Source organism: Bacteroidota bacterium (assembly GCA_018816945.1).
Taxonomy (GTDB): domain Bacteria; phylum Bacteroidota; class Bacteroidia; order Bacteroidales.
The window spans coordinates 1-57,671 of the sequence record JAHIVC010000097.1 but is presented as its reverse complement, the minus strand read 5'-3'; the positions used below and the strand labels follow the sequence as shown (position 1 = coordinate 57,671).

The 57,671-nt window shown below is 36.8% G+C and carries 45 protein-coding genes (1 of these 45 running past the window's edge); 16 read left to right on the top strand and 29 right to left on the bottom strand.

Features of this window, described 5'->3' with window-relative positions:
• Positions 1–1,283, bottom strand: partial view of a translocation/assembly module TamB domain-containing protein gene (locus KKG99_14200; GenBank protein ID MBU1014148.1) — the start only. It extends 3,100 nt beyond the left edge of the window; the window shows 1,283 of its 4,383 coding nt (coding positions 1–1,283); it begins with the start codon at positions 1,281–1,283; the stop codon falls past the left edge of the window.
• A gap of 115 nt (positions 1,284–1,398) precedes the next feature.
• On the opposite strand from KKG99_14200, the gene tsaD reads away from it, so the two are divergent.
• Positions 1,399–2,421 (top strand): tRNA (adenosine(37)-N6)-threonylcarbamoyltransferase complex transferase subunit TsaD, encoded by a 1,023-nt coding sequence (gene tsaD / locus KKG99_14195; GenBank protein MBU1014147.1) that lies wholly within the window; start codon positions 1,399–1,401, stop codon positions 2,419–2,421.
• Here the strand turns inward: tsaD and KKG99_14190 are convergent.
• From KKG99_14190 to guaA, 8 genes are all read right to left on the bottom strand, one after another.
• Positions 2,418–3,188 (bottom strand): hypothetical protein, encoded by a 771-nt coding sequence (locus KKG99_14190; GenBank protein MBU1014146.1) that lies wholly within the window; start codon positions 3,186–3,188, stop codon positions 2,418–2,420. The two genes, tsaD and KKG99_14190, sit on opposite strands and share 4 nt — an antisense overlap.
• Before the next feature lie 206 nt (positions 3,189–3,394).
• A complete protein-coding gene (locus tag KKG99_14185) occupies positions 3,395–4,252 on the bottom strand; it encodes a hypothetical protein (GenBank protein MBU1014145.1) in 858 nt (285 codons plus the stop codon).
• Between the two features lie 49 nt (positions 4,253–4,301).
• Entirely contained in the window at positions 4,302–5,504 is a 1,203-nt protein-coding gene (locus KKG99_14180; GenBank protein MBU1014144.1) for an FprA family A-type flavoprotein, read from the bottom strand.
• Positions 5,505–5,523: 19 nt separating this feature from the next.
• Positions 5,524–8,247 carry a DNA gyrase/topoisomerase IV subunit A gene (locus tag KKG99_14175; protein ID MBU1014143.1) on the bottom strand — a complete coding sequence of 908 codons (2,724 nt, stop codon included), beginning with the start codon at positions 8,245–8,247 and terminating at the stop codon, positions 5,524–5,526.
• 125 nt (positions 8,248–8,372) lie between these two features.
• On the bottom strand, positions 8,373–8,828 hold the full coding sequence (locus KKG99_14170) for a ferritin family protein (GenBank protein MBU1014142.1): 456 nt from the start codon (positions 8,826–8,828) through the stop codon (positions 8,373–8,375).
• A 337-nt stretch (positions 8,829–9,165) separates the two neighbouring features.
• Positions 9,166–10,503, bottom strand: a complete 1,338-nt coding sequence (gene gdhA, locus KKG99_14165) for an NADP-specific glutamate dehydrogenase (GenBank protein MBU1014141.1) — start codon at positions 10,501–10,503, stop codon at positions 9,166–9,168.
• Positions 10,504–10,841: 338 nt separating this feature from the next.
• Complete coding sequence (locus KKG99_14160) at positions 10,842–13,076, bottom strand: LysM peptidoglycan-binding domain-containing protein (protein MBU1014140.1); 2,235 nt, start codon at positions 13,074–13,076, stop codon at positions 10,842–10,844.
• Positions 13,077–13,144: 68 nt separating this feature from the next.
• Entirely contained in the window at positions 13,145–14,674 is a 1,530-nt protein-coding gene (guaA, locus tag KKG99_14155; GenBank protein MBU1014139.1) for a glutamine-hydrolyzing GMP synthase, read from the bottom strand.
• Positions 14,675–14,809: 135 nt separating this feature from the next.
• Here guaA and KKG99_14150 point away from each other — a divergent pair, with 135 nt between their 5' ends.
• The gene (locus tag KKG99_14150) at positions 14,810–16,174 is read left to right on the top strand and encodes an alpha/beta hydrolase (GenBank protein MBU1014138.1); all 1,365 of its coding nucleotides are present in this window, start codon (positions 14,810–14,812) and stop codon (positions 16,172–16,174) included.
• On the opposite strand, the gene KKG99_14145 is transcribed toward KKG99_14150, so the two are convergent.
• The 7 genes from KKG99_14145 to KKG99_14115 all read right to left on the bottom strand — a co-directional run bounded on the left by KKG99_14145 (position 16,171) and on the right by KKG99_14115 (position 23,974).
• Entirely contained in the window at positions 16,171–17,790 is a 1,620-nt protein-coding gene (locus KKG99_14145; GenBank protein MBU1014137.1) for a M23 family metallopeptidase, read from the bottom strand. The genes KKG99_14150 and KKG99_14145 overlap by 4 nt on opposite strands.
• 296 nt (positions 17,791–18,086) lie before the next feature.
• Complete coding sequence (locus KKG99_14140) at positions 18,087–18,869, bottom strand: TonB family protein (protein MBU1014136.1); 783 nt, start codon at positions 18,867–18,869, stop codon at positions 18,087–18,089.
• Between the two features lie 144 nt (positions 18,870–19,013).
• The gene (gene gcvT, locus KKG99_14135) at positions 19,014–20,102 is read right to left on the bottom strand and encodes a glycine cleavage system aminomethyltransferase GcvT (GenBank protein MBU1014135.1); all 1,089 of its coding nucleotides are present in this window, start codon (positions 20,100–20,102) and stop codon (positions 19,014–19,016) included.
• 69 nt (positions 20,103–20,171) lie between these two features.
• The gene (locus tag KKG99_14130; protein ID MBU1014134.1) at positions 20,172–20,675 is read right to left on the bottom strand and encodes a dihydrofolate reductase; all 504 of its coding nucleotides are present in this window, start codon (positions 20,673–20,675) and stop codon (positions 20,172–20,174) included.
• Between the two features lie 96 nt (positions 20,676–20,771).
• Positions 20,772–21,596 carry a thymidylate synthase gene (locus KKG99_14125; protein ID MBU1014133.1) on the bottom strand — a complete coding sequence of 275 codons (825 nt, stop codon included), beginning with the start codon at positions 21,594–21,596 and terminating at the stop codon, positions 20,772–20,774.
• A gap of 118 nt (positions 21,597–21,714) precedes the next feature.
• A complete protein-coding gene (locus tag KKG99_14120; GenBank protein ID MBU1014132.1) occupies positions 21,715–23,232 on the bottom strand; it encodes a Na+ dependent nucleoside transporter in 1,518 nt (505 codons plus the stop codon).
• A gap of 157 nt (positions 23,233–23,389) precedes the next feature.
• Positions 23,390–23,974, bottom strand: coding sequence for a bifunctional nuclease family protein (locus KKG99_14115; protein ID MBU1014131.1), 585 nt, complete (start codon positions 23,972–23,974; stop codon positions 23,390–23,392).
• Positions 23,975–25,235: 1,261 nt separating this feature from the next.
• Here KKG99_14115 and gcvP point away from each other — a divergent pair.
• Complete coding sequence (gene gcvP, locus KKG99_14110; GenBank protein ID MBU1014130.1) at positions 25,236–28,103, top strand: aminomethyl-transferring glycine dehydrogenase; 2,868 nt, start codon at positions 25,236–25,238, stop codon at positions 28,101–28,103.
• A gap of 71 nt (positions 28,104–28,174) precedes the next feature.
• Here gcvP and KKG99_14105 read toward each other — a convergent pair whose 3' ends face one another.
• The 8 genes from KKG99_14105 to dapA all read right to left on the bottom strand — a co-directional run bounded on the left by KKG99_14105 (position 28,175) and on the right by dapA (position 35,962).
• Positions 28,175–29,044 (bottom strand): CPBP family intramembrane metalloprotease, encoded by an 870-nt coding sequence (locus tag KKG99_14105; GenBank protein MBU1014129.1) that lies wholly within the window; start codon positions 29,042–29,044, stop codon positions 28,175–28,177.
• Positions 29,045–29,067: 23 nt separating this feature from the next.
• Positions 29,068–29,910 carry a hypothetical protein gene (locus KKG99_14100; protein MBU1014128.1) on the bottom strand — a complete coding sequence of 281 codons (843 nt, stop codon included), beginning with the start codon at positions 29,908–29,910 and terminating at the stop codon, positions 29,068–29,070.
• 227 nt (positions 29,911–30,137) lie between these two features.
• Positions 30,138–30,593, bottom strand: a complete 456-nt coding sequence (locus KKG99_14095; GenBank protein MBU1014127.1) for an arginine repressor — start codon at positions 30,591–30,593, stop codon at positions 30,138–30,140.
• Between the two features lie 398 nt (positions 30,594–30,991).
• Positions 30,992–31,597, bottom strand: coding sequence for a GNAT family N-acetyltransferase (locus KKG99_14090; GenBank protein ID MBU1014126.1), 606 nt, complete (start codon positions 31,595–31,597; stop codon positions 30,992–30,994).
• 192 nt (positions 31,598–31,789) lie between these two features.
• Positions 31,790–33,007, bottom strand: a complete 1,218-nt coding sequence (locus tag KKG99_14085; protein MBU1014125.1) for an aminotransferase class I/II-fold pyridoxal phosphate-dependent enzyme — start codon at positions 33,005–33,007, stop codon at positions 31,790–31,792.
• Between the two features lie 376 nt (positions 33,008–33,383).
• Positions 33,384–34,145 carry an SDR family oxidoreductase gene (locus KKG99_14080; GenBank protein MBU1014124.1) on the bottom strand — a complete coding sequence of 254 codons (762 nt, stop codon included), beginning with the start codon at positions 34,143–34,145 and terminating at the stop codon, positions 33,384–33,386.
• Positions 34,146–34,169: 24 nt separating this feature from the next.
• Positions 34,170–35,087 carry a homoserine kinase gene (locus tag KKG99_14075; GenBank protein ID MBU1014123.1) on the bottom strand — a complete coding sequence of 306 codons (918 nt, stop codon included), beginning with the start codon at positions 35,085–35,087 and terminating at the stop codon, positions 34,170–34,172.
• On the bottom strand, positions 35,084–35,962 hold the full coding sequence (gene dapA, locus KKG99_14070; GenBank protein MBU1014122.1) for a 4-hydroxy-tetrahydrodipicolinate synthase: 879 nt from the start codon (positions 35,960–35,962) through the stop codon (positions 35,084–35,086). The genes KKG99_14075 and dapA overlap by 4 nt, the downstream gene beginning before the upstream one ends.
• Before the next feature lie 237 nt (positions 35,963–36,199).
• Here dapA and KKG99_14065 point away from each other — a divergent pair, with 237 nt between their 5' ends.
• Entirely contained in the window at positions 36,200–36,775 is a 576-nt protein-coding gene (locus tag KKG99_14065; protein ID MBU1014121.1) for a hypothetical protein, read from the top strand.
• Positions 36,776–36,925: 150 nt separating this feature from the next.
• Here KKG99_14065 and KKG99_14060 read toward each other — a convergent pair whose 3' ends face one another.
• The 4 genes from KKG99_14060 to KKG99_14045 all read right to left on the bottom strand — a co-directional run bounded on the left by KKG99_14060 (position 36,926) and on the right by KKG99_14045 (position 41,728).
• Positions 36,926–38,671: an aldehyde ferredoxin oxidoreductase family protein gene (locus KKG99_14060; GenBank protein ID MBU1014120.1), complete on the bottom strand. Its 1,746-nt coding sequence runs from the start codon at positions 38,669–38,671 to the stop codon at positions 36,926–36,928.
• A 66-nt stretch (positions 38,672–38,737) separates the two neighbouring features.
• Positions 38,738–39,133 carry a four helix bundle protein gene (locus tag KKG99_14055; GenBank protein ID MBU1014119.1) on the bottom strand — a complete coding sequence of 132 codons (396 nt, stop codon included), beginning with the start codon at positions 39,131–39,133 and terminating at the stop codon, positions 38,738–38,740.
• Positions 39,134–39,209: 76 nt separating this feature from the next.
• Positions 39,210–40,238 (bottom strand): homoserine dehydrogenase, encoded by a 1,029-nt coding sequence (locus KKG99_14050; GenBank protein MBU1014118.1) that lies wholly within the window; start codon positions 40,236–40,238, stop codon positions 39,210–39,212.
• Positions 40,239–40,258: 20 nt separating this feature from the next.
• A complete protein-coding gene (locus KKG99_14045; protein MBU1014117.1) occupies positions 40,259–41,728 on the bottom strand; it encodes an aminotransferase class I/II-fold pyridoxal phosphate-dependent enzyme in 1,470 nt (489 codons plus the stop codon).
• A gap of 179 nt (positions 41,729–41,907) precedes the next feature.
• Between KKG99_14045 and KKG99_14040 the strand changes: the two genes are divergently transcribed.
• The 11 genes from KKG99_14040 to KKG99_13990 all read left to right on the top strand — a co-directional run bounded on the left by KKG99_14040 (position 41,908) and on the right by KKG99_13990 (position 53,215).
• Positions 41,908–42,381, top strand: coding sequence for an Lrp/AsnC ligand binding domain-containing protein (locus KKG99_14040; protein ID MBU1014116.1), 474 nt, complete (start codon positions 41,908–41,910; stop codon positions 42,379–42,381).
• Positions 42,382–42,631: 250 nt separating this feature from the next.
• On the top strand, positions 42,632–43,489 hold the full coding sequence (locus tag KKG99_14035; GenBank protein MBU1014115.1) for an ATP phosphoribosyltransferase: 858 nt from the start codon (positions 42,632–42,634) through the stop codon (positions 43,487–43,489).
• Between the two features lie 10 nt (positions 43,490–43,499).
• Positions 43,500–44,999, top strand: coding sequence for a histidinol dehydrogenase (hisD, locus tag KKG99_14030; GenBank protein ID MBU1014114.1), 1,500 nt, complete (start codon positions 43,500–43,502; stop codon positions 44,997–44,999).
• Between the two features lie 3 nt (positions 45,000–45,002).
• Positions 45,003–46,031, top strand: coding sequence for a histidinol-phosphate transaminase (hisC, locus tag KKG99_14025; protein ID MBU1014113.1), 1,029 nt, complete (start codon positions 45,003–45,005; stop codon positions 46,029–46,031).
• Positions 46,031–47,122, top strand: coding sequence for a bifunctional histidinol-phosphatase/imidazoleglycerol-phosphate dehydratase HisB (gene hisB, locus KKG99_14020; GenBank protein ID MBU1014112.1), 1,092 nt, complete (start codon positions 46,031–46,033; stop codon positions 47,120–47,122). Before hisC ends, hisB begins: the two co-directional genes overlap by 1 nt.
• The gene (gene hisH, locus KKG99_14015) at positions 47,119–47,697 is read left to right on the top strand and encodes an imidazole glycerol phosphate synthase subunit HisH (protein MBU1014111.1); all 579 of its coding nucleotides are present in this window, start codon (positions 47,119–47,121) and stop codon (positions 47,695–47,697) included. Before hisB ends, hisH begins: the two co-directional genes overlap by 4 nt.
• Positions 47,694–48,410, top strand: coding sequence for a 1-(5-phosphoribosyl)-5-[(5-phosphoribosylamino)methylideneamino]imidazole-4-carboxamide isomerase (gene hisA, locus KKG99_14010; protein ID MBU1014110.1), 717 nt, complete (start codon positions 47,694–47,696; stop codon positions 48,408–48,410). The genes hisH and hisA overlap by 4 nt, the downstream gene beginning before the upstream one ends.
• Complete coding sequence (gene hisF, locus KKG99_14005; GenBank protein ID MBU1014109.1) at positions 48,404–49,159, top strand: imidazole glycerol phosphate synthase subunit HisF; 756 nt, start codon at positions 48,404–48,406, stop codon at positions 49,157–49,159. The genes hisA and hisF overlap by 7 nt, the downstream gene beginning before the upstream one ends.
• A 165-nt stretch (positions 49,160–49,324) precedes the next feature.
• Complete coding sequence (locus KKG99_14000) at positions 49,325–49,930, top strand: bifunctional phosphoribosyl-AMP cyclohydrolase/phosphoribosyl-ATP diphosphatase HisIE (GenBank protein MBU1014108.1); 606 nt, start codon at positions 49,325–49,327, stop codon at positions 49,928–49,930.
• Between the two features lie 334 nt (positions 49,931–50,264).
• On the top strand, positions 50,265–51,689 hold the full coding sequence (locus KKG99_13995) for a M20/M25/M40 family metallo-hydrolase (protein MBU1014107.1): 1,425 nt from the start codon (positions 50,265–50,267) through the stop codon (positions 51,687–51,689).
• 2 nt (positions 51,690–51,691) lie between these two features.
• Positions 51,692–53,215: a GH3 auxin-responsive promoter family protein gene (locus KKG99_13990; protein MBU1014106.1), complete on the top strand. Its 1,524-nt coding sequence runs from the start codon at positions 51,692–51,694 to the stop codon at positions 53,213–53,215.
• Positions 53,216–53,353: 138 nt separating this feature from the next.
• Here KKG99_13990 and KKG99_13985 read toward each other — a convergent pair whose 3' ends face one another.
• A complete protein-coding gene (locus KKG99_13985; GenBank protein MBU1014105.1) occupies positions 53,354–53,929 on the bottom strand; it encodes a rubrerythrin family protein in 576 nt (191 codons plus the stop codon).
• A 411-nt stretch (positions 53,930–54,340) separates the two neighbouring features.
• Here KKG99_13985 and KKG99_13980 point away from each other — a divergent pair, with 411 nt between their 5' ends.
• Positions 54,341–57,448, top strand: a complete 3,108-nt coding sequence (locus KKG99_13980; GenBank protein ID MBU1014104.1) for a peptidase S41 — start codon at positions 54,341–54,343, stop codon at positions 57,446–57,448.
• The last annotated feature ends 223 nt before the right edge of the window (positions 57,449–57,671 follow it).

Sequence of the window (57,671 nt, the reverse complement as noted above, 5' to 3'; positions counted from 1 at the left end):
CCATTGAAATCAAGGTCAAGATTCATGGTTCCTAAATATTCAGGTATTTTTAGCATTTTTCCAAGATCAAAACTTAAAGATTGAAAATGCCCATTATAAAATGTCGAACCGAGCGAATCCTGAGTATTCATATTTATGTTGGCAGACAAGCTTCCAATTTCTGTTTTCAAGTCAAGGTCTGAAGTAAAATTTTTAAACATTCCGCTCAAATAACCAACTATGGAGCATTCACCAAACTCATAAATCTCATCCGGCAGAGCTAAAAACTTACCATCAATAGGAATTGCAAAATTTGCAAGATCTTTAGCGGAAGTATAAAATTTATTGATTATTAAATCGGTATAAGTATTTTCGATATTGGGTAAGCCTTTCATGGAAATTTTACCTTCAAATTCGGTAGAACTGCCAAATTTAAAACGAAGTTGATCTGCGGTAAAATCTTCAACAGTACCTTTGAATGAAGTATTAATAAAGATTTCATCATCCATCTCGAATAATACAGGAGCAAAGAACCCTAAATCAGCCAAATTTATCGTTGAGTTTCTAAGTTTGGCATCGATCATTACGGCATCGATAAACTCCTCATAAGCACTAAAATCATTGTAAGAAAATTTAAAATCAAAATAAAGCTGTGATTGATTTGTTTCAATCGTTATATTTTTGGCATCCAACATTTTCTCCGATAGTGCGAATTCCCCTGAAAACTGTTTGATTAAAAAACCGCTTTTTTCTATTGCATTTAGCTTATTAATTTCGAACAAAACCGTATCAGCGATAAATCTAAGATTGGCTAAATCCAGGTCAATATCATCAACTACAATCCTATCATAATCGATCCCAACTTCTGTTAATGCTTTGTTTTCATTAACCATGCTAAATTTCGATTTACTCAATCGGATGGCACTAATGCTGATATCCCATTTTTTTTGTTGAATTGAATCAGCAGAATTATTTGAGGTAAAATGATCAATCAGAAATTGAAAATTCATATCGTCTTCATTCTTATAAATTTTCAGATCGATGATTGCCTCCTTGAATTTCAATTGCTTGAAATTAAGTTTTCTTTTTTTATAATTAAACTTATCAATGTTCACTTCCACTTGTTCGGCAGAAAATATATTCTTCTGGTGCAAATCGTCGATCTCAACTCCCTTTATCAGTAAATTAAAAAAAGCAGTTACGGTTACTTCATTAATCTTAATGTCGGCGTTTAATTCTTGAGAAAGGTAAGTAGTAACCATTCTTGCCATTACAGATTGTGTGAACGGCTCTCTAAGCATCATGAAGAGCGTTAATAGTAAGGATAAAAATACTATTACGAAATTTCCAATAATATTAAGTGCTCTTTTTTTGATAACTTTGCCCCTTATTTAATGATTTAATTATATATACGTAAATATGAGCACTTTTATTTTAGGAATTGAATCTTCATGCGATGATACTTCAGCTGCTGTGATCTGCAACTCAAAGATACTATCAAATGTGGTTGCCAATCAGGCGATCCATAAAAAATATGGAGGGGTTGTTCCAGAATTGGCATCACGTGCTCATCAACAAAATATTATTCCTGTAATTGACAGTGCTCTAAAAGAAGCAAATATAAATAAAAATCAGCTTCATGCCATTGCTTTTACAAGGGGTCCGGGATTATTAGGATCTCTTCTCGTTGGAAGTTCGTTCGCTAAATCATTTTCTTTGGGTTTGGGTATTCCATTAATTGAAGTTGACCATTTACAAGCCCATATTCTCGCTCACTTTATTCAAGATAATCCGGACGATAAAATACCCCAGTTCCCGTTTTTATGTCTTACCGTTTCGGGGGGGCATACACAAATTGTGCTTGTAAAAGATCATTTTGAAATGACGATCATTGGTCAAACTATTGATGATGCTGCCGGTGAAGCTTTTGATAAAGCGGCTAAAATACTGGGACTCCCCTATCCGGGTGGTCCTCTGGTCGATAAGTACGCAAAATTGGGAAACCCGGAAATATTTCATTTTCCGGAACCGAACATGCCTGATTACGATTATAGTTTTAGCGGTTTGAAAACTTCATTTTTATACAAAATCCGCGATGAGCTTAAATTGAATGCAAATTTTATTGAGGAAAATCGTGACGACCTGTGTGCCTCCATTCAAAAAACCATTGTTCAGGTATTGATTAAAAAACTTGAAATTGCGGCTAAAGAATTAGGGATATCAGAAATTGCCATTGCAGGAGGTGTTTCGGCAAATTCGGCATTGCGGCAAAGCTTGCTCGATCGACTGGAAACATTGAGGTGGAATGTTTACATTCCTAAGTTCGCTTATACTACCGATAATGCAGCCATGATTGCAATAACGGGGTATTTGAAATATATCAAGAAAGAATTTACAGATTTTAAGGCAACTTCTTATGCCCGAAAAGATTCCAGAGTTTAGGGATCAATTTCGGTAAATCGATCATAATATTTTGATTTTAATTTTCTTTCTCTATGATCATAATGAAAATAAAATTTTGGACCTAGATTTTTGGGCAGATGATCCTGTACATAAATATTTAGCATATAATCGTATAAATTTGAGGCATATTTTTTTCCTGCATTTTCAGCAAGTTCATATATTTTTGATAGACTCAATGTATCCCTCACATAAAAAAAATTAATAGAATCATTATTTTCAGATTCTAAAAAGGTCCCATTAATACTATCACTAACCAAAAAGCTTGAATACAAGATGGGATAAAGTTCATTGGGTAGGCTGTTTCGCTTTAACTCAAACCATGAATTAAGATTAATTGCATTCAGCTCTATATAGTATTTATAATTCAAACCATCAATAAAATCTTCTGCCGAATCTTGATAAATATATTCTTCAAGCTGCATTTGGGCAAGATTCAACACATAAGAACTATCATTTAACTTTTTGAATTCATTCATTTGGTCATACTCATAAACATTAATCCCATTATTATTCAACTCCTTAATCATGCCCTGTTTGCATTTTGCCATAAAAACAGAATCGTTAATGTATTGAAGAAATAAACTCCTATTCATTAAAAACGAATCAATGTCAGAAAATTGCAAGCTATCTTTGGCAGGCATGCGATATGCTTTCAAGTTTAATTTACTTAGCTCAGAAGGGAAAAACACTAAAACTGATTTTTTATCCTTAGTCTTGACATAATTCTTTGCAAGCTTTCTTTCCATAGAACATGAAAAAATAAAAACGCAAAGCAATGGTATGATAAATAAATTTAGAGGATTAATTCTGATATTAAGCATATGTGTATATAATTAAAGAATTCATCAACAGAACATTCTTAGTATACATTTTATCTATCGAATTCACCCAAACATCCTCGTTAAGCTCAGAATTCAAGCACTTTAATATCTTTTAACCCAATACTTGCAACTTAATTATTTTCAGGGTCAATTTCGGTAAACCCATCATAATAATATGTTTGCAAGCTCTTCATTCTTCGGTCATAATGAAAATAAAAGACGGGAACTTGATTCTTGGGAAGGTGATCCTGGACATAAATATTTAACAAATAATCATAGAAATTAATAGCGTATTTTTTCCCTGCAAGTTCAGCTAAATTATAAACATCTTCCACCTGCATTGTATCAAGTTTATAGCGATAATTCACTTCTGCATAAGAAGAGGATGAACCTACAAACTGCCCTTCGAAATCATCATAAATATAATAACTTGAATATAGGACGGGATATTTTTCACCGGGTACTTGATTTCTTTCTAATTCAAACCAGGCATTCAAATTAATGGCATTTAAATCAATGTCGCCGGAATAGTAACGACCATCTATATCTGCTTCTACTTTTTCAGTATGCACATATTCTTCAAGCTGCATTTGTGCCAGGTTTATAACATAAGAGCTATCTTTTAGATTTAAAAATTCATTAATCTGATCAAATCCGTAAACCATGATGCCATGTGCACCAAGCTCATTAACCATGCTTTGCCAACATTTAGTCATAAAAAGAGAATCATTGATAAACTTTAGGAATAGGCTATTGTCCCTTAAAAATGAATCGTGATTTAACGTATGCAAACTATCATCCGTAAGGGCCTGATAGGTTTTTAAGTTAGTCTTAAATAATTCGGATGGAAAGAAAACTAAAACCGATTTTTTCTCTTTCGTCTTAACATAACTCTTGGCAATTTTTCTTTCAAGTGAACAGGAAATAAAAATGGTACTTAAGAGGAAAAATACTAACAGAGTGCGTGGTTTGATTCTCGTAGTTTGCATCTTGGCAAATAATTTAGAAAAATATCAGTAAAAGGTTCTGATAAACAATTTATTCAGCAAGTAGTTTTTTACCAAATGCCATGCCATAATCTTCTGCCTTTTTTAATTCCTCTTCAGTGGGGGTAAATTTCACAAAAAGTCCATCTTCGAAATAATCAAGTTTTAAATTTTCAAGATTGGTTTTGATCAAATCTTTTCCTTCCCCACTCCATCCATAGCTTCCAAATCCGCCTGCAAGTTTAGATTTATCACGTATCGGACTAATTACCGCAAACAATTTATAGATGGGTAACAGAATATTTTGATTAATGGTTGGACAACCCACAATGATCCCCCTGCTATTTGCTATTTTGGCATCTAATTCGCCTATTGGTGAGGATTCAACATCCATCACTTCCACTTCAATATCACCTGCCATTCTGATACCTTTAGCGATGCTTTCGGCTAATATCCCGGTTTTATGATAAGCTGATACATAAGGGATAAAAACACGATTTGAATCAGGTTCTTGTATGGCATTTTTTGCAATTTCTTCCGAAAGGTCAACATATTTTTTCCAATGGCTGCGAAGTATTGGACCATGACCAGTACATATAGCCTTAATACTCAATGGCCTGATTTTATCAATGGCTTTGAGCATAAATTTACTAAATGGCTTTAAGATCACATCAAAATAATAACGAAATGCATCGTCAAAATCACCGACTTGATCATCAAACATTTTGTCATTACAGTAATGCGCACCAAATGAATCGCAGGTAAATAACAACTGGTCTTCAACCAAATAGGTATAAATTGAATCGGGCCAATGAAGATTTGGTGCACCGATAAAATTTAAGGTTTTATTACCAAGATCCAGGCTCTGACCATCCTTAACAATCAGGTGAGGGAATTCAATTCCCATTAAATCATTTAAATACCTGATGGCATTACCGCTGCCAACAACTTTAGCTTTGGGGGCAATTTTCAATAAGTTTTTTAAATTTCCCGAATGATCAGGTTCGGTATGATTAACTATGATATATTCAATTTCTGCAGGATCTACAACTTCCTTAATTTTCGTCAAATAAACATCCCAGAATTTTTCCTTCGTAGTATCAACAATTGTTTTTTTCTCGGCATTAATAAAATACGAATTATAGGTAGTCCCATATTCGGTTTCCATTACAACATCGAAGGTAACGATATCGTAGTCCAATACTCCTATCCATTTTACATCCTTGCTAATATTCAGTATCTTATTGTCTTTCATCTCTATTAATTACAATTATTTATAATTCCAACGACATTTGCAAATTTGGATCTTCAGGTTTATTGTTATCAGCTTTTTTCTCGGTTTTAGGAGGTTCAGGATTGTATTCTAAATTCTCATCCAGAATGTCGTTCTCCTCATCTTTTTCATCTATTTCTTCATCATCCAAACCTTCATCGTCAAGCGTTTCAGTTTCATCTTCCGGAAACTCATACGGATCGGGTTCAAGCCAATTAAAAGTCTTTATGGTATAATTTGAGATCCTTTTGCCCTTTGCTTTATAACTCTTCACACCTATAAACTCATCCAACTTTATGACCTCATTGGGAACTTCTTTCAAATTCGTTTTGCTATCATAAATGACTTCAATAACGGGCAAATAATCAAAACTTAAGTCGATCAGTTTAGTATCAGAATGTTCAGGAATGAATTCGATTTTTTTACTCCCATTTGATGTAGGTTCAATGGTAAATCTTTTGATATAGGTTTTTCCCTGCTCTGCATCAAAATAAATGGCAGAAATAATTTTATGCTCATCAAATTTACCAATGTGAATCATATCCTCATCAAAATGGCTCGAAAGATCGTAATTCATCAATCTGTAATAGCCGGATTGCATGATGGTAAGTATTTTATCCTCCCCTTTGAAAGCACCTAAATAAATCCCTCTTTCATCCGAATTCAATCTTTTAACAGTATCGTCGTACCAAATATTCCTTGCTCCCAGGGTCGAAATTCCTTCGTCTCTTTTGGCTATAGATTTAATGGCGTGTTTTGTGAGGATGTTCCCCTGCGAACTCCTGCCTTTTATAGCTAATTCTGAGAAATCATAGTCGAGCGATAATTTTTTTAGACGAGGTTTTGGTCGGAGATAGATTTTAATTGATTCGGCCTCTCCATTAGGATTTGCTGAAAAGTACAATACTTTTGAATCCTCTTTACCTTTTGTGAGCGTGTATTCTTTATCCCTGGTAACACCTAAAACAGAAAACCGCTTAACATAAACACTTCCTTTTCGACCATCACGGTAAAGTATATTATAAACAGTTCGATCATCATTTTTGCGGAAGATATCCACATGAATAACATCCTTTCCAACAAACACTTTAGGTGCAACTTTGGTGACCAAAAATGTACCATCCGCTCTAAATGCAATGAGGTCGTCGATATCCGAACATTCACAAACAAAGTTATCCTTGCGCAAACTTGTTCCTGCAAAACCCTCTTCAGCATTAAAATATAAGCGTTGAGTAGCGGCAGCAACCATGGTTGCCTGTATGGTATCAAAGTTTCTTATTTCGGTTCTTCGTTCTTTACCGGCGGCGTATTTCTTTTTAATCTGACGATAGTAATTAATCGCATAATCAATTAAATTCGCCAGATGATTATTTACTTCTTCAATTTCAGCTTCAATACCCTTGATAATTTCATCGGCTTTTAATGAACTGAATTTGGATATCCGCTTGATTCTAATTTCAGTTAATCTGATAATATCCTCAGTTGTAATTTCTCGTTTAAAAACATTTTTAAAAGGTTCTAATCCTTCATCAATTGCCTCTAAAACAGCTTCCCATGTCGTACATTTTTCGATTAAAATATAAATGCGCTCCTGGATAAATATTTTTTCGAGAGAAGAAAAATGCCACTGCTCTTCAAGTTCTGAAAGTTTGATTTCCAGTTCTTTTCTGAGAAGTTGAACAGAATTATCGGCAGAGGTTCTGAGCATATCTTTTACCCCTCTAAACTCAGGCTTCCCATCTCTGATGGTGCATGAATTAGGAGAAATCGGGATTTCACAATTTGTAAATGCATACAATGCATCAATTGTTTGATCGGGAGAAACTCCGGGAGTCAGATGAATTAAAACCTCAACATTTTCGGCCGTATTATCATCAATTTTCCTGATTTTGATCTTACCCTTATCATTAGCGGCAATAATTGAATCAATAAGTGTAGTGGTATTTGTTGAGAAAGGGATTTCCGTAATTACAAGTGTTTTTTTATCAAGCTGTACGATCTTGGCCCTTACCCTTACTTTGCCACCTCTCAGTCCATCATTATATTTAGAAAAATCAGCCAGGCCGCCTGTGAGGAAATCCGGGTATATTTCAAAATCTTTGTCTTGCAGATAAGCGATGCAAGCATCAATCAATTCAATAAAGTTATGCGGTAAAATTTTTGAGGCTAAACCAACAGCAATTCCTTCTACTCCTTGAGCAAGTAATAAGGGGAATTTTACCGGAAGACCAATGGGTTCTTTGTTTCTCCCGTCGTAAGATGCTTTCCAATTGGTCGTTTTCGGATTGAATACAACATCAAGCGCAAATTTCGATAAACGAGCTTCAATATAACGGGGAGCCGCAGCACTATCCCCGGTCAGAATATTTCCCCAGTTTCCCTGAGTATCGATCAACAATTCTTTTTGTCCAAGTTGCACCAGTGCGTCCCCAATAGACGCGTCGCCATGTGGATGATATTTCATGGTATGCCCGATAATATTCGCAACTTTATTATAGCGCCCGTCATCCAGTTCTTTCATGGCGTGCAAAATCCTACGTTGAACAGGTTTCAATCCATCAAAAATATCCGGCACAGCCCTTTCCTGAATAACATATGAAGCATAATCCAAAAACCATGCTTCGTACATCCCTGACAGGTGCATCGTTTTATGCACCTCACCGGAAGAAATTTCATTTTCCAGGGCTTGTCCTAAATCATCGTTTATGTCTTCTATCTCATCCATTTATAAGTAGGGTATTTATCAAACTCCAGCCAAACATAGTCAAGTTAAAAATTTAGAAGGTGATCATAATTTTAATGAGCAAGATTCAATATTTCCTTTAAGTCTTTATAATGCGCACATTACTTTTAATTTTCCTTTAAAATATAATCATCATACTCAATTTCGAATCGTAATTTATGTTTTGATTCTTCCTGAGCCAATGAGAGGAAAATGTTTTTCAGGTTTTCGTTAGGAGCCTTAGCCGCAAGATTTGTGTATAGTCTGAACGCAGATTTTTCCTTTTTCATGGCGACAATCAATGCATCTTGATATGACATCTTTGGCGATACTTGAACATCAACCAAATAATCAGCAATTTTCAAATCATAAATTTTCTCACTTTTTAACTCAAACGAACCTTCATCCTTGATTTTTATTAACCGTGATTTATGGTTCATTTCCTCTTTGGCAAACTGATTAAATACAGCTTTCATTTCAGTATTTTTTGATTGTTCTGCCAGGTTAGAATAAAATTCAACAGCTTCCTGTTCCGAAGCAATTGCAAATTCTAAAATTTCGTTAATCGATTTGAATTCTTCCATCAAATTTATTATTACTCAAATTAATTTTTATTGCTACAAATATAAAAATTTATCCTCGATAAATTCTTTAAATCCGCTACTTAAGCTAAATTATATTAACAATTTTTAGTATAAAGACGGAATGTAGATTACGTACTTTTTCTAGAAATTGGTATAAGTAGATATTAAAGTTTTAATCTTTAGATTATGATTCAAACGGCTATAGTGATCACTTCCCGATTTCGATGATCCTTCATGAAAAATGATATTTGAACGCATTTTGGATAGAACGGCATTCCATAAAAAAGCTCCCACTCCGATAAGGAGCAGGAGCTTTAACCTAACCTAACTAATCTATTTAAACGATTCCTTGATCCAACATTGCGTTGGCAACTTTAAGAAAACCGGCAATATTCGCACCTTTTACGTAATTGATGTAACCATCACTTTCGGTACCATTTTTAACACATGCATTATGAATATTAATCATAATATTGTGCAAACGCTCATCAACCTCTTTAGCTGACCAGTTAATTTTCATTGAGTTTTGCGACATCTCCAAACCTGAAGTTGCAACACCACCTGCATTAACCGCTTTACCGGGGCCAAATAACACTTTATTGTCGTGGAAAACTTCAACAGCTTCAGGAGTAGAAGGCATGTTGGCACCTTCAGCAACACAAATCACTCCATTTTTAACCAACGCAAGCGCATCTTCTTTATTCAACTCATTTTGAGTAGCGCAAGGAATAGCAACATCGCATTTTACTTCCCAAGGATGTTTTCCCTGAACAAAGATTGCATTTGGAAACTCGTAAGAATAAGGCTTAACGATATCCTGATTTGAAGCTCTTAGTTCCAGTAAGTAATCAATTTTTTCGCCTGAGATCCCATCTTTATCATAAATATATCCATCAGGCCCTGAAATGGTAACAACTTTAGCTCCTAATTCAGTAGCTTTTTGTGCAGCACCCCATGCTACGTTTCCAAAACCTGAAAGTGCAACAATTTTACCCTTTAATGAATCATTTTTAGTTGCAAGCATTTCCTTGGCAAAATAAACAGCACCAAATCCAGTTGCTTCCGGACGAACCAGACTACCACCCCAATTAATTCCTTTACCGGTAAGAACACCTGTATGTTCACGAGCCAGTTTTTTATACATTCCGTATAAAAATCCAATTTCTCTACCACCAACACCAATATCACCGGCCGGTACATCAGTATCAGGGCCAATTGAATGCCATAACTCAAGCATAAATGCCTGACAAAAACGCATAATCTCAGCATCTGATTTTCCTTTAGGATCAAAATCAGAACCACCTTTGCCACCACCCATAGGAAGTGTTGTTAAGCTGTTTTTGAAAATTTGTTCGAAACCTAAAAATTTAAGAATGCTCAGATTCACACTTGGGTGAAATCTTAATCCACCTTTGTATGGTCCAATAGCATTGTTAAATTGAATACGATAACCCAAGTTAACGACAACCCTGCCATCATCAGTAACCCATGGCACTTTAAATGAGAAAATACGGTCCGGTTCAATAATACGTTCAATGATACCGGCAGATTCAAACTGAGGGTTCTCATTAACCACATCTTCTATTGATTCTAATACTTCTCGAACAGCTTGCAAATATTCCTTTTCTCCCGGATGTTTTTGCTCAAGGCCATTCATTATTTTTTCAAGATCCATCTTAAATAAGTTTTAATTTATATTTAGATCAGCAATTAAATTTGTTGATTTTAATTAATATTGTTAATTAATTAACAGTGCAAAGTTACACTTAATTAGTCATACAAAACAAAAAATTAAGGTAATATTTTAAAATAATTTTTGATTTCCAATCTTGTTCTTTCATTTTTAATAATTCAAGCAGATGTGCAGTTCAAATTAGTTCGGTAAATCTAACATAATAACTTATAAGTCAACAGAATTTGAGTTCATAAACGCAATCCTGATATTCTTAGATTCGTATCTTCATATCTCACTTCAAACCTCCTGAATCAATTGATATTTATCAATAAATTGACTTAATTTAACACCGGCGGAAGTTTAACTTTTTGCAAAAAATAATTATTGAACTTTATTACTTGCCAATCAGTATTTTCATAACCTTCAGTACGATTATTCTTCCTGAATTTAATAGCAGGGCCGATAAGTTTTGGATTATAATACCGGATGCAATCTTCGAAATCGGTTCCAAATTTCATGAGTGCATTTAAAAAATACCAGCTAATATCAAATCCAATAAAGGCATAATTTCCCGGCTCGGATAAAAATTCATCACGGAAACTTCTAACAAAAGATATAACATTTTGCTCATTATAATCTACAAAACTTGAGCTCAGATAATGAACATTTAGGTTCTGATAAATATTATTATCCATATTCTCAAATATCTCCCAATTGGGTATTCCAATGATCGTAACAGGGAATGTATCACATAATATGTTCAATTTTGTGAGCACATCTAAAACAAAAACATTATCCTCAGAGTTTATGATGACAACATTATTTCTTAATACAGAAGCTTGTTTCTCAAACGGTGTAAGGTTGTCAATACCATAATGTATTGTTGTAATTACATTAGGAAATGAGGTACTATCTTCAAGTGCTAACTTCAGTCTGTTTGTGTTTAATCGCATTCCTTCTAAGGAAATAATAGAATTAACTTTCTTCTCATCAATTGAAGAATCATCCGTTGCCTTTTCGATTGCTAAATTATAAATATCGGTATTTGAGGTTCTGTATTCATTAGGAATGACCTCTTTAAGCACTCTTGCGTATTCACTCAATAGATCAGCATTTTGATCGGTTTGATGATCAATGAGAAATATCTTCGCATCCTTATAATACTGATTAACTAAATTTTTAACATTTTCAATCTGATAATTATTTGTAGGCTGGTATTTAAAAACCTGTGAATTGTTATTAATAATATCAGATCGTTGCGATAACGGATTGATGATTGGAATATGGAAATTTTTCGCAAATGTTGAAGCATACCTGAAAATATCTGTAAAGAAGGGACCAATGATCAAATCCATATTTCGTAATTCCTCCTGCTGAAACACTTTCATGGCTTTAGCGATATCTTCATTTACATCATAAACGTATAAGTCGATTTTTAAGCCTTTACTTTTCAGCGAATCAACAGCCATTAAAGCTCCATAGTAAAACTGTATGAAACGAAATGGGTTTTTCGAACTCTCACTAAGTTGTTGAAGCTGACTTTGAAGGTTTTCAGAATCAAATTGAAGGGTTTCTGTTTCTTCAAGATAGAGCGGAATCATCAGGGCCACTTTATAAGTTTTTAATAGATTCCTGCTATCTGAGTAGCATTTCAAACTATCACGATTTATCGATGTTTCGGCAACAACTTCTTCCGGAACCGGAATCTCTTCAATTATCGGAGCTATACTCTCGTAAGGGATTGGTATTTTGATACTCTGACCAGACTGAACGCGGTTTCTTGCATTTGGATTTAATTTCTGTACACTTTCATAACTGACATCATAAAAATCTGCAATTTTTGAAAGTCGATCTCTTTCAAGTACTTTATGATAAATGTAGGTAACATCATTCTTTTTTCGTGGAATAAGAATTGTTTTGCCGGCAGGGAATTGATCTTCGAGTCCTTGATTTAGTTTCTTTATTTCATCAATACTGACACGAAATTTGATGGCAAGACGATATAAATTATCTCCGTATTTGCTGACGTAGCTAATATTCTGATCCTGTATTTTTTCTTTGGCAGCAGAGCCTGAAGAAGGTGTGTTTTTTTCAGAATTTTTCAATTCTTTTGGTTTTGAATCAACCGGAATCTTAATATATTGTCCTGTTTTCAATGGTTCTGACAAAGCCTTATTGGCTAATTTTAATTCCTCAACCTGCACACTGTAAATAGATGCAATTTTTTTGAAGTCTTCTCCTTGTTTAGTGATGTGATAAAAGAACTCGGTTTTACCTTTTGTGTATGATTCTAAAACAGTAGTATCCCTACTCTTAATGGGTATCTTCAGTTCTTGCCCGATTGATAAGCTCTTTTTTGATAAAGGGTTTTCAAAAATAATCTCATCCATGGTAACCTCATAAACTTTTGATAAAGAATAAAGGGTTTGTCCATGTTCTACACGATGAATATAGAACTGTTTACCGTTTATGGTTTTAGTAAACTCAGACTTATGAATGATAGGTTGTTGACCAAATGAATGACCAATTCCTGTAAAAAATAAAATAAAGATTAAAAATATCTGATTTCTCACTATTTAAGTTTTGAATATTTCAAATTGCAATGAATGATTATTTAACGCTTTTGGGTTTTATAAATTGTTTATTCCCATTCAATAGTGGCAGGAGGTTTTGAACTAATGTCATATACCACCCTGTTTACACCCTTAACTTTATTAATGATTTCGTTCGAAATTTTAGCCAAAAACTCATAGGGTAAATGCGACCAATCTGCTGTCATCCCATCTGTTGAGCCAACAGCCCTTAGTGCCACAACACTTTCATAGGTTCGTTCATCACCCATTACCCCAACAGATTGGATGGGTAATAATATTGCTCCTGCTTGCCAAATCGTATGGTAAAGATTATGCTTTTTCAATCCTTCAATATAGAGATAATCTACCTCCTGTAAAACCCTGACTTTTTCGGCTGTAATTTCACCCAAAATACGAATTCCCAATCCCGGACCGGGGAATGGATGCCTGCCCAGTATATTGTCGTCCATGCCGAGTGCCTTGCCAATTTTTCTGACTTCGTCCTTAAATAAAGTATTCAGAGGCTCAACAATTTTCAATTTCATAAAGTCGGGCAATCCACCTACGTTATGATGCGATTTAATAGTGGCAGAAGGTCCGTTTACCGAAACTGATTCAATAACATCAGGGTAAATTGTTCCTTGAGCCAACCATTTAACATCTTCTATTTTATGCGCCTCTTGGTCAAAAACATCAATAAAAGTACTTCCAATTATTTTTCGCTTCGTTTCCGGATCGCTCACCCCTGCCAAATTATTAAGGAAACGATCCTTAGCGTCTACACCTTTAATGTTCAGACCCATATGTTTGTATTGTTCAAGCACTTCCTCAAACTCATTTTTCCTCAATAATCCATTATCAACAAAAATACAATGAAGCTTTGTGCCGATGGCTTTATGTAAAAGAACCGCTGCAACAGATGAGTCGACACCTCCCGATAAACCTAAAACTACTTTATCATCAGCTAATTTCATTTTGAGACCACTTATCGTAGTTTCGATAAAAGAATCGGGGGTCCATGAACCTTTACATCCACAAATATCGATAATGTAGTTTTTTAAAAGCTCTTTTCCTTCCTCAGAATGATAAACTTCGGGATGAAATTGAATGCCATAAGTTTGCTCACCGTCAACCTGGTAGCCGGCAACCTCAACATCGTTGGTACTGGTGATGATTTTAAAGTTTTTAGGCATGGATAAAATGGTATCGCCATGCGACATCCACACCTGGCTCCCAAGTGTCATATTTCTCAGAAGCGCATTTTCTTTATCTATAAAACCCAAATTTGCTCTCCCATATTCCCTCACTTCCGAGCGCATTAATTTTCCACCTTCTGCCTTCGCCAAATATTGTGCACCATAGCAAACACCTAATAATGGATAAACTCCTCTGATTTTTGATAAATCAGGATTTGGTGCATCTTCGTCCATTACTGAATATGGACTACCCGACAACACAACCCCCTTCACATTTTTCGAAAACACCGGAATTTTATTGAATGGATGTATCTCGCAATAAACATTTAATTCCCTGACCCTACGTGCAATAAGCTGTGTATATTGCGATCCAAAGTCTAAAATAATAATGGTTTCTTCCATGCTGCAAAGATATTTATTTTTTAGTAGAAACTTTAATTAGAAATGAACAGAATCATAATTAACCTGAAGGAAATTTTCACACTTTAATTAAAATCGTAAATTATATTGTAATTTAGTGTGATAATTAATATCAGGATGGCCAAAAGAAAATTTTCACGTAAGAAAAGCAAGAAAAAAGCCAGCTCAGGTGGCGTAAAGTATATCAGAATTATTTTAATAATACTGATACTAATCATAGCATTGGGCTACCTGAGTTATAGAGGATGGAACTCTAAACAAACGACTGATCTGCAATCCTCATCAACGGTAATAAATACCTCAAAAGGGCCTATAGAGTATTTCAGCAAAGGTGAAGGCCAGATAATTCTGTTGTCGCATATGGAAGGATCCGGTGCAGATAATATTAAACTTTTTGATGGATTTACTGCTTCCGGATATAGAATAATTTGCCCTTCACGTCCGGGGTATTTAAATACTCCGTTGAATGAAAATGCAGATTATGCTCAGCAAGCCGATTTATTTGCCGAACTATTGCAGATGCTAAACATTAACGAAAAAGTAGTTGTTGTTGGTGTTTCTGCAGGTGGGCCGCCGGCGATTGAATTTACAAAAAAATATCCCGGAAAATCAAAGGCTTTAATACTGATTAATGCAGCAATCAATCAAATTGATTCAACAGCGAATTTGGCTAACGCGATGAGATTAAAATCAATTCCACTCTTGGATGAAAAATCAGATATCGCTTCCTGGTTGGTTTACTATCTTGCCAAATACAATACGCGAAACTTTATTGCTTCTTTATTGGAGAAAAACAGTAAATACGCTCCGGCAGATCGAGAAATGAAAGTTGCAGAATTAGTAAATGTGGCAGGCGCGAAAGAGGATTTATTGAGCTATTTGGAATGTATTTCAATTTACAGCAAAAGATCTGAAGGATTAAAAAATGACTTGAGTAACTTATCTACTTATAAAACCGGAACCGGGAAGATAAGAATCCCCATGCTCATTATTCATAGTAAAACCGACAATGTAATTGAGTTTTCTGATGTCGAAAAATTTAAAAAGAATGCTGATAATGCCGAATTATATTCGTATGAAGGTAATGGTCACGCAATTTGGCTTGAAGAGGACCTGAAAAACATCACTGCAAAAACCATTGATTTTATAAAAAACAGCAAGGAAGCGATCCCTTATGATATTGGGCTCACGGGCACCACATGGGTAAACAAATCGAATGGAGCACTTTTACTGATAAAAAGTGATGGAAACTTCAATCTTGATTTTCCCTCGGTAGATTCAAAGAAATTCTACGAGGGAAAGGTAATCGTTGTTGATGATCAAATCAGTTTTACATATAACCAGGGTAATGAAACCTGTGCAAACATTGCCGGTACTTACAAGTTTATTTTAGCTGATGACAATCTGGAATTAAAAGCCTTGAACGATGACTGTAAAACCCGTAAGCAACATTTTACGAGAGGCTGGTTTAAAATTGATTAATATTCAATCTCTGCCTTATAAATCGCCGTATTATCTTTTGCATCTTTAACTTCCAACCTGAATTGGTTCTTCCCCTTTTTCATCCTTTCATCAATCTGATAGCTCAATTTATCATTTTTGGGATCATAATCCATCAATATCCATTGATTGTTCAATGTTGCGCGATACGATCGAATACCCGACAGCTCATCCTTAATCAAAAAATTGATAAACCGTAATGTCGCGATATTTTTCCCATTATTAATATTCAAAGGAGTAATTTCAGGTCGGATTGTATCAACCACAACCATAAAATTTCCAAAATTTGATGCTTTGCCAACCACAAAGCCATCATCGTAAAACCCGCCAACTGCACTAACTCCGTTCTTATTTAATTGAGCGATCAATACTTTTCCCTGTAGCTGTTTAGGTAGGTTATTTGTGGTAATTTTAATATCATAAGATTTATGTACCGGAAAATTTTCAGTGTGAATTTTATGAAGCGCCGAATAAGAACCTTTAGGTGAGTCATCCTTTTGATATTCAAATTTAAAAGAGCGGTAGAAAGTGCCTTTGCCGAAATCTAACTTTACACTGTCAGTTTCGAATTTATTTTCGGAGTTGTAAACAAACCAATGATCCATATCGCTTACTACACTCTCAATGTTATCGCCAGGTGGAATTGATTTAAGAACCCCGGTAATTTGTGAAAGATTACCTGCAGCATCTTTCAACTCATATTTAAAATTATGGTAGCATGAATCGGTAAAATTGTAAATTCCCTGATCAAGCACCTCACCATAGATACTCAATCGGTTTCCTGGATCAATAATGCTTCTTTGATAACGCTTTTTATTTTGAATATATTCGGCATAATCGATGAAGCTGTTAATATATTTAGTTTCATCAAATGAAAATTTTTCGAGCTGATGCGAATAGATGAGTGTCGAGTCAATCCAAAGCTGAATTGAATAGACTCCGTTTTTATTATTTGAATCGTCCTGCAAATCATAAGCATTGATCCCAAATCCGATCTTACCGGAAACCTGCAACGTATCATATTTTACAATTTTATGATTCAAACCCCAACCCTTAACTTCAATATCTAATGTCTTTGGACGTTTATTTACGCTGCTGTTTTCATTTACCGGATAGATTCTCAATCCTAAAATCCTGGGCCTGGTGATATCCTTCACCATAAAACCAAAAAGCAAAGGATTAATCGGTAATTCCGATCTGCTGTCCCTAATCTCAAAATGAAGATGAGCCCCGTCCGATCCACCTGAATTTCCTGATTTTGCTATGATTTCGCCTTTTTTAACAACAAACATATCCCTTGGTGGATACAGGTTTACCGTGAATTGCTCTTTTTTATATTGTTGTGATTTCACATAAATGCCAATACTATCGGAAAATGCGCTAAGATGACCATAAACAGAAGTATATCCATTGGGGTGGTTCACATAAAGTGCTTTTCCAAATCCGGTTCCTGAGACGCTTATTCTGGAAATATATCCATCAGCAACTGCATGTATATTCTGTCCTTCTACTCCCTGGGTTTTAATGTCGATGCCTGAATGAAAGTGATTTGAGCGCAATTCACCAAAAGTTCCTGACAATAAAATTCGAAATTCCACGGGGGAACCAAAATAGTTAGTTGGATATTTTTGCTGGGCACTCAGATTCATGCACAGGAAGAAACTCAATAGTAAGAAAGGAAACTTATACATCGTTTATACAAATATGATTTATAGATTTTAAGATTTATTTAGGTATTGAGAATTTTGATGAGCCATAGTTTCATCAATACTTTAACAACTTCAGTCAAAATTAAATAAATAAACCGACAAAACAGAGATACCTAACGCTTCATAAATAAAATGAACAAAGCAATAGGTATCATTGAAAATTGCCGGGCAAAGAGTTATGGCAATTATAAACTGAAGCTGACATTTAATGTAATAATATCCCGAACCGGTTTCCCCTTATTCGTTGCCGGATACCATTTAGGAATAAGGCTAATCACCCTTAAGGCTTCTTCATCCAATAATGGATTTACACCATTCACAATTCTGGCATCCTGCACTCTGCCATTTTCATCTACTACAAAAGAAGCATATACTTTACCTTGTATTTTTTCCGCTTCTGCTTGTTTCGGATAAATCATATTTTTTTCAATGAATTTATCCAACATCGGCTGACCACCCGGATATCTGGCCGGATAGGATAATTGAGAATAAAATAACTGGCCATTTATGATCTGTAAACTAGAAAGTAAAGAGTCATTTTGGTCATAAAAATCAATCTTTTCACGCGTTCCACACTTATCCTTTTGAATAATCTCATATTGTTTAGTTAGAAGAAACGGCACCAAAGAATCATATTTACTCTCTAACATTTTTGTTTCAGAAATACAATACTTTTTATACAATGAATCTGCTTCCATATCTTCATAAAATGCAGCCATATACATACATTCGCAAAACCCGCATTCATCATTTAAATTCAAACGGGTAAGTGCCTTATTAAAATAAGCATCAACATTAGGGTAAACTTCCAGGGCCGCATTAAACAAGGTATCAGCCTTTTCTAAATTTCCTAATTCAAGTTGTTTGATTCCTTCACTTACAAAAAATTGACTCCTCATATCCTGAGCATTAATTATTGCTGAGGATAAAAGGAACATAAATGTGGCTGTAACTAGTTTTAATTTCATCTGTTTATTTTTTATTTCTCAACGATCAGATGCCTGCCTGTCGGCAGACAGGGAACTAACCATGATAAAATAATCATTTTCGTGTGTGTTAAAATTATGATTATTTTATCATAGACGTTCCATTTTCTTAAATTGAGGTTTATATTATCCTTTATAGAATGGCAATTTAACAACCTTGGCTTTTAATAGTTTATCTCTAACCTTAATATAAATTTCCATATCCTGCTTGCTATAACCAGTTTTGATATAACCCATTCCTATGCCAACTTTTAACATCGGGCTCATGGTTCCCGAGGTAACTTCTCCGATCACATTTCCGTCTGCATCGCAAATTTCGTAATGCTGACGTGGAATACCTTTATCGATCATTTCAAAAGCAGTCAATTTCCTGCTCACACCTTCAGCTTTCTGTTTTTCCAAGAGTGCCCTATCGATAAAATCATTTCCGTCAACAAATTTAGTAATCCACCCCAGGCCAGCTTCTATAGGCGAAGTGGTATCATCAATGTCATTTCCATATAAACAGAATCCCATTTCCAATCTAAGGGTATCGCGTGCAGCCAACCCAATAGGTTTAATGCCAAATTCTTTACCGGCCTCCATCAAAGCCTGATAAATTCTGGGGCCATCATTGTTTTCCATATAAATTTCACATCCACCGGAACCGGTATACCCGGTAGTCGAAAATATGACGTCCTCAACTCCTGCCAGCATCAGTTTTTGGAAAGTGTAATACTCCATATCAACAACATTTGAGGTAGTTAATTTCTGCATTACTTTTAAGGCATTTGGCCCCTGAATTGCTAATTGTGCAATCTCATCAGATGCATTGTACAATTTTGCACCCATTGTATTTTGCTTATTGCACCAGGCCCAATCTTTATCAATATTGGCTGCATTTACAACCAATAAATAGGTTTCTTCATTTATTCGATAGGTCAAAAAATCATCTACAATACCACCTTTACCATTAGGAAAACAGGTATATTGGATTTTACCATCCGTAAGTTTAGCAACATCATTAGTTGATATTTTTTGCACAAACTCAAATGCTTTTGGCCCTTTTACCCAAAATTCGCCCATATGCGAAACATCAAAAACGCCTACTCCTTTGCGAACGGTTTCATGCTCAATATTAATTCCTTCAAAGGTTACGGGCATATTATAACCGGCAAAAGGTACCATTTTTGCTCCTAACGACTCGTGGATACTTGTAAATGCAGTAGTTTTCATTATAAATTAATTTAAATTATTTTTTTGCAAATTTATAAAATAGTATTACATATTTAGGCATTATAGCTATTATGTTTTTTGCAGACTATTTCGTTCGTATACGATAAATGAATAGGTAAAATCATTTTGTGTATCATCGTTCACATCAATACGCTCAATTATTTTCCAATCACTGAAATCAACTTCAAAAAAAGTATCGGCTTCAAAGTCTTTATGTACAAGCGTTAAATAAAACTTATTTGCGTATGGTAAGAACTGCTTGTAAATCGAACCACCTCCAATAATAAAGCTTTCTTCAGTTTCGCTGCAATGCTCAATAGCTTCTTCGATTGAATAAACGGTGGTACAACCTTCAAAGCTTTTCCCCTTTTTATCAGTAATAACGATATTACTTCTTTTAGGTAAAGGCCCGTTAGGCAATGAGTGTAGTGTTCTTTCACCCATAATCACCTGATGGCCCCTTGTTTTTTCTTTAAACCATTGAAAATCTTTGGAAATGTGCCAAAGCAGGTCGTTGTTTTTCCCGATGGCATGGTTTTGTGCAATGGCAACGATGATAGATATTTGTTTCATTGATTTCAGCGTATATAATTAGTTTTTGGGGTTAGAATAAGTCACTTAATATTTCTATTTCACATCTTCAAATTATCACATTTTCAAATCTTCAAATTAGACAGAGATCTCTCCCTTAATCCCCGGATGACAAAAATAATTCACCAACTCAAAGTCCTTATATTTAAAGTCGAAAATATTTTTAATCGCCGGATTTAATTTCATTTCAGGCAGTGGATAAAAACTCCTGCTTAATTGTAATTTCACCTGATCAATATGGTTCAAATAGATATGTGCATCGCCAAAGGTGTGAATGAATTCTCCGGGCTGCAGATCACAAACCTGGGCAATCATCATCGTAAATAAAGCATAAGACGCAATATTAAAAGGAACTCCTAAAAAGATATCCGCTGAGCGTTGATATAATTGACAACTCAATTTTCCATCGGCAACATAAAACTGAAACCAGGCGTGACACGGAGGTAAAGCAGCTTTTCCATCGGCAACATTTTCTGCAAATGTTTTAGTATTGTCAGGCAAAACACTTGGGTTCCATGCCGCAATGATATGCCGTCTGCTATCCGGAGTTTTTTTGATTTGTTCTATTAAACCGCTCACCTGATCAATCCCCTCACTATTCCAGTTACGCCACTGATGACCATAAATCGGACCCAGATCCCCTTTTTCATTGGCCCAATCATTCCATATGTTAACTTTATTCTCTTTTAAATACTGAATATTGGTATCGCCTTTCAAAAACCATAGCAATTCATGAATGATCGAACGCAAATGTAATTTTTTGGTCGTCATCATGGGAAATCCTTTTGATAAATCAAATCGCATCTGATAACCAAAAACACTTATAGTACCCGTTCCGGTTCTGTCGGTCTTTTTGTTCCCATTATCCAGTACAAATTGTAATAAATCAAAATATTGCCTCATGATTTTTCTTTAATTTTATTAGTCAAACATTTCACTCATCACTCATCACTCATCACTCATCACTCATCACTCATAACTCATCACTCATCACTCATAACTCATAACTCATAACTCATAACTATCCCAAAATCATCCCAATAATGGTGGCTGATAAAAGCGAAGCCAGCGCCCCTCCCATTAATGCTTTAAAACCAATTTTGGACAAGGTTGTCCGTTTGCCCGGAGCCAGAGCTCCAATACCGCCAAGCTGTATCCCGATGGAACTAAAATTGGCAAATCCACATAAAATATAGGTGGCAATAATGACTGATTTTTCATTTGCAAAAATCCCCGATGCCATAAAATCCTTCAAGCTTGTATAAGCTATGAATTCGTTTAAAATAATTTTCTCACCTAATAATTGGCCAACCAAAGTAATATCAGCTGTCGGGACTCCAATCAACCACATCAGCGGAGCCATGGCATAGCCCAAAATAAATTGCAGGCTGAACGAATCGAAGCGACCATTTGTGAATGTTGCAACCCAGCCATTAATTTCTGTCCAGACTCCAATTTTAAAAAAGATGAAATTTAACATCGAGATAAATGCTAAAAATGCCAATAACATTGCTCCAACATTAACTGCCAGCTTTACACCATCGGTGGTTCCGTTGGTAATGGCTTCCAGTATATTGCTTCCAATCTTTTCCTTTGAAACCTCCACTTTATTTGAAATTTCTTCGGTTTGTGGTATCAACAATTTTGCCATCACAACAGCTCCCGGAGCTGCCATCACCGATGCGGTGATTAAATGTTTGGCGAATAAAATTTGTTCGACCGGATTTGTACCTCCCAAAAATTTAATATAAATCGCCAAAACTCCGCCTGCAATGGTAGCCATGCCGCCAACCATAACCAACATCAATTCCGATTTGGTCATTCGCTCCAGGTAAGCTTTGATCAATAAAGGGGATTCGGTTTGACCTAAAAAAATATTACCGGCAGCAGATAAACTTTCGGCTCCGGAAAGGTTGAGCAATCGGGTCATCACCCAGGCAAAAACCTTAACCACTCCCTGAATAATCCCAAAATAATAAAGAACAGAGGAAAGGGCAGAGAAGAATACAATGGTTGGCAAGATTTGAAATGCAAACATAAACCCAACCTTATCCTGATTAATCAAATCACCAAAGAGAAATACACTTCCGTCTTCAGTAAATTTCAGAACCATGATGAACATTTTACCTACAAATTCGATCAGTGATTGGATAGCCGGAACTTTTAGCACCAGGATGGCAATTACGATTTGAAAAGCTAAACCTCCCAATACAGTTCTGATTGCGATACTTTTACGATTTGAGCTCAATAAAAATCCAATGAGCAAAACTGAAAATATTCCAAGCATACCCCGTAAAAGTGAGATGAGTGAAAACCCTATGCTTTTTACCTGAGTTTGCTCAGGCGTCGCAATGACTTCGGTTTGTTGAAGCACTGTTGTAGAATCACTAATGACAATGGCGTTACTAAGCGTGGTATCAACTATATTAGTTGAAGAAGCGGCGGTATCCTGCCCAACAATAATCCCGGTAATTAATAATAATATTGAAAAGCCGGTCGCTATTAAAAAAACCTTGTTTGATAAGAATTTAAAGCTCATACATGCAATATTAGAATTTAAATAACTGTAGTTAAATCGTTTGTGAGATCTCTGCCAATGTGTTTTTATTTGAAATATTTGATCCTTTTAAACAAAAAAATTTGCGAAACGCAAATCAATAAACAAGCAACTCATTTCTTACTTGAGCGTCCGGCCTTTAGGATTTTTTCTTTCTTTGAATTTCATCCCGAATTACCGATGCCTTCTCATACTCTTCATTATCAATTGCCTCCTTTAACATTTTATTTAAATCGCTAAGGGTATAATCGGCATAATCAGAATCGTGTGTTTTAACATTTACTTTTTTCTCTTTCAAACCTGCAGTCTTGGTTTCATCAAGTAAAACACCTGCTTCGGTCAATAACTTCTCATTTGTATAGATGGGGCATTTAAAACGAATTGCAAGCGCAACTGCATCCGAGGTACGGGCATCTATTTCGCTTTCAATATTATCGTTCACACAAATAAGTTTAGCAAAGAAAACCCCGAGTTCAAATTTATCGATGATCACATGTTTGATGGTAACGCCATAATGATCGGCAAAATTCTTAAAAAGATCGTGGGTCAATGGTCGGGAAGGCTTCATCTTTTCCAATTCAATTGCAATTGACTGTGCTTCGAACCCACCGATGATAATTGGCAATCTCCTGTCTCCACCTATTTCCCCCAGTATCAATGCATAAGCTCCGCTTTGAGACTGACTGTAAGACATACCAATAATTTCCAGACGAATGTGCTGCATGATGTAAAATTAACAAACTAAAGCTTTAACGCAAGGTATTAAGGCGTAAAAGTATTAATATTTTCGAATTCGTTATCAACATTTTATCAACAGTAAATTCCGACAAAGGCTATGGGAGTATGTGATCCGTTATATATAAATTTTTCGATACTTGCTCTGCATGTTTTTGTGCCCGGTTTATTTACAGGCTAATATACTTTATATATTGTATATCGTTCGTTCTGCAAAATTGAGAATATAAGAATAGTGCTATTTTTTTTTGCGCTATGAATTAATACAGGGTGGCTGAGCGTAGCCGAAGCCAAATTTACACTATACATATTGAATTGCAACTTGCCTGACGGCAGTCAGGAATGGTGCCGAACTTCTCTCAGCCTCAGCCGAATTAGTTTTTTCCTTAGTTGAAAACTAACTTTTATCTCATGCGATATTAACTTACCCACAATGCCAATCACACAAAACTTCGCACCACATCATCATTTATTTTACATGCTTCGAACAACTTGCGCTATGAATTAATACAGGGTGGCTGAGCGTAGCCGAAGCCAAATTTACCCCAGATATATTGAATTGTAAATGGCGCCAAACTTTTCTCAGCCTCAGCCGAATTAGTTTTTTCCTTAGTTGAAAACTAACTTTTATCTCGTGCGATATTAACTTACCCACAATGCCAATCACACAAAACTTCGCACCACCTACATCATTCATTTTACATACTTCGAACAACTGGAGCTATGAATTAATACAGGATGGCTGAGCGTAGCCGAAGCCAAATTCACACCAGACATATTGAATTACAAATGGCGCCGAACTTCTCTCAGCCTCAGCCAAACTGGTATATACACGAAATATTCTCCGCATATTTAATGAGAATAAAGACATTTTTCACCGCACTTCGGGATTTTTTTTGTTAAATTCAAAATTCGGCCATTAATCTGGCGTCAATGCACATGCCGTCGAGCGGGGGAGTATAATTCTTAATCAACAGCTTATGTCTTTACCGGAAGAATTTATGTGTTAAATATAGTAAAAATATTGATCCCTCATCGTTGCCTCTTGAAATTTAGTTCAGAAAATTTCAACTAAAGCGGCAAATACAGTTAATAACCCACCAGAACATATCATACAGTTAAATATTTTACTGTGAATTTATTCACAAATCTGTAAAAAACGATCCCGATATCAACAAAGATTATTTATCTTTGCCGGCAACAATTAAGTTCATTTTTTCCTACAAATACATAACGATAATATTAATAAAATGATTAAGAATTTTGTTAGCCGGCACAATGGTCCGCGAGAAACCGAAACATTTAAAATGCTTCAAAAAATTAAGGTTGCTTCTTTGGATGCCTTAATCGACGAAACTGTTCCAAGAACCATTCGTCTTAAAAAACCTTTGAATTTACCTTCCGGAATGAATGAGTTTGAATATTTAAATCATATCAAACAAATCGCTTCAAAAAATAAAATCTTCAGAACCTATATAGGTCAAGGATATTACAATACCATTTCGCCTGCGGTAATTATCCGAAATATACTGGAAAACCCGGGATGGTATACTTCTTATACTCCTTATCAGGCAGAAATTTCACAGGGCCGCCTTGAGGCTTTGCTGAATTTCCAAACCATGATTTCGGATTTAACCGGCTTACCCATTGCCAACGCATCATTGCTCGACGAAGCCACTGCAGCTGCCGAAGCCATGATCATGCTATTTAATAGTCGCTCCCGTGCCATGGTAAAAAGCGGTGCTTCACAATTTTTTGTATCCGATACTTTATTTCCTCAAACCATTGATGTACTAAAAAACAGGGCAACTTCGCTTGATATAGGTTTGGTATTTGGCAATCATACCGACTTTGAATTCAACGAAAATATATTTGGTGCCATCGTTCAATATCCTGATCAATTTGGTGCCATTCACGATTTCAGGAAATTTACCGAAAAGGCCCATGAAAGCGGTATCAGTGTTATTGCTGCAGCCGATCTTCTCAGTTTGACTTTGTTAACCCCTCCCGGTGAGTGGGGTGCCGACGTAGTTTTAGGTTCAACCCAACGATTTGGAATTCCGATGGGTTATGGTGGCCCTCATGCTGCTTTCCTTGCTGTTACAGAGGCATTCAAACGAAATATCCCGGGCCGGATCATTGGAATATCACAGGATGCGAATGGAAACCGAGCCTTACGAATGGCCCTGCAAACTCGTGAGCAACATATCAAGCGCGAACGTGCCACTTCAAATATTTGTACTGCTCAGGCCCTGCTTGCAATTATGGCAAGTATGTATGCAGTATATCATGGACCAAGAGGATTGACTGACATAGCCGCAGATATTCATTGTTTGGCTGTTTGTTTGGGAAAAGAAATGATGGTTTATGGGTACGAGCAAGAAAATGAATATTTATTCGATACCTTAAAAGTTAAGTTACCGGAAAATGTTAAGATTGCTGATTTAAGAAAAATTGCCGAAGAACATCAAATAAACTTCAGGTATATTGATGATACCCATATCGGGATCAGCATTGATGAAACTACCGGTCGTCCTGAAGTACAAGAGATTTTATATGTTCTGGCCAAATCAAAAGGAAAACATCTTTTCGACACCCCTATCTGTAAAACCTGTCAGGAAATAAAAGTTCAGGAAAAGCTTCAACGAAGCAGTAAATTCTTAACCAATGAGGTTTTCAACTCTTATCATTCAGAAACTGAAATGATGAGATATATTAAAAAATTGGAAATTAAAGATTTGTCGTTGAATCGTTCGATGATCCCGTTGGGATCGTGCACCATGAAACTAAACGCAGGTGCTGAAATGTTCCCGATCAGTTGGCCCGAATTTGGCGCAATTCATCCTTTTGTGCCTGCCGATCAGGCCGAAGGTTTCTTGGAGTTGGTTGAAAATTTAGGAAAAGATTTGTGCGAAATTACCGGCTTTGCTGCCATATCGTTCATGCCAAATTCAGGAGCTTCAGGAGAATATGCAGGATTAAACGTGATTCGCGAATACCATCGTAGCAGAAATGAATATCATCGTACCATTTGTTTAATTCCATCATCGGCACACGGAACCAATCCTGCAAGTGCAGTTATGGCCGGAATGAAGGTTGTAGTTACCAAATGCGACGAAAATGGTAATATCGACTTAGTGGATTTAAGAGCTAAAGCTGAAGAGCACAAAGATAATTTGGGTGCCTTAATGGTGACTTATCCATCCACCCACGGCGTATTCGAAGAAGGAATTTTGGAAATTATGGATATCATTCACGAAAACGGCGGACAGGTTTATATGGATGGAGCCAATATGAATGCGCAGGTGGGCCTAACAAACCCCGGAGTTATTGGAGCGGATGTTTGCCACTTAAATTTGCATAAAACTTTTGCCATTCCTCACGGTGGTGGTGGACCGGGTGTCGGCCCAATTGGAGTTGCTGCTCATTTGGTCGACTTTTTACCAAAACATATTTATGGTAAAGATGCTAAAGGTACCAGTGCAGTTTCTGCAGCACCTTACGGAAGTGCTTTGGTATTGCCGATTTCCTACGGGTATATCAAATTACTGGGTGGTAAGGGATTGACAGAGGCAACAAAATACGCCATTTTAAATGCCAATTATCTGAAAACATGCCTTGAAGGTCATTACAAGATTTTGTATACCGGAAAACACAACAGGGTTGCCCACGAAATGATATTGGATTGTAATGAATTTTTCAAAACTGCTGATATGCCGGTCATCGATATAGCCAAACGCTTAATGGATTACGGTTTTCATGCACCAACAGTTGCATTCCCTGTTCATGGCACTTTGATGGTTGAGCCAACCGAAAGCGAACCACTTTATGAGTTGAACCGATTTATTGATGCCATGATTTCCATTCGCGAAGAGATTCGGGAAATAGAAAATGGAACTGCTGCAAAGGATAATAATGTGGTTCATAATGCACCTCACACGGCTGAAATGGCAACTTCTGATGATTGGAAGTTCCCCTATTCAAGACAAAAAGCTGTTTATCCAAAACCATGGTCGCATAACGATAAGTACTGGCCAACGGTAACAAAAATCGATGATGCTTTAGGCGACAGGAATTTGATTTGTACTTGTCAGCCCATTGAGAATTATATGGATTAAAAAAATCAATATTGCAAAAAAACCATCCCGAATTTTCAGGATGGTTTTTTTGTTAAAATTTTTTAAATCACTTAAGCATCTTTCTTCGCAGGCACCAGCAACCTTGCCTGACGGCTCATCTTAAATAAAATCAAAAATAAGATGAAGAGAAGGATGCTAACTAAAATAGAGTTTTCAATTCCGGAAACACCTCCTGTAATGATGTCCGATCCTGAAGTTTTAAACTTCAAAAGGTAAGAATCAGCAAATTCGTTTCCACCCGATAACCCATAGCCCAATAAAACTTGTGTTAAGTTCCAGCCAAAATGAAATGTGATTGGTGCTAATAAATTTTTGGTATAGGTATAAAGGATACCAAGAACTATTCCACCGGAGATCGCACTTAAAAAACTCGCTATGCTTGTATTTTCATTAGGTAGGTGCATTACTCCAAAAAGAATGGAAGATGTCAGAAGTGCAACAAGTGTTCCCCAACGACCCTCAATAATATTATAAAATATCCCTCTAAAGAATATTTCTTCAATAATCACCATGCTCATTATTAAAATTCCGTTCACCAATAAGAGTTTAGGTGATATGAATTCGGTCACTTGAATAAAACCTAATAGTATAAAAATGAAATAAACCAATCCAATAAAAAGCACAGAAACGGCAAACCAAAAAACTCCTGACCATGGATTTAGTGCTTTTATATCAAATGGTTTTTGCTTATAAAATTTAGTTAATACATAATGATATAACAATGGCATCAGTATAAAGGCCGAGATGATTGCACGTATTGCCCTGCTTAAGTTTTCATTGAAGCCAATAAATTGGAATAGGCTTTCCAGTATTAATTTATTGATTAGAATAGGTAACAGAATACAAGCCAGACCACAAATAATGATTTTCATTAGAGGGCTAAGCCAAATACTTTTTAGGGATAAATCTGTTTTTTTCATAGCATTGTTTTAATGTTTAAATTTTAACTTGAAGTGAAATAACTTTTTGTTGCATTAATTTTACTTGGCCGGATTGTGGACATCCCTTCCCACTCATCCAGAATGTTATTGGGTGCCATATTATCCTTCAAGCTTGATAATATTTTCGTGAGGGCAAATTCAGAAAACATACCGTTATAAACCATAAACGATAAGTATTTACTTTTACTACTTATGGCCTCAATGATAGATTCATTCTCAATGTTAAGTAAGGCGGATAAGTAATCATAGCCTGGACAGGTAATGGTAAAATACTGAAATGGAGGTTCACTAAGTTTAAGATCGTTTTTCTCGGCGTAAACTATTTCACAGCCTGTGATGGTTATTTCTCGATAGGTTTTTACAATAACCTGAACTCCTTTTTTCGCTGATAGCTCCAAATATGATTTGAGAGTTTCTAAGGGCAACGAGGTACTATCAATTGCAATAATATCTGTTGCATTTTTTATAATAGCCTTGGCTACTTCATACAGTTGTCCAATATTTTCGATTTTAAAAATGCCATGCTGAGCGGGCGATGGTTTTATCTTTTTAAATTCATCCTCAATAAACTTTCGTTTGTTCGTGAAGCTGCTTTCAATTTGATTCAAAAAATTCTCAATTGAAAGTACAGCATATTTTTTCTTCGGCCCCGATTCATCCACAATGCTAACCCCCTTGTTTATAAGCATTTCGAGTGCTTTATAGGTATTGGCAACCGGTTCATTCAAACTCTGTGCAATCCTATATCCTGTTTGATTTGGCATTCTGAGTAATTCAAGATATATTTTGGCCTGAAGTTTACTAAGACCTAATTCCATGAGATAGCTTATATGTGTATCGTTCATATTTTTTATTAGTTGCTTATTACTACTAGCAAATATAATATATATTTTTGATACAATTGACTTAAAAAAAGTAGGAATTTAACAACTCATAAAATGTTTAAAGGCTGAATCAAATCTTTTATTCCTAAAACCGCATTTTTACCCATTAAATTATTTCTATTTTTGGTACACAAAAAAACCATCCCGAATTTTCAGGATGGTTTTTTTGATTTTTATTTAAAAATTAACTAATCTTCATTGTCCGACAGAAGGTTCTCCAAATAAATTTTGAACTTTTCCCGGTCCATATTTTTTTCATTTAAGGCAACGAAAATGGTATCCCTTCCGGCGATTGTTCCTGTAAATAAATCGGAAGGACTGTTATCCATCAAAACCGCCATAGGACTCGCATATCCTGCCAAAGTTCTTACAACGGCCATATGTCCGGAAAATTCGAGGGAAACAAAACCCCTGTTACCTGACTTTGGTTTAGAAGGGGAATCTTTTGGAATAATATAACGATAGGTATTATCGGTGTATGCAACTTTCGAGATTTTCATTTTCTTCAAATCGCGCGACAAAGTTGCCTGGGTTAAACTAAAACCTTCGTCCCGTAAAAGCTTTAGCAAATCATCCTGACTGCTGATAATATTATCGCGAATCATTTCTTTAACCCTGACTTTACGTAGTTGTTTATTATTCATTTAATTGAAAATTAAAGCAAAAATACTGTATAAATATACAATAATTAGATAAATATCAACCTCAATTCGATCTAAGCATTTCTAATGAAACTGGTTCAGTATGTCTAGAATTTAGCCTTTTGAGCTAATAAGACGTTAGAGTTATGAATTATGAGTTATGAATGTGTCTTGTCTTGTGCCTTGAGTCTTGAATCTTGTGTCTTGAGTCTTGAATCTTGAATCTTGCGTCTTGAATCTTGTGTATTGAATCCCTGCCTGCGGCCAGCAGGTTGTGTCTTAAATCCCTGCCTGCGGCCGGCAGGTTGTGTCTTGAATCCCTGCCTGCGGCCGGCAGGTTGTGTCTAATTTCAAACATCTTATATATTACTTGATTAAAACACTATAGCCACGTATAGTTCTTAACTCACCTTAGCATTTTTTTGAACTGCCTGATCATTTAATTCAAGTTCATCCTCAATATTAAAACTAAATGGATTGAACAACATTGCCGTACACAGACATCTGTTATTATTATTTCTCTTTAAGAAATTATAATTAGGGCATTCCGAACATTCTTCCCAAAAAGACTCAGAAGTACTTAATTTATTATAATTAATCGGTTTATAACCATGATGGCTATTAACATTCATTATTTCAGGGCTATTTGTTAAACTAAACAATTTGGCATTTGGATATTTTTTCCTAACCAATTCAAAAGCTTCCCTGATTATCGCTTTAGCGAGCCCTAATTTCCGAAACTGCGGAGCCACAACAATACCCGATATCGATAACAAATTTTTATCCTCTCTCTTTCGTAAATAACAAAACCCGGCCAAACGACCTTGCTTCGTCGCGATTATTGCATCGCCTTTGATGAGCCTCTCATCAATATAGTGTCCCTTCTTTAGATTTAAACCAACACTTTTTTCATTTGTAGCTTGCTCAATCAGAAGTTCTATTTCTCTGGCAAAATGGATATGTTTCTCATTTGAAACTGAAACGATGAATTCTTTAGATACGATCATTGGTATAGGATTGTAATTTTATGCGATTTATTTAGGTTAATTAAGCAAAAATAACAATTAAATGCATATTAATTGAATTTGTATGCATTATTTATGCAATTTATATTCGTTCTAAAAGTGACAAGATTTTAAGCATAAAAAAAGTTGCAGCACACGATGAGTACTGCAACTAACCTAAGTATATGAAGCTGTTTATGACAATAAATTCGCTGCCTTCAAACACACTTCAATTTTTTGAGCCGTGCGTTCGATATCATCGTCTAAACCGACGGAGAAACGAATTAACCCCTCTGACATACCCATTTCCTTTTGCTCACTTTCAGGAACCTCGGAAGAAGTACTTTTGCCGGAGTTACTAAACAATGTTTTAAAATAACCTAAACTTACTGCTAAGTAACCTACTCCTGCTTTTTCCATTAATTCCATTAAATTACCGGCATCATCAGCATTGTTCACATCGATGGCAATCAACCCGCCAAATCCATATTTTTTACTCATGATACTTTTAAATAATTCGTGCTGGGGATGCTCGGGCAAACCCGGATATATTACTTTAAGTCCGGTTTTTTGTAAGAATTGAGCAAGATACATGGCATTATAGCTATGTTGCTTCATGCGGATATGCAAAGTATGTAAGTTCTTTAAAATTGAAGACGAACGCAAAGGATCCAATACCGGGCCCAACAACATTGAAGTACCATTGTTTACATCTATCAATGAACTGATAAATTCAGTAGTTCCACATATAGCACCTGCAACACAATCATTTTTACCATTTATAAATTTGGTCATGCTATACACAACAATATGCGCACCCAGTTTTGCCGGAGAAATGATCATCGGAGTAAAAGTATTATCAACCATCAATTGAATACCGGCCTTATTTGCAATTTCAGCCAATGTTGGAATATCCGAAATTTGAAGCAATGGGTTGGTCATACTTTCAGTATAAACAATTTTGGTATTTTCCTGAATGGCACTTTTAACACGCTCTATGTTCGTTATATCCACAAATGTTACCGTGATATTGAATTTAGGCAGATAATTCTTCAAAAAAGCATAACTTCCTCCGTAAATGGTACGACTAGCCACAATATGATCGCCACTATTACAAATTTGCATGATTGCATTGGTAATGGCCCCCATCCCTGAAGCAGTAACCCAGGCTGCTTCCGTTCCTTCCATTGCAGCCATCGCATCAGCTAAAAATTTATTGCTCGGGTTCCAGTGCCTTGAATATAAGAAGCATCCTTTCTCCTCTCCTGTGAAAGTCTCAAGCATCGTTTTTGCCTGCATAAATGTAAAAGTAGCAGAATCCGTTATCGCAGGATTTACGCCCCCAAACTCACCAAATTGTTCTAAATCCTGAATCTGATTTGCAGGATTAAAGTTCGTCTTTTCTGTCTTCATATGAATATTTAAATTAAGATTGCAAAATTAACAAATCATTCTGAAATAAAATGATTACAATAAATACTCAAAACAAAAAATGAATAATTTATAAAAACAGTAAGTAATAATGCCTGAATCGACAAAATTTATAAGTTTATGAAAATAAAAGACTTGTTTTACTTATAATTTGGAAGTAATTAGGCTGTCCAAAAAGGCTTTTTAAACGGGCAGATTGAGCTTCCACCAAAGGCGGATAAATGTCGAAATCTTGAATCCATTTATAATCAAACATCTCGACTTCCTGCCTGCTGCAGGCAGGCGCTCGATGTGACTATTTTGATTAAATATAAACTTTTTGGACAGCCTGATAAGAAAAAATATATTTTATATATATTTAAGTTCTCAGATATGAAGCCCCATTTACATCGAGAATACAGCCGGTCATGTACTCAACTCCTGATGCCAGCATCACAACTGATTTGGCAATTTCTTCGGGTCGGGCAATTCGTCGGAGTGGACTTTGATCTTTAATTTCCTGCGCATTCGGGCCTTCCATTCCTATAGCGGCCATATCGGTATCAACCCAACCCGGAGCGATGGCATAAACCAGCACTTTTTGCGGTGCCAGTGCTTTTGCCAACGATTGTCCAAATGAGTTTAATCCTGCTTTACTCGCACCATAAGCAGGAGAAGTAGGTTCACCTCTAAAAGCACCTCGTGAAGTAATATTGATGATTTTACCGCCACCAATTTTGATCATATGTTTTGAGAGTAGGAAACAAAGATTTGCAACACCTGTTAAATTTGTATCCATGGTTCGTTTCCAGGATGCAAGCCATTCATCATAATCAAGTGTTGAATAATTAAGTTCTTCATAAATCCCTGCGTTATTTACCAAAATATCAATATGTCCCAATTCCTTCACAAGTTTATCGACCATCGATTTTACAGAATCCGGATTAGCAATATCTGCCTGACAGGTAATGTGACCCGTACCGTCGATTTCAGAAATGAGCCTTTTTGCACTTTCAGCATTTTTATGATAATGTGCAATTACCTTAGCACCCGAGGCGGCGAATTCACTGGCAATGGCTTTACCAATTCCTCTGGATGCGCCTGTTACCAATACATTTAAATTATCAAATCGAATTTCCATATCCGTATTTATTAAATTTTTATTTTAACCGATTATCTGAACTCCCTGATTGCTTGTAGTTGTTTTATAAACTTTTACAAAATAAGGGTTATTTGCAAAACCCTGCTCCATAATATCCGCAACCTCATCCACTTTCTCAGGACTACAAACAGCGATTACCGATGATCCTCCCCCACTGATCTGGCATCCAAAGGCACCTGAACCTATCACTTGTTTTTTAACGATTAGGTATTCCGGAATACTTGCACCTCTTACCGGCTCTGCAATATGATCAACACTGAAGGCCGAACCAAATTCCTGAATATCTTTGGTATGAATGGCATGGATGATGCGTGAACATCTGGCCATTTGCTCCTTTAATTTTTCCTGACCAATTTCGTAAGTGATAAAACCCCTTGTTGTTCGTTGGCTCTTCCGAATTGCAGCCAAAACAACAGGAAATTCTGGCATTTCCAATTTTAATACATCTATCGGATTGTAACTTTTCACCAAAATGAACCCACCCAGTAGCGAAGCAGCCACATTATCGGCATGCGGGGAACCCCCTGAAGCAACCTCCCCCATTCTCGCGATATCGATCATTTCATTCATCGCAAGATTAAGTTTCAGAAGCTTATCTAAACCATAAACCGCTGCTGCGGCACTGGCTCCTGTTGTTCCCATGCCTCCACCAGATTTCATCTGTTTGATGATACGGATGGTCATCCCCTGCTTAAGCTGTTGTCTTTTAAGTAATTCCAATACCGCAAGACCTGCAGTATTGTCGATCAAAGTAGTTGGGATATTCTGGTCATCATTGATAATCTCAATTTTAACTAAACCGCTTTCATCCAAAATAATTTCGATTTCATCGTATGGAAACTTAAGGGCCATGGCGAAAATATCATAGCCGGGCCCAACATTTGCACTGGTAGCAGGTGATTTGATTAAAATCCTGTTCATATTAATTTTCTCTCCAATAGAATGGTTCTGATTTCTTCTACATATTTAGGACTCAAAGGAGTTAAAGGCGGCCTCAAACTACCGGCAGGCAATCCCATTAAAGTAAGTGCTGCCTTTGCCGCCATCGGATTGGTTTCAAACCGGAGAGAATCGAATACTTCAAAATATTCGTGATGAATATTTTCAGCTTCTTTTAATTTTCCTTCAAATATAAAATCTATCATTTTAGCCATGATTCCTGGGACGATATTCCCGGCAACCGTAAAAGTTCCTGCACCTCCCATCAAAGCTGTTGCATAAGCAGTTGTATCTTTTCCTGTAAAGACTTTAAAATCTTCATTGCGGGTGAGGTGAATTACTTGCGATAAATGTCCTAAATCCTTATTGCCGTCTTTTATCCCAACAATATTTGGATGCTTGGCCAGTACGGCAGAAATTTGAGGGGTCAATTCAACACCCGTGCGACCCTTAGCCCCATGCAAGAGAATTGGAACTTCAGAATAATCAGCTAAATCAGCATAAAACTTAATAATTCCATCAGCTTTGGGAAGAACGAAATAAGGGCAAAATACCGAAATATAATCTGCACCTAAATCCTTGTAAACCTTAACCCTTTCTTTAGCAACGTTCAGGTTTTCCGTACAGGTATCAGGAATGATCAAAACCTTTCCTTTTACTTCTTCAGCAATGATCTCAACCACGCGATAAACCTCTTTATCTGTCATTAAGGTATTTTCACCGGTAACACCCAAGGGAGCAATTCCGTGAATCCCAGCTTCGATCTGCCTTTTAACAAGGATTCTCAATCCTTTTTCATCTAAACTTAAATCCTCCAAAAAAGGAGTAATCAATAATGTATATGCACCGTTTTTCATTTCTTTATGTTTTACACAAAGTTCGGGAATATATCAATGTTGGCAAACCTTAATGTGAAATTTTATTTAATTTTCCGGGAATTTATTGAGGGATGGCTTCCCGACAAGGTCGGGACGCCATCCCTTCTTGCAAAGGCGTCCTGACTCGCATCAGCGAGTTCGGGAAGCCATCCCATGATCCAAAGGTGACATTTTATTAAAATCTGTATTAAGTTCAAAACCAAAACATTTTAAAAAATGCCATCAAAAAAAATATTGACCCCAATCATTCCGGGTGCGACATATCATATTTTTAATCGTGGAAACAATCATGAAAAAGTGTTTATTGATCGAATCGATTATGACCTATTCCTGGTCAAATTCAGGCAATATATGACTCCTGTCGCGGATGTTTTTGCTTACGCGCTTCTTCCAAATCATTATCATTTACTATTAAGGATAAATGAAGATATTGAGGGAACGGAATTCAGCCATCAATTTAAACGCTTTATGCTGAGCTATACCAATCTTCTCAATAAAAGAGAGAACCGCTCCGGCAATCTGTTTCTGAATGTATTTAAGCGGTTGAGGGTAACCGAAAAGGATTATCTGATGAGATTGTTGTTTTATATTCATTTCAATCCTCAAAAACATAAAGTACTAGATCGGTTTCAGGATTACGATTACTCATCATATAAATCGCTTATTTCAAATTTGCCGACTTTGTTGAAACGTGAAGAAGTACTTTCGTGGTTTGATGGCAGAGAAGAGTTTATAGCATATCATAAAAACTTGCAAAACGAGGAAGTTTTGAAGCATTTGATCATGGAATAATAAAAGGGATGGCGTCCCTCTTTTCAAGGCTGGGATCAAGGCTGGGATGGCTTCCTCGAAGAGGACGCCATCCCGAAAAGCCCAAGAAACTTTGGGATGGCGTCCCGACTCGCATTAGCGAGTTCGGGAAGCCATCCCTAGTAAATTAAACTAAAAATATTTAGGAAGCCCATATTTATTCCAACCCCTTATTTGATAGTATTCGGCTATGAGCGAATTATAAAAAGTACGATCCAGTTTTTTTCCCTTCATAAATCCTCCTAAATTAATTTCGTCGAAGAAACGATCGGGGATTGTATCATCTTTATAGCTGCGGCCATTTCGCACATTATATTTTCGGGCCAAATGAGTGAGATTGGTACCAATTTTCTGAAGACTTTCACTGGTATGATTTGAACCTGTTGCCGCGTTCAATAATTCGGAAAGCCGCTCCAAGCTCATGGGTACGAAATCACAAATAACCAAACAATTACGAACATTGGTTGTATCAAGTCCTTCGGCAATGGTAGCGGGAATATCCTCAATTTTAAATTCAGGTCCCATTTCCTGCTCGGTAATCCATGCACGCGTGTGCGATGCAAAATCGGCAACAGCCATGGCAACCCCCATGGTTAAACAACCTTTGGGGTTTACTCCGGAAATTTCCATTCCGTATGTATTAATGGCAAATGAACTACTTCCCTTCTTTATCTTTGATGCGGCATCTCTTGTACCATCGGCGAAAATAGTTCCTATTCCTTCACGATTTGCTAATTTATGAATGAATTTGCGCTGCTCCTTTGCATTGCCCCATTCCATTTTTAGCCCATCCCAATCTTCGATCAGGTTTTTCTCATAGCATTCCATTGCAAAAGAGCAGGTAATACCGGCACTAATGGTATCAAGGCCCAAATCATTGCATATTTCATTGGCCCAGGTCACATCTTTGATGCTGTTCACCATGCTGCCTGAACCCATAAAAGCTGTTGTTTCGTATTCCGGACCCTCCACTTCATGGCCATCCCATCGAGCCCATTTTGAGCATCGGATATCACAATTAAAACAGGAAGTGTCTTTCCAGTTAAGTTCTTCGCGTGCTGCCGCCGAATTGATTTTTTCAATGTCATCAAAAACCACTTCTTTGAAGTTTTTAACAGGTAAAAATTCATTGGCCTGTCCGCTGTTCATGCACTTCATGGTTCCATTTTTTCGCCTGAATTTAATCCCATCCTGCACGAGAATGTCCTGTGTGAATTTTTTATTCAATTCAAGAAAAACTTCCTCATTAAAATATTTGATAGGAGTTGATCCATCCACAACAAGCGCCTTAAGGTTTTTAAAGCCCATAACGGCTCCTGCTCCTCCCCGACCATATTGACGATGTTTATCGACCCCGATACACGCCATTTTTGAAAGATTTTCGCCAGCCGGTCCAATAGCCGCAACCCTTGGATTAATTCCGGCATGCTCTGCCATTAACTGATCTGTGGTTTTAAAAATTCCATTTCCCCATAAATCTGCCGCATCCCTGATTTCTAATACCTTATCGGTGATATAAAGATAAACGGGTTTTTCGCTTTTGCCGGTAATTACAACATAATCAAATCCTGCTGCTTTTAGCGCAGGGCCGAAGTTTCCACCACAATGGCTATCGAGCATCGAATTGGTTAATGGAGATTTTGTAACGAGTGCAGTTCGGGCACTGGTTTGAACCTTGGTCCCGGTGAATGGACCATTTGCAAAAATCACAGGATTTTCGGCAGAGAAAGCATTGACCTTAGGGGCAAGTTTTTCGAGTAATGCAAAACCGAGTCCTTTTCCTCCGATATATTTTTCAAGTAAAGATCGATCGGAATCTTGCTTTTCAATACTTCCTTTACTTAAATCAACATATAAACATTTGTAGGTGTACGACATAACTTGGTTTGTTAATTAGAATTAAATTTTTAAAATGATATAATGAAATAGTGAAATATCGAAATATTATTTATTCTCTTCTTTAGCTTTTAGAGTAGCTTTGATTATCATGTTGAGCTTGATTTGAAGTTCTTTTCCAATTTCTTTTAATCTATCAAACACATCTCCTTCAATAAGCTTTCTTTCAAGTAGCAATTCCAACCAATGCTCTATACTTTCAAAATAAGAACCTCTTGCATGATAATAAAACCTTACTTTATCCAAATAATGAAATCGTCCGTATCCTTCTGCAATATTTGCTCCAATCGAATCAATGAATCGAATAAATTGCTGACCAATCCCCCATTTAATATCTTTGCCCAACAACTGATATATCTCCCAAGCTGAAAATGACAACTCTCTCGACAGTTTATAAACTTCAAGGTCATTCAGGGTGATATATTTTGAATTCTCAGAACTCATACCGGATATATTTCAATATTTCTTTATTTCTTTATTTCACTATTTCTTTATTTCTTTAATTCAACATATTGGTCGTTTAACAACATTTTTTATTTCTATGGATCGCAAGGATATCGGTTAATATTGCAAATCCGGTCTGGATTTTCCCTGCTCCCGGTCCAACAATTGTAATATCTCCCATCAAATCAGTTGTAAAAGTTAGGGCATTGGTAGCTCCCATCACTCCAGCAAGCGGGTGAGAAAGGTCAATCATTTCGGGTGCTACACTTCCAAAAACTTTCCCATTTTTCCTTTCAACCGAACCAATAAGTTTCCAACGTGCATTTTTAGCTTTTGCAGTTGCAATGTCTGCTTTTGAAATTTTCGTAATTCCTTTACAGCTAATATCAGAAATTTTAATTGAAGCACCCATCACGATATTTGCAAGGATGGTTACCTTACCACGTGCATCATATCCTTCAACATCGCCAGTAGGATCGGCTTCAGCGTAGCCCAACTCCTGGGCAATTTTCAATACTTCAGCATAATCCATTCCTTTTTCCATCTCGGTTAGCATATAATTGGTTGTTCCATTTAAAATGCCACGAATTTTTGAGATTTCACATCCGGCCAATGGACCATCTGTTAAATTGATAATCGGGGTACCGGCAACAACAGTTCCTTCAATCATAAATTTAACACCATGATCATCTGCTAATTTTTTCATTTCAGGATAGAAAAGAGCGGCCGGGCCTTTATTACTTGTAACAATATGCTTTCCTGCTGATAGTGCAGCTTTGCAGTGGTCAATTGCAGCTCCGCCTGTAGTTAAATCGGTATAGGTCAACTCGCACACCACATCTGCATTACATGTTTTAATCAGGCTCACAGTATCAAGATTTGTTAAATCTTTGGTGAATTTCTTTTTTGCATCGGCCTCTTTCATCATTAGGTCGATATCCAATCCATCAGGGTTGTATACATTGCCATAAGCAAAATCAGCAACTGCAACTATTGAATAATCAAAGCCATACTTTTTGTTCAGATAGGCTTGCTTCATTTTAAGAATTTCGCATAATCCTTTACCTACGGTACCAAAACCGATGAGTGCTAATTTGTTTTTCATATTTCTTTATTATTTATTATTTAATTTTTTCTTAATCGAGCAGAGGAAGCTCCACCGGCTGAATATTCGGGTGAAGTGCTAATTACTTTTTTACCATCCAAAACAGCAAGAGCCTGATCCAGATCATTAATGATATCATCCGGATGTTCTCCACCCACACATAAACGGATAAGGTTTGGTGGTACATCGGCTATTTTTCTTGCTTCTTCGCCTTGCTGTTGATGGGTTGAAATAGCCGGAATGGTAGCTACAGATTTTATTCTGCCCAGATCAGTTGCCCGCCAGATGCGTTGGAATGCATCAAATACATCACGGGTATCCTGTATACTTCCTTTAATGCGGAATGACATCAGATGCCCATAACGGTTTACCTTTTCATTGTATAATTCATCCATCTCAGAATCAACCAATACCATGTATTTTTTTGCCAGTTTATGTAAGGGATGTGATTCAAGGCCGAGGTAATCCACCTGTTCAATATGCTTATGCTTCTTCAGGTATTTTGCCACTTTCATCGTACTACGACTCATCAAATCCATTTTCGATCTCAAGGTACGAATATCATTTAATGCAAGGACGGCATTCATAGGTGAAATATTCGGTCCATTATCACGATTGGGCAATGCTTTAATATAGGTTGCAAAATCCGCTTTTAGAGCGTCATTATCGATTTTTAAAACCAGGTTTTTACGCGCAATTACTGCTCCGGCAACTCCAAAACCACTGGTAGTAAGTGATTTTGTTACAGATTGAATCACAATATGCGCACCCCATGTAAGAGGGCGGATTAAAGCCGGGGAACCAACGGTATTATCAATGATCAAAGGAATGCCATATTTATGGGCCAATTTAGCAACGGCTTCTAAATCGAAAAAAGCCTGACCTGGATTGCTCGGCATTTCGCCATAAAGAAAGCGGGTATTTTCATCAATCAGTTTTTCCCATTCACGGATATCGGACGAACTGATTACTTTTCTCCACTCAGATCCTTTTTCCTGTTGTTTGCGAATGGCGAATTGCTGAAAAGTCCCACCGTAAACCTGACATGTTGCAACAAAATTCATTGGACTATTTGGCCGTTTCGGATCAACGCTTAAAAATGGCTCGCAAGCACTAAAAATAGCTGCCATCCCTGATGAAGTTGCGCAACAACTTGCATCCAAATCTGATCCATAAGTTTCCAGCATGGCCAGAACACCTTCCAGATAATACATACTCGGGTTTCCAATACGTGAATAACACCAGGTCGGAATCTGATAACTTAAAGCTGCTTCCATTTCATCAGAATCACGATATGCTTGTGATGATGACATATAAATAGGTTCAATAATGGAACCTTGGTTATAATCAAGTGCTTCCTGCATAGAGTATAGGCCATGTACCGCAATGGTGTCAAATCTGCATTTTTTCATTTCAGCTTTGTACTCAGCATGCCATTTAGCTGATCTTTCAGCGGCTTCTAAATAATGATTAATTCCGGAAGAATTCATAGGTTGTGACTTTTTTAATTAGGGATTTCGTCAATTAGGTTCAATCTTTCAAATATAAAAAATTTGAAAGCACCTTTTGGTATATGCTTATGAAAATCGAAAATATAGTTAGTTTTTTTTGAAATTCATAAGTGAAATTTATTATTTTTGCCAAAATCATAAGTAAACTTTTAAAAACGATGGACACAAAATTTCACTTAGACAGTTTAGACCGAAGAATTCTTAGTTTATTGACTAAGAATGCCAGAACACCTTTTCTCGAAATTGCGCGCGCCTGCAATGTATCCGGAGCAGCTATCCACCAACGAATTCAACGATTGCAAGAGGCTAATGTAATCACAGGTTCACAATTCAATATCAGCCCCAAAGGTGTTGGATTTACCACTTGTGCTTTTATCGGACTGCAGGTTCAGCTATCTTCCGTCAGTACCCACGAAGAAGTATTTGCCAAGATTAAACAAATTAAAGAAATCGTAGAATGCCATCATGTAACCGGACAATATTCATTGCTAATTAAAATTTATTCAAGGGATAATGAACATCTAAAGGAAATTATTGTTAAAAAAATACAGTCCATACCTGAAATCACAAGCACTGAAACATTTCTATCACTTCAGGAAGGATTTTTCAGGCAACTCCCGGTTGAGGGTTAAATAACCGATTTTGATTTTTTTAGCATATTATAAAAAAATAGTTTGTGCATTTAAAAATATATTTACATTTGCATTCTCAAAAAAACAAACAAAATGACATTTAATAAATTACATCATCATCATTTTCATACTGGCACTCAGGCGAGGAGGAATTGATATATGTAATCTAAAAATATTTCTAAACCCGTTTGAGTAAATCAATCGGGTTTTTTTATTTCCTAACGGTTTACTCAAACACAAATAAAAAACAATGAGTAAACTAAAAATTGCCATTCAAAAATCAGGAAGGTTAAGTGAGAAATCGATAAACATTTTAAAAGAATGTGGCATTAAACTTCCGAATGGAATCAGCAAGCTAAAAACTGCCGCTACCAATTTCCCGATTGAAATCCTGTTCTTACGCGATGATGATATCCCTCAATATGTTGAACAAGGGGTTGCCGATATTGGAATCCTTGGAGAAAATGAAGTATACGAAAAAAATAAAAATGTCGGAGTTATTGAAAAATTAGGCTTTGCCAGTTGCAGGCTAAGTTTAGCAATTCCAAAAGAAGATCAATACCTCAATTTAGAATATTTCAACCATAAGCGAATAGCCACCAGTTATCCGAAAATATTATCCGATTTTTTAAATAAAAACAACATAAGCGCCAGTGTGGAAGAAATTGGTGGCAGTGTGGAAATAGCTCCGGGAATAGGTCTGGCCGATGCCATATGCGACATAGTAAGTTCCGGAAGCACACTCCTGACCAACGGACTCAAGGAAGTTGAAACCATCTTACAAAGTGAGGCCGTAATAATCTCAAGCAAAAATTTAACAGAAGCAAAGGAAAACATTTTAAATCAGCTTTTATTCAGAATCAAATCAGTTCGGGATGCTTCTGCTAACAAATATATCTTACTTAATGCCCCCAATAGTGCGATCAAGGGCATTTGTAAAATATTACCCGGGATGAAAAGCCCTACGGTCCTTCCGCTCGCCGAAGAAGGTTGGAGCAGCTTGCACTCGGTTGTTCGTGAAGATGATTTCTGGAACATCATTGCTCAACTAAAAAACCTTGGCGCCCAGGGAATACTTGTTTCACCCATCGAAAAAATGATCCTCTAAAAAAACCATTATGCAATACACAAACAATACAGGTAATAAATTTGACTCGACCGAACTGGAAAAACTCATTCAACGTCCATTTATTGACTCAGAAAACCTGAATCAACTGGTAAAAGAAGTATTTTCCGACATCAAAAAAAATGGAGATGTATCACTGAAATACTATACTTATCTGTTCGATAAAGTAAAAATCGAAGAGGTTAAGATTGACAAAAACAGGATCAAAAATTCGTCGGGCTTAAGTGATGAAATAAATGGCATTAAATCCCAAGGCAAGCCCTGGACCCTTTCTTCCGTAACAAGCTCTGGGGAATTATGCCACCCCATCTCGTCTGCCGAAGCGGAACGCGAAGGCAGATTAAAGGAAGCGATGAAACTTGCCAAAAATAACATTGAAATCTTTCATAAAGCTCAAATTCAAAAATCTGTTAAAATAGAAACAAGCAAAGGGGTGAATTGCTGGCGCGAAGATCGTCCGATCGAGAAGGTTGGGATTTATGTCCCCGGAGGCACTGCTCCCCTCTTCTCAACCGTTTTAATGTTGGGTATTCCTGCAAAAATTGCTGGATGTAAAGAAATCATTTTGTGTACACCACCCGATAAAAATGGAAACATTAATCCGGCTATTTTATATGCTGCCGAACTAATTGGGATCGAAACCATTTTTAAAGTTGGCGGCATTCAAGCCATTGCAGCTTTGACTTTCGGAACAGAAAGCATCCCGAAAGCAGATAAAATATTCGGTCCCGGAAATCAATATGTAACTGCCGCCAAACAGGAAGCACTTAAATACGGTCTGGCTATCGATATGCCCGCCGGACCTAGCGAAGTACTCATCATTGCCGACGAAAGTGGGGTCCCTGAATTTATTGCTGCCGATTTGCTTTCACAAGCTGAGCATGGCACCGATAGTCAGGTTATTTTGCTTTCTGATAGTGAAGAAATTATTAAAAAGAGTTTGGAAGAGATTCAAAAACAATTGAACCTGTTACCCAGAAAAGCAATCGCTCAAAAGGCACTCGAAAACAGTCGTGCAATTTTACTCAACAATATTGAGGAGTGCATTGAACTCAGTAATAAATATGCACCGGAGCACTTGATCCTTGCCATAAAAAATGCAAAAAAATACCTCGGCCAAATTTCAAATGCCGGATCCGTTTTCATCGGAAATTATAGTTGTGAAAGTGCGGGCGATTATGCCAGTGGCACTAATCACACATTGCCTACCAATGGATTTGCCCGCAATTATAGCGGTGTTTCAGTAGAAAGTTTCATGAAAAAAATCACTTTTCAGGAAATAAGTAAAGAAGGATTAGAGCGCATTGGCCCTGCCATCGAAATGATGGCCGAAGCCGAGCAGCTCATGGCACACAAAAACGCAGTAACAATCAGAATGAATCAATTGAAGTCATTAAAATCTTTGGAGGCAAATAGTTCCACTAAAACACTAAAAACTAACCAATCCCTGCTCGTTCGCCGCAGCGAACGCGAAGGAGGATTAAAATCGTAAAAAATGTTTGACATAGAAAACTTAGTTCGACCCAATATCCGTGCATTGAAGCCTTATGCAAGCGCACGTGATGAATTTAGCGGCAAAGAAGGGGTATTTTTGGATGCCAATGAAAATCCCTTTGGGACCTTGAACCGTTACCCTGATCCTTATCAGAAGGAACTTAAAAAACAAATCAGCCTTTTAAAAGAAATTGATGAAGGCATGATTTTTCTGGGCAATGGAAGTGATGAAATCATCGATTTATGTTATCGGATTTTTTGTGTGCCCGGAAAAAGTAAGGTACTCAGTTTTACCCCGACTTATGGCATGTACGAAGTTTCGGCGGCAATCAACGAGGTGGAAATGATCAAGCTTCTCCTTAACGAAAATTTTCAAATCGACCTTAAAAATGCGATCCAGTTTTTAAATGATACCGAATTAAAAATCGTATTTATTTGCTCGCCAAACAATCCAACCGGAAACTTAATGCAGACTGTAACCATTGAATTTATTCTTAAAAACTTCCCGGGAATTGTAATTATTGATGAAGCTTATATTGATTTTGCAAATGCAGGTTCCTGGATGAAAAAGCTTTCAGTGTATCCAAACCTCATCGTCACACAAACTTTCAGTAAGGCTTGGGGAATGGCCGGAGCACGCGTAGGAATGGCCTTTGCTGATAAAAAAATCGTGTCGTATTTAAATAAGGTAAAACCCCCTTATAACATCAGTAGCCCCAACCAAAAGCAAATACTGAAAAAACTGGCTGATAAAGAGATGACAATTTTACAATTAAACACCCTGATCGCTGAAAGAAATCAACTCATCCTTAATCTGAATAATATAGCAGGGATTGAGAAGATTTACCCTTCTGATGCCAACTTTATTTTAATTCGGGTAAAGGATGCAAACAAGGTTTACCAACAACTTCTCGATCGTAAAATCATCATCCGCAACAGAAACCAGGTAATTGAAAATTGCTTAAGGCTTAGTGTTGGCAAGCCATCCGAAAACAAAAAACTAATCAATGCACTTAAAAATATTTTATGATGAAGAAAATACTTTTTATCGACCGGGATGGGACCCTGGTGATTGAACCACCCATTGATTTACAACTCGACAGTTTGGAAAAACTGGAATTTTACCCGGGCGTATTCCAATATCTTGCGCGAATTGCCGATGAGCTGGAATATGAACTGGTGATGGTAAGCAATCAGGATGGATTAGGCACGAGTTTATTTCCTGAAAACACCTTTTGGCCCGCTCAGAACAAAATTATTCAGGCATTCGAAAATGAAGGGATTCAATTTGCCGAAATTTTAATCGACAGAAGCTTTCCCGAAGATCAGGCACCTACTCGTAAACCCGGAACTGCCATGCTTACCCACTACCAAAAAGGGAATTACGATTTGGCGAATTCCTGTGTGATTGGCGACCGGGCAACGGATGTTCAGTTGGCAAAAAACATGGGCTGTAAATCGATTTTTTTGAGTGCAGAAGCAAATGCCGATGCAGATTTAATTACTCAAAACTGGGCGGAAATTTATCAGTGGTTAAAGCAAAAACCTCGAACCGCAAGGGTGATCCGTCAAACTATGGAAACCAGAGTCGAAATTGAACTCAATTTAGATGGAACCGGAAAAGGGTCAATGAATACGAGCCTGGCATTTTTCGACCACATGCTCGATCAATTAGCCCGTCATGGTAATTTTGATTTAAACATCAAGGTTGAAGGCGATTTGAAGGTGGACGAACACCACAGCATCGAAGATGTGGCCATCACGCTTGGCGAAACTTTTGATATAGCATTGGGATTGAAAAAAGGAATTGAGCGTTATGGGTTTCTGCTTCCGATGGATGATTCGTTGGCTCAGGTTGCCCTCGATTTTGGAGGCCGTTCGTGGCTTGTGTGGAACGCTGACTTCAAACGCGAAAAAATCGGGGATGTCCCTACAGAAATGTTTGAACATTTTTTTCGTTCGTTTTGCCAAAATGCAAAATGCAATCTCAACATTAAAGTGGAAGGAACAAACGAGCACCATAAAATCGAATCCATCTTTAAAGCTTTTGCCAAAACCTTAAAAATGGCTTGTTCAAAAACCAATAATTTTCAAATCCCAAGCACAAAAGGAAGCTTATGATCGCAATTATAAAATACAATGCAGGAAATATCCGTTCGGTGCAAAATGCACTTGATCGGCTTGGTTACGAGAGCAAGGTAACGGATGACATTAAAGAAATCAGGGCAGCCGACAAGGTGATTTTTCCGGGTGTTGGCGAAGCCGGATCAGCTATGAAATACCTGAAAGAACACAAACTGGATATTTGCATTAAATCGCTCAAACAACCTGTATTGGCCATTTGCTTGGGCCTGCAGTTGATGTGTAAATATTCGGAAGAAGGCAAAACGGAATGTTTGGGAATTTTTGACGCAAATGTAAAAGCATTCCCTCCTGAAGACATAGTACCACATATGGGCTGGAATAATTTCACCAGGATAAAAGACGAAATTTTCACTGGGATCAAACTGGAGAATGATGTTTATTTTGTACATACTTATTATGCCACGCTTTCCGAAAATACGATTGCAGAAAGCAACTACATTCTTCCATTTAGTGCCGCCATGAAAAGTGGAAATTTTTATGCAACTCAATTTCATCCCGAAAAATCGGCAGAAGTTGGAGAACAAATCCTTAAAAACTTTTTACAGCTATGAGAATTATACCGGCTATTGACATTATTAACGGGAAATGTGTAAGACTCACCAAAGGTGACTACGACACGCAAAAGATTTATGGAGAAGATCCGCTCGAAATGGCAAAAATGTTTGAAGGGTTCGGTTTCAGTTATCTTCACCTGGTTGATTTGGATGGAGCCAAATCAAAACAAATTGTTAACCATAAAGTGCTTGAATCCATCACTAAAAAAACAAATTTAAGGGTGGATTTTGGCGGAGGAATAAAATCAATTTCAGATGTTGAACTGGCTTTCAGTTGCGGTGCAAAGCAAATTACAGCAGGGAGCATGGCAGTTCAGAAGCCGCAATTATTTTTCAGTATCCTGCAAAAATATAACCCTGATAAAATCATTTTGGGAATGGATGTTTTAAACCGAAAGATTGCGACCAACGGTTGGAGAAAGTATGCCGTAGATATTGACATGATCGAATTCATTCGCTCGTACGAACAAAAAGGCATTAAATACCTTATTTGTACCGACATTTCAAAAGATGGAATGTTGCTAGGTTCAGCCATTGATCTTTATGTGGAAATACTAAACCGGACTAATTTGAAATTGATTGCAAGTGGCGGATGTTCGAGCATCGAAGAGGTTAAAATGCTCAAAGCAATTGGCTGCGAAGGGGTAATTATCGGAAAAGCCATTTATGAAAACAAAATTAATTTGAAAGAACTCGCTGAACTATGTTAAAAAAACGCATCATTGCCTGCCTCGACATACGCGATGGACGAACGGTTAAAGGAATAAATTTTATTGATATAATTGATGCCGGAGATCCGGTTGAACTTGCTAAGGCTTATGTAAAACAAGGGGTTGACGAATTGGTGTTTTTAGATATCACGGCAACTATCGAAAAAAGGAAAACCCTGATAAAATTGGTTGAAAGAATTGCTGCTGAAATCAACGTTCCGTTTACGGTTGGAGGCGGCATCAATGCGATTGAAGATGTGTCGGCCCTTATCAAAGCCGGTGCCGACAAAGTGAGCATAAACTCTTCGGCAGTAAAAAGACCTGAACTGATTACGGAAATAGCCGGTCAATTCGGCAACCAATGTGTGGTAGTTGCCATCGACAGCAAACGCTGCAAAACGGATGATGTGGTTTATGTAGATGGTGGTCGCACCCCCACCAATTATTCAACCATTTGGTGGGCAAAAGAAGCCCAAAAAAGAGGGGCCGGAGAAATCCTGATCACCTCTATGAATCACGATGGGTGCAGAGAAGGATTCGCGATTGACCTTACCAATCGGGTTTGTGAAGCGGTGAACATTCCGGTCATAGCATCGGGAGGAGCAGGGAAAATGGAACATTTTAAAGCAGTGTTTGAACAAACCAAAGCCAGTGCAGGATTAGCTGCAGGTATCTTTCATTTTGGGGAAATTCCGATACCGGAACTGAAGAAATATTTAAAAGAAAAGAATGTAGAAGTCAGAATGTAGAAGACAGAAGACAGTAGATAAAAGTTATGAGTTATGAGTTATGAGTTATGAGTTATAAAGTTCAGGGCTAAAAGCTAAAACAGATGGGTAAATTCAGTTACCAAATATTCTAAAATTTAAATCTTGTGTCTTGAGTCTGGTATCTTAATACTAAATACTTAATAAATGAAAAACAACATAAACATTAATTTCAAAAAAGCCAACGGACTGGTTCCGGCCATTATTCAGGATGCTGCAACATTGCAGGTACTGATGCTGGGTTATATGAACGAGGAAGCCTTACAAAAAACCATTAAAGAAGGAAAGGTTTGTTTTTATAGTCGCAGTAAGCAGCGCTTATGGGTAAAAGGTGAAAGTTCAGGTAATTTTTTATGGGTTAAAAGCCTGCAGCATGATTGCGATAATGATACCATTTTAATAAGGGCCCGGCCCGAAGGACCGACTTGCCACACCGGAAATACTTCCTGCTTTTTTCAGGAGGAAGATCCACAATTTATTTATAGGCTCGAACAAATCATCCAACAACGAATTGACGACAATGCCGATGATTCGTACACCAATCGTTTGTTTAAAAAAGGGATCAACAAAGTCGCACAAAAGGTGGGTGAAGAAGCGGTTGAATTGATCATCGAAGCAAAGGACCATGACGATAATCTCTTTAAAAACGAAGCTGCCGACTTACTTTATCACTATTTAATTTTGCTAAAAGCAAAAGGCTTTCAATTATTTGATATTGAGGCGGTTTTAAAAGAACGGCACCACTCGAAATAATGATTTTTAATTGAATCATGTTTAATGCATCGTTTGCAGGGATTTATTTCTTATCCCACAGACCTGATCTGATATCTTGTTACTTGAAACCCTGCCTGGCAGGCAGGTTGAAACTTGAAACCCAATCTAATATCTTATGTGTTGATAATGTGAAACTTACTAAATCTCAGACAATAATTCACGAACACGTAACAGCCTATTTATTGTATTTGGGCTTTTGATGTTTGGTAAGTTCAATGCTTTTTATTTATTTTACTATGTGGTATGTTCTTAGCGGCAAAACCTTATGGTCTAATGTAATTTTATAGTTATAAACTTTTTAAACTTACGATAAATGCGTTTGAAACTTATATTTTTATTATCATTTTTCACTGGATATTCAACAATTGCCGAAGCAAATTTCGCTGATTCGGTTTTCAGAATTTCTGTAAACAGTAAAATGCTGTCGGCACCCGAAGTACTTAGTTTATATATTCAGCATAAATCATTAAGCAGTCATGAGCAATATGCCGGAGACTGGCTGAAAAGTGTTTGCCGTGAAAACGGACTTTATATCTATGAATATGGTAACGAAGATGCCAATTACAACTTTGGCGCCTCCCTGTTGCCATTAGAAAACAATCTGCCTAACATCATTCTGTTAAATCATATAGATGTTGTGGATGAGGGTGACTCAAATTTGTGGATCCACCCCCCTTTTTCCGGATATATTTCTGATACAGAAGTCTGGGGACGAGGCGCATTTGATAACAAGGGAGCTGCAATCATGCAATTATTCAGCTTATTGGAGTACAAATCCAAATATGATACAATAGAGTCTAAATACAATGTCACTTTCTTGGCCGTTTCATGTGAAGAAACCATGTGTGATGGAGGAGTTGAGTATGTTCTGAATAAATATCTACACGACTTAAACCCTGTAGTTGTCATAGGCGAAGGAGCGACAGAATTGAGTGACCTCATCGAAGCAGAGACAGATGATCCGATATTTGGAATTTCGGTAGTGCAAAAAAGACCATTATGGTTGCATTTAGAACTGAGTATTCCCACTTTAGGACATGGATCGGTGACGCCGTTGCAATACGCTATTAAAGAAATGACCATTGCATTGTCGAATTTGGCCAAGAAAAAGACTCCCTTCATTTATACAAAAGAAAACATAAAAATATTAAAGGCCATAGGTAAGCAAAAGTCATGTATAACGAAATTCGTGTTGAAACATCCGCGATGCTTCAAGTTCATCTTATCAAAGAAGCTTCGAAATAAACCGGAAATATTTTCACTATTCACTAATACGATAACAATTACTTCCATTAACAGCAATTCCGGGGCAATCAATCAAATACCCAATAAGGTTTCGGTTACCCTGGATTGTCGATTGCTTCCTGAATACCCGCAGAAAAAAACGATCAAATTCATTCAAAAGAAACTCAAAAATGACGAGATTAGCATCGGTATTGTGGCAGCTAAGGGCCCTACCATGGCATCAAGCATTGAAAACCTGTTTTATAGCCATCTTGAATCTGCAATTTTTGCATCCTACGAAAACGTGACCACTATACCGATCATGCTACCGAACTATAATGATGTTGGCCCTTTTCGATCAAAGGGTATTCAGGGATTTTCAATTATTCCAATTGAATTGGATATTGAATATTTAAAGTGTATTCACGCAGAAAATGAGAGAATACCTATAAAAGGGCTATATATGGGGGCTAAAGTTTATTTAAAGTTTCTCGAAGAATCAATAAATAAGTAATCATGAGAGGGAAACAATGGTTGACTAAAATGTTTGCCGGAATCATCGTAAGAAAAACAAACAAGTGGGTTTCGAACGGAATTGAATATCAGAAAAAGACCTTAAATTATTTGATCAGTCAAGGTAAAGAAACAAAGTTTGGCAAGGACCATCATTTCGCCCAGATACACGACTATGAATCATTTAAAAAACATGTTCCGATTCGTAGTTATGAAGATATAAGGGAATATATTGAACGTGTCAAGAGTGGCGAAAAAGATGTTTTGTGGCCGGGCAGGCCCATTTATTTTTGCAAAAGTTCGGGAACCACCTCCGGCGTCAAATACCTTCCCATTAGTAAAGAATCATTGCCCAATCATATTAACAGCGCCAGAAACGCCTTGTTAAACTATATTCATGAGAACAATCATCCCGAACTGGTGAACGGTAAAATGATATTTCTTCAGGGAAGTCCGGAATTATCATCAACGAAAGGCATTCCAACTGGTCGTTTATCCGGAATTGTAGCGCATCACGTTCCAAAATATTTGCAAAGCAACCGTCTCCCTTCATTTAAAACCAATTGTATAGATGATTGGGAGGAAAAAGTGGATGCTGTGGTAGAAGAAACGATTGATGAGAATATGACCTTAATCGGTGGGATTCCTCCATGGCTTCAAATGTATTTCATGAAAGTTTTAGAACGATCCGGTAAAAAAACCATCAAAGAAGTATTTCCGGCACTTCAATTAATCGTCTTTGGCGGTGTCAATTTCAATCCGTATAAAAAGACATTTAAAAAACTCATTGGTCCAAATGTTGACTTCCTTGAAGTGTATCCCGCTTCCGAAGGATTTTTTGCCTACCAGAACAGTCTTAAAGAAAAAGACCTCCTCTTATTGCTCAACGAAAACATTTTTTACGAGTTTATACCTGCGGAAGAATCCATGTCAACATTCCCAAATAGAATCTGTATAGAAAATGTAGAACTGAATAAAAACTATGCGCTTGTCGTAAATTCAAATGCCGGATTTTGGGGTTATCTAATAGGTGACACGATCAAATTCACCTCGCTAAACCCCTATAAAATAGTAGTTACCGGAAGAATTAACCATTTTATTTCTGCTTTTGGAGAACATGTAATAGCCGAAGAAGTTGAAAGCGCAATTGAGGAGATGGCCCAAATAGAAAATATCCAAATCATTGAGTTTACCGTGGCTCCGCAGGTAAACCCGGAAAACAATGAACTCCCTTACCACGAGTGGTTTATAGAGTTTGAAAAAGCATCAAACGACCTCCATTCATTAGGGAAAAAACTAGATCTGTTATTACGAAAGAAGAACATTTATTACGACGACTTGATCGTAGGAAATATCCTGCAGCCTTTAAAAATCACCCCGGTCAGGTCGAGCGGGTTTAAAAAATACATGGAACTCAGCGGTAAAATTGGTGGGCAAAATAAAGTTGTTCATCTTTGTAATGACCGATCTGTTGCCGATCAATTAGACAAGCTAAAAGTAACCTTAAAAACATCCAAGCCGGATTAGAACGACTGATTACCTGCAAACACTACAAAACCCAAGTACAACAAATAAAAAGGTTAATTGTCGCTAAGAAACCATCTTTATTTAAAAATAAATCGAAAATAAACAATCGACAGTCAAAAATCTGATATCTTAAGTCTACTAATAATTTGTTTCCTGTAATTCAAAATACGATTGCGGGTGCAAGCATGCCGGACAATTTTTCAATGCTTTTTTACCTTCATGCAAATAACCGCAAACCCTGCATTTCCATACATAAACATCTTCCCGTTCAAAAACACGGCCTTCTTCCAGATTTTTATATAGTTTTCGGTATCTTTCTTCATGTGCTTTCTCAACCTTGGCAATCATTTTAAAAGCGGTTGCAACTTCTTTAAATCCTTCTTCTTCTGCAATTTTTGCAAATTCGGGATAAAGTTCGGTCCATTCTTCATTTTCGCCATCAGCGGATGCCTTTAAATTTTCCAAAGTGCTACCGATAATTCCGGCCGGATAAGAAGCGGTAATTTCCACCATACCACCTTCTAAAAATCTGAAAAATCTCTTGGCATGGGCTTTTTCATTGAATGAGGTTTCCTCAAATAAAGAGGCAATTTGCTCCAGTCCTTCTTTTCTGGCTTGTTTAGCAAAATAATCATACCTCATCCGTGCTTGTGATTCGCCTGCAAATGCTTTCAACAGGTTTTGTTCGGTTTTAGTTCCTTTAATGCTTTTCATCTTTTTTTAATTTGGTGATTTATGGTTTTTACTTATTTAAGTTTCTTAGCTTCTGCAACCGAAGTAAAGGTACAGTTTTTATTCGTGAGACTCAAATTTCAGGAGTAAGCGAACCTGACTGCAGCAGGCAGGCTGAAATTTGCAAGACGAACCCTGCAGCTCTGCTGCGGAATTAGTTTCTCCCGAATTCTCGGAACTTTGGGGTTTCATAACCGTGATTATTTTTTAAATAGGATAATAGTTCGTGTTTATCATAATTTTTTCGTGTTTTATCAATTTTATTAACTTCAGACAGTTGATTTCGGTTCTTTTTGTAAATTTATGCTTCTTAAATCCGAAAGTTAATTGAATAATTTCGGGGGTAATAATTAAAATAAATCCAAAAAACGTTTACAAATTAAATTTTATAAAATGAGAAAGATATTGTTTTTACTGAGTTTATTTATAATGATCTGCGGAAGCTCATTAGCAGAGAATGAAGGACCATTTTTTATTTCCGAGCCGACTTTGTCGCCGGATGCCAGCACGATCATTTTTGTTTATGAAAATGATTTATGGAAAGTAAATGTATCGGGTGGATCAGCTTCTCGCTTAACCGCATTGGAAGGTATTGAGTCAAATCCTCGATTTTCACCTGATGGAAAATGGCTTGCTTTTTCCTCAACGCAAAATGGAAATGCAGATGTTTATTTAATGCCTTTGGAAGGTGGTGCCATCAAACAACTCACAGTTCATGATGGAAATGATTTTATTGAGAGTTGGGCGTGGGATTCTAAATCAGTTTATTTTACTTCAACCCGTTACAATACTTTTACTTCATTTCAGGTAAATATTGATGGAGGAACCCCACAACGATTATTTGGTGATCATTATTTTAATATGCCGCATCATTTGGTGAAAGATCCGGTATCGGATGGATATTATTTTACCGAATCGTGGGAGAGTTTCATGTTTCCTCAACGAAAAAGATATGTTGGCGATCATAATCCTGATATCAAATATTATGATCCTAAAAAGGATGAGTTCAAAATGCTGACAAATTATGAAGGAAAAGATCTTTGGCCTACCGTTGATCGATTTGGAAAAGTCTATTTTGTTTCGGATGAATTCAATAAAGAATACAACCTGTATACCTTTGCCGATGGGGTTAAAAAACCATTGACCGGTTTTAAATCTGCAATCGATCGACCACAGGTAAGTGCCAACGGCGAAAAGGTGGTGTTCTGTAAAGACTATCAACTTTTCGTTTATGATGTTAAAAACAATAAGACCACAAAACCCGAAATTCAGTTATTTGAAGCCGATATTTTAAACACGGTTAAAAATTATGAGGTCAAAGACAAAATTGATTTTTTTGATATTTCTTCCGACAATAAAAAAATTGCTTTTATCTCTCGTGGTCGATTATTTGTTTCTGACATTAAAGGGAAATTTGTGAAAGAAATGAAAACCAATGCAACCGAGCGGGTTCGTGAAGTAAAATGGATGAAAGATAATAAATCATTGATCTATACCCGGACCAGTAAAGGCTGGGCAAATTTATTCACCATTAATGCCGCCATTGAGGGTGAAGAGAAAATGCTGAGCAATGAGGAGGCAACTTGCAGGGAAATTGAATTAAATCATGATAAAACGCAAGCTGTTTATATCAGTGGTTCGAAACAGATCAAAATGATTGATTTGACTACCCTAAAAATCAGCAATTTAATCGATGATGAATTCTGGTTCAGAGGTGAAGGCCCAAAATTTTCGCCTAATGATGAATATTTGAGCTATACGGCATATCGTAATTTTGAACGCGATATTTTTGTTTACAACCTGAAAACAAAAAAGAGTATAAACCTCACCAATAATGGGGTTGCCGAAGATGACCCTTCTTGGTCGCCCGACGGGAAATACCTCTATTTTTCGGCCGATAGATTTAAAGCAAGTTTTCCCAGAGGAACCGAAAATAATTCGCTTTTCCGCCTTCCGCTATACCGATTTGAAAAAGAATTCAAACTGGATGAGTACGATGCCCTGTTTGCAAAAGAGCAAAAGAAAGATTCTTCAAAACCTGAAATTATCATTGATTTGAAGAACCTCGAAAAACGATGGGAGCCTTTAACAGTAAGGGGCGGACAACAGTATGCACCCTATGTGATTGATGTAAAAGGACAAACCATCGTATTATTCCAATCCAATCATGATAAAGGTGTAAGTGGTCTTTGGAAAATGGAACTGGATCCGTTTGACCGACCAAAGACAGAAAAAATTGTGGATGGAAGAATTGGTGATATTGTTGAATCAAAGGATAAGATTTATGCACTGATTTCCGGGACCATTCATGAATTAAATTTATCACAGAATAAAACAGCAAAAATTGACGTGAGTTATCAGTTTAGCAAAATGCTGAACGAAGAATTTGTTCAAATGTATTATGAAAACTGGGCTGCACTCGACGAAAATTACTATGATGGAAACTTTCATGGTGCTGATTGGAAAGAAGTACTTAAAAAGAATGAAAAATTCTTTCCATATATCAAAAACCGGGATAATTTAAGAACCTTGTTGAACGATATGCTGGGCGAATTAAACGGCTCACATCTTGGTTTTAATTCGAGAGGAGACGAAGAAACTACCTTCTATAAAGTAGCAACAGCTGAAACCGGAATTGTTTTCGATGCCAATAATCCTTATACCGTATCAAGAATCGTTGATAATTCGCCGCTTGACTTATTTGAGGCAAAGGTAATGGCCGGCGACAAGCTCGTTAAAGTAAATGGTCAAGTAGTTGATGCCACTAAAAACAGGCAAACTTATTTTTCATTTGCAAATTTACCCGATGAATTGACCCTTACATTTATAAGAGCTAGTAAACAGTTTAATGTAAACGTGCATCCGGTCAGTTCGCGCCAAATGAATACATTATTATATGATGAATGGATCGCCAACAATCAAAAACGGGTAGATGATAAAACAAATAGTAAAGTGGCTTATGCCTTTATGAAAGATATGGGTGATGGAAGCCTGGCTGATTTTATGATTGATATGACAACTGAAGCGATACATCGCGATGCGCTTATTTTGGACCTTCGTTATAATCGTGGAGGGAATATACACGACGACGTATTGCAGTTTTTATCTCAAAAACCCTATTTGCTATGGAAACAAAGGAGTGGGAAAATATCAACGCAACCAAATTTTGCGCCTTCAGGCAAACCAATTGTACTGCTGATCAACGAGCATAGTTTAAGCGACGCCGAGATGACAGCAGCAGGTTTCAGGAATTTGAAACTTGGAACCATTATCGGAACCGAAACCTATCGCTGGATAGTTTTTACTTCTTCATGGGGAATGGTAGATGGATCATCAACCCGGATGCCTACCTGGGGTTGTTTCGACCTGAACGGAGATGATCTGGAAATGACGGGTGTTAAACCTGATATTTATATTAAAAATACGTTTAAGGACCGCATCAACGGACAGGATCCTCAATTGGATAAAGCTATTGAATTTATACTGGAAAAGCTTAAGTAGGTTAATTCATTAAATTTGACCAATAAACCCTGCGAGGGCTTTAAGCCCTCGCAGGGTTTAAATTGCTGATCCGGTGGGTTTCAGGGGTGTGTCGTCCTAAAAAAAGTTTACAGATTAAACATTTAAAGTTACTGATTTTTTATAATAGTTTTTCCATCTTCTTTTTAGTTTTCCTGATGTTAAATGTGCTTGTTCAGGAGTCAGCATATTACAGCTAAGATGC

Coding starts and splice junctions, on each gene's coding strand:
- tsaD (MBU1014147.1), top strand. CDS start 1,399: ATGAGCACTTTTATTTTAGGAATTGAATCTTCATGCGATGATACTTCA.
- KKG99_14190 (MBU1014146.1), bottom strand. CDS start 3,188: ATGGAAAGAAAGCTTGCAAAGAATTATGTCAAGACTAAGGATAAAAAA.
- KKG99_14185 (MBU1014145.1), bottom strand. CDS start 4,252: ATGCAAACTACGAGAATCAAACCACGCACTCTGTTAGTATTTTTCCTC.
- KKG99_14180 (MBU1014144.1), bottom strand. CDS start 5,504: ATGAAAGACAATAAGATACTGAATATTAGCAAGGATGTAAAATGGATA.
- KKG99_14175 (MBU1014143.1), bottom strand. CDS start 8,247: ATGGATGAGATAGAAGACATAAACGATGATTTAGGACAAGCCCTGGAA.
- KKG99_14170 (MBU1014142.1), bottom strand. CDS start 8,828: ATGGAAGAATTCAAATCGATTAACGAAATTTTAGAATTTGCAATTGCT.
- gdhA (MBU1014141.1), bottom strand. CDS start 10,503: ATGGATCTTGAAAAAATAATGAATGGCCTTGAGCAAAAACATCCGGGA.
- guaA (MBU1014139.1), bottom strand. CDS start 14,674: ATGGAAGAAACCATTATTATTTTAGACTTTGGATCGCAATATACACAG.
- KKG99_14150 (MBU1014138.1), top strand. CDS start 14,810: ATGGCCAAAAGAAAATTTTCACGTAAGAAAAGCAAGAAAAAAGCCAGC.
- KKG99_14140 (MBU1014136.1), bottom strand. CDS start 18,869: ATGAAATTAAAACTAGTTACAGCCACATTTATGTTCCTTTTATCCTCA.
- gcvT (MBU1014135.1), bottom strand. CDS start 20,102: ATGAAAACTACTGCATTTACAAGTATCCACGAGTCGTTAGGAGCAAAA.
- KKG99_14130 (MBU1014134.1), bottom strand. CDS start 20,675: ATGAAACAAATATCTATCATCGTTGCCATTGCACAAAACCATGCCATC.
- KKG99_14125 (MBU1014133.1), bottom strand. CDS start 21,596: ATGAGGCAATATTTTGATTTATTACAATTTGTACTGGATAATGGGAAC.
- KKG99_14120 (MBU1014132.1), bottom strand. CDS start 23,232: ATGAGCTTTAAATTCTTATCAAACAAGGTTTTTTTAATAGCGACCGGC.
- KKG99_14115 (MBU1014131.1), bottom strand. CDS start 23,974: ATGCAGCACATTCGTCTGGAAATTATTGGTATGTCTTACAGTCAGTCT.
- gcvP (MBU1014130.1), top strand. CDS start 25,236: ATGATTAAGAATTTTGTTAGCCGGCACAATGGTCCGCGAGAAACCGAA.
- KKG99_14105 (MBU1014129.1), bottom strand. CDS start 29,044: ATGAAAAAAACAGATTTATCCCTAAAAAGTATTTGGCTTAGCCCTCTA.
- KKG99_14100 (MBU1014128.1), bottom strand. CDS start 29,910: ATGAACGATACACATATAAGCTATCTCATGGAATTAGGTCTTAGTAAA.
- KKG99_14095 (MBU1014127.1), bottom strand. CDS start 30,593: ATGAATAATAAACAACTACGTAAAGTCAGGGTTAAAGAAATGATTCGC.
- KKG99_14090 (MBU1014126.1), bottom strand. CDS start 31,597: ATGATCGTATCTAAAGAATTCATCGTTTCAGTTTCAAATGAGAAACAT.
- KKG99_14085 (MBU1014125.1), bottom strand. CDS start 33,007: ATGAAGACAGAAAAGACGAACTTTAATCCTGCAAATCAGATTCAGGAT.
- KKG99_14080 (MBU1014124.1), bottom strand. CDS start 34,145: ATGGAAATTCGATTTGATAATTTAAATGTATTGGTAACAGGCGCATCC.
- KKG99_14075 (MBU1014123.1), bottom strand. CDS start 35,087: ATGAACAGGATTTTAATCAAATCACCTGCTACCAGTGCAAATGTTGGG.
- dapA (MBU1014122.1), bottom strand. CDS start 35,962: ATGAAAAACGGTGCATATACATTATTGATTACTCCTTTTTTGGAGGAT.
- KKG99_14065 (MBU1014121.1), top strand. CDS start 36,200: ATGCCATCAAAAAAAATATTGACCCCAATCATTCCGGGTGCGACATAT.
- KKG99_14060 (MBU1014120.1), bottom strand. CDS start 38,671: ATGTCGTACACCTACAAATGTTTATATGTTGATTTAAGTAAAGGAAGT.
- KKG99_14055 (MBU1014119.1), bottom strand. CDS start 39,133: ATGAGTTCTGAGAATTCAAAATATATCACCCTGAATGACCTTGAAGTT.
- KKG99_14050 (MBU1014118.1), bottom strand. CDS start 40,238: ATGAAAAACAAATTAGCACTCATCGGTTTTGGTACCGTAGGTAAAGGA.
- KKG99_14045 (MBU1014117.1), bottom strand. CDS start 41,728: ATGAATTCTTCCGGAATTAATCATTATTTAGAAGCCGCTGAAAGATCA.
- KKG99_14040 (MBU1014116.1), top strand. CDS start 41,908: ATGGACACAAAATTTCACTTAGACAGTTTAGACCGAAGAATTCTTAGT.
- KKG99_14035 (MBU1014115.1), top strand. CDS start 42,632: ATGAGTAAACTAAAAATTGCCATTCAAAAATCAGGAAGGTTAAGTGAG.
- hisD (MBU1014114.1), top strand. CDS start 43,500: ATGCAATACACAAACAATACAGGTAATAAATTTGACTCGACCGAACTG.
- hisC (MBU1014113.1), top strand. CDS start 45,003: ATGTTTGACATAGAAAACTTAGTTCGACCCAATATCCGTGCATTGAAG.
- hisB (MBU1014112.1), top strand. CDS start 46,031: ATGAAGAAAATACTTTTTATCGACCGGGATGGGACCCTGGTGATTGAA.
- hisH (MBU1014111.1), top strand. CDS start 47,119: ATGATCGCAATTATAAAATACAATGCAGGAAATATCCGTTCGGTGCAA.
- hisA (MBU1014110.1), top strand. CDS start 47,694: ATGAGAATTATACCGGCTATTGACATTATTAACGGGAAATGTGTAAGA.
- hisF (MBU1014109.1), top strand. CDS start 48,404: ATGTTAAAAAAACGCATCATTGCCTGCCTCGACATACGCGATGGACGA.
- KKG99_14000 (MBU1014108.1), top strand. CDS start 49,325: ATGAAAAACAACATAAACATTAATTTCAAAAAAGCCAACGGACTGGTT.
- KKG99_13995 (MBU1014107.1), top strand. CDS start 50,265: ATGCGTTTGAAACTTATATTTTTATTATCATTTTTCACTGGATATTCA.
- KKG99_13990 (MBU1014106.1), top strand. CDS start 51,692: ATGAGAGGGAAACAATGGTTGACTAAAATGTTTGCCGGAATCATCGTA.
- KKG99_13985 (MBU1014105.1), bottom strand. CDS start 53,929: ATGAAAAGCATTAAAGGAACTAAAACCGAACAAAACCTGTTGAAAGCA.
- KKG99_13980 (MBU1014104.1), top strand. CDS start 54,341: ATGAGAAAGATATTGTTTTTACTGAGTTTATTTATAATGATCTGCGGA.